This is a genomic window from Phocaeicola fibrisolvens (assembly GCF_025567125.1).
GTDB lineage: Bacteria > Bacteroidota > Bacteroidia > Bacteroidales > Bacteroidaceae > Phocaeicola > Phocaeicola fibrisolvens.
In genome coordinates this window covers 1-46,057 of record NZ_JAOQJI010000032.1, presented here as the reverse complement: position 1 = coordinate 46,057, position 46,057 = coordinate 1, and the positions used below count along the sequence as shown (strand labels likewise).

31 protein-coding genes are annotated in these 46,057 nt (G+C 45.4%); 22 read left to right on the top strand and 9 right to left on the bottom strand.

The window, feature by feature from the left end:
* Positions 1-391: 391 nt before the first annotated feature.
* The 7 genes from OCV81_RS12440 to OCV81_RS12410 all read right to left on the bottom strand — a co-directional run bounded on the left by OCV81_RS12440 (position 392) and on the right by OCV81_RS12410 (position 10,229).
* Positions 392-1,741, bottom strand: a complete 1,350-nt coding sequence (locus OCV81_RS12440) for a sigma-54-dependent transcriptional regulator (protein WP_148330256.1) — start codon at positions 1,739-1,741, stop codon at positions 392-394.
* Positions 1,742-1,780: 39 nt separating this feature from the next.
* Positions 1,781-4,300: an ATP-binding protein gene (locus OCV81_RS12435; RefSeq protein ID WP_148330255.1), complete on the bottom strand. Its 2,520-nt coding sequence runs from the start codon at positions 4,298-4,300 to the stop codon at positions 1,781-1,783.
* Between the two features lie 3 nt (positions 4,301-4,303).
* Positions 4,304-5,629: an MATE family efflux transporter gene (locus tag OCV81_RS12430; RefSeq protein ID WP_148330254.1), complete on the bottom strand. Its 1,326-nt coding sequence runs from the start codon at positions 5,627-5,629 to the stop codon at positions 4,304-4,306.
* Positions 5,626-6,864 (bottom strand): M16 family metallopeptidase, encoded by a 1,239-nt coding sequence (locus OCV81_RS12425; RefSeq protein WP_148330253.1) that lies wholly within the window; start codon positions 6,862-6,864, stop codon positions 5,626-5,628. The genes OCV81_RS12430 and OCV81_RS12425 overlap by 4 nt, the downstream gene beginning before the upstream one ends.
* A 12-nt stretch (positions 6,865-6,876) precedes the next feature.
* Positions 6,877-7,716, bottom strand: coding sequence for a peptidylprolyl isomerase (locus OCV81_RS12420; protein ID WP_072543554.1), 840 nt, complete (start codon positions 7,714-7,716; stop codon positions 6,877-6,879).
* 69 nt (positions 7,717-7,785) lie between these two features.
* Positions 7,786-8,424: an HU family DNA-binding protein gene (locus OCV81_RS12415; RefSeq protein ID WP_148330252.1), complete on the bottom strand. Its 639-nt coding sequence runs from the start codon at positions 8,422-8,424 to the stop codon at positions 7,786-7,788.
* Between the two features lie 209 nt (positions 8,425-8,633).
* Positions 8,634-10,229 carry a DUF6377 domain-containing protein gene (locus tag OCV81_RS12410; protein ID WP_148330251.1) on the bottom strand — a complete coding sequence of 532 codons (1,596 nt, stop codon included), beginning with the start codon at positions 10,227-10,229 and terminating at the stop codon, positions 8,634-8,636.
* Between the two features lie 177 nt (positions 10,230-10,406).
* On the opposite strand from OCV81_RS12410, the gene OCV81_RS12405 reads away from it, so the two are divergent.
* The 5 genes from OCV81_RS12405 to OCV81_RS12385 all read left to right on the top strand — a co-directional run bounded on the left by OCV81_RS12405 (position 10,407) and on the right by OCV81_RS12385 (position 20,582).
* The gene (locus tag OCV81_RS12405) at positions 10,407-12,260 is read left to right on the top strand and encodes a glycoside hydrolase family 13 protein (protein WP_148330250.1); all 1,854 of its coding nucleotides are present in this window, start codon (positions 10,407-10,409) and stop codon (positions 12,258-12,260) included.
* Between the two features lie 176 nt (positions 12,261-12,436).
* Entirely contained in the window at positions 12,437-14,617 is a 2,181-nt protein-coding gene (locus OCV81_RS12400) for a glycoside hydrolase family 97 protein (protein ID WP_148330249.1), read from the top strand.
* Positions 14,618-14,692: 75 nt separating this feature from the next.
* Positions 14,693-17,710, top strand: a complete 3,018-nt coding sequence (locus OCV81_RS12395) for a SusC/RagA family TonB-linked outer membrane protein (protein ID WP_148330248.1) — start codon at positions 14,693-14,695, stop codon at positions 17,708-17,710.
* A gap of 21 nt (positions 17,711-17,731) precedes the next feature.
* Positions 17,732-19,399 carry a starch-binding outer membrane lipoprotein SusD gene (gene susD / locus OCV81_RS12390; protein ID WP_148330247.1) on the top strand — a complete coding sequence of 556 codons (1,668 nt, stop codon included), beginning with the start codon at positions 17,732-17,734 and terminating at the stop codon, positions 19,397-19,399.
* A 19-nt stretch (positions 19,400-19,418) separates the two neighbouring features.
* Positions 19,419-20,582: a SusF/SusE family outer membrane protein gene (locus OCV81_RS12385; RefSeq protein ID WP_148330246.1), complete on the top strand. Its 1,164-nt coding sequence runs from the start codon at positions 19,419-19,421 to the stop codon at positions 20,580-20,582.
* Positions 20,583-20,685: 103 nt separating this feature from the next.
* Here the strand turns inward: OCV81_RS12385 and lptB are convergent, their stop codons facing one another.
* Positions 20,686-21,504: an LPS export ABC transporter ATP-binding protein gene (lptB, locus tag OCV81_RS12380; protein ID WP_022355022.1), complete on the bottom strand. Its 819-nt coding sequence runs from the start codon at positions 21,502-21,504 to the stop codon at positions 20,686-20,688.
* Positions 21,505-21,644: 140 nt separating this feature from the next.
* On the opposite strand from lptB, the gene OCV81_RS12375 reads away from it, so the two are divergent.
* The 17 genes from OCV81_RS12375 to OCV81_RS12295 all read left to right on the top strand — a co-directional run bounded on the left by OCV81_RS12375 (position 21,645) and on the right by OCV81_RS12295 (position 44,436).
* Entirely contained in the window at positions 21,645-22,388 is a 744-nt protein-coding gene (locus tag OCV81_RS12375) for an MlaE family ABC transporter permease (protein ID WP_022355021.1), read from the top strand.
* Positions 22,385-23,155, top strand: a complete 771-nt coding sequence (locus tag OCV81_RS12370) for an ABC transporter ATP-binding protein (protein WP_148330245.1) — start codon at positions 22,385-22,387, stop codon at positions 23,153-23,155. The genes OCV81_RS12375 and OCV81_RS12370 overlap by 4 nt, the downstream gene beginning before the upstream one ends.
* Before the next feature lie 247 nt (positions 23,156-23,402).
* Positions 23,403-24,749: a trigger factor gene (gene tig / locus OCV81_RS12365; RefSeq protein ID WP_148330244.1), complete on the top strand. Its 1,347-nt coding sequence runs from the start codon at positions 23,403-23,405 to the stop codon at positions 24,747-24,749.
* A 156-nt stretch (positions 24,750-24,905) separates the two neighbouring features.
* On the top strand, positions 24,906-25,577 hold the full coding sequence (gene clpP / locus OCV81_RS12360; protein ID WP_148330259.1) for an ATP-dependent Clp endopeptidase proteolytic subunit ClpP: 672 nt from the start codon (positions 24,906-24,908) through the stop codon (positions 25,575-25,577).
* Between the two features lie 29 nt (positions 25,578-25,606).
* Positions 25,607-26,857 (top strand): ATP-dependent Clp protease ATP-binding subunit ClpX, encoded by a 1,251-nt coding sequence (clpX, locus tag OCV81_RS12355; protein WP_148330243.1) that lies wholly within the window; start codon positions 25,607-25,609, stop codon positions 26,855-26,857.
* Positions 26,858-26,998: 141 nt separating this feature from the next.
* Positions 26,999-29,182 (top strand): DNA helicase RecQ, encoded by a 2,184-nt coding sequence (gene recQ, locus OCV81_RS12350; RefSeq protein WP_148330242.1) that lies wholly within the window; start codon positions 26,999-27,001, stop codon positions 29,180-29,182.
* Between the two features lie 176 nt (positions 29,183-29,358).
* On the top strand, positions 29,359-30,834 hold the full coding sequence (gene guaB / locus OCV81_RS12345; RefSeq protein ID WP_148330241.1) for an IMP dehydrogenase: 1,476 nt from the start codon (positions 29,359-29,361) through the stop codon (positions 30,832-30,834).
* A 112-nt stretch (positions 30,835-30,946) separates the two neighbouring features.
* Positions 30,947-32,245, top strand: coding sequence for a peptidyl-prolyl cis-trans isomerase (locus OCV81_RS12340; protein WP_262640345.1), 1,299 nt, complete (start codon positions 30,947-30,949; stop codon positions 32,243-32,245).
* Positions 32,246-32,320: 75 nt separating this feature from the next.
* Positions 32,321-33,679, top strand: a complete 1,359-nt coding sequence (locus tag OCV81_RS12335; protein WP_148330258.1) for a peptidylprolyl isomerase — start codon at positions 32,321-32,323, stop codon at positions 33,677-33,679.
* Between the two features lie 9 nt (positions 33,680-33,688).
* Positions 33,689-35,431, top strand: coding sequence for an OstA-like protein (locus OCV81_RS12330; RefSeq protein WP_394802541.1), 1,743 nt, complete (start codon positions 33,689-33,691; stop codon positions 35,429-35,431).
* Positions 35,432-35,434: 3 nt separating this feature from the next.
* Positions 35,435-35,731 (top strand): hypothetical protein, encoded by a 297-nt coding sequence (locus tag OCV81_RS12325; protein WP_022355012.1) that lies wholly within the window; start codon positions 35,435-35,437, stop codon positions 35,729-35,731.
* Positions 35,728-37,782, top strand: coding sequence for a DNA mismatch repair endonuclease MutL (mutL, locus tag OCV81_RS12320; RefSeq protein WP_148330239.1), 2,055 nt, complete (start codon positions 35,728-35,730; stop codon positions 37,780-37,782). The genes OCV81_RS12325 and mutL overlap by 4 nt, the downstream gene beginning before the upstream one ends.
* Before the next feature lie 157 nt (positions 37,783-37,939).
* A complete protein-coding gene (locus tag OCV81_RS12315) occupies positions 37,940-39,103 on the top strand; it encodes a TlpA family protein disulfide reductase (protein WP_148330238.1) in 1,164 nt (387 codons plus the stop codon).
* A gap of 170 nt (positions 39,104-39,273) precedes the next feature.
* On the top strand, positions 39,274-40,611 hold the full coding sequence (locus OCV81_RS12310; protein ID WP_148330237.1) for a TolC family protein: 1,338 nt from the start codon (positions 39,274-39,276) through the stop codon (positions 40,609-40,611).
* Positions 40,612-40,634: 23 nt separating this feature from the next.
* The gene (locus OCV81_RS12305) at positions 40,635-41,711 is read left to right on the top strand and encodes an HlyD family secretion protein (RefSeq protein WP_148330236.1); all 1,077 of its coding nucleotides are present in this window, start codon (positions 40,635-40,637) and stop codon (positions 41,709-41,711) included.
* A gap of 37 nt (positions 41,712-41,748) precedes the next feature.
* Positions 41,749-43,407 (top strand): efflux MFS transporter permease, encoded by a 1,659-nt coding sequence (locus OCV81_RS12300; RefSeq protein WP_148330235.1) that lies wholly within the window; start codon positions 41,749-41,751, stop codon positions 43,405-43,407.
* Positions 43,408-43,542: 135 nt separating this feature from the next.
* Complete coding sequence (locus OCV81_RS12295; protein WP_148330234.1) at positions 43,543-44,436, top strand: helix-turn-helix domain-containing protein; 894 nt, start codon at positions 43,543-43,545, stop codon at positions 44,434-44,436.
* 239 nt (positions 44,437-44,675) lie between these two features.
* Here the strand turns inward: OCV81_RS12295 and OCV81_RS12290 are convergent, their stop codons facing one another.
* Positions 44,676-45,623, bottom strand: coding sequence for a hypothetical protein (locus tag OCV81_RS12290; RefSeq protein ID WP_148330233.1), 948 nt, complete (start codon positions 45,621-45,623; stop codon positions 44,676-44,678).
* Positions 45,624-46,057: the final 434 nt, after the last annotated feature.

The following is a 46,057-nucleotide window of genomic DNA, read 5'->3' as shown; positions in this document are numbered from 1 at the left end:
AAAATGACAATAAAAATGGCATATGAAAATGATAGACCATAATCACTTCATATGCCATTTTATTTTTGGGGGACATTTACTGAATATCCCTGTATAAAAAAGAATGAGAAGGAAACGCTTCACAGCGTCTCCTTCTCTTAACACATAGGCATCTTCATTTTTTCATGAGATTGTAAAATTAATTTGCGAAATCAATTTGAGGTAAATGACAATCTCAGAACTTTATTTTATGGGGTTGGGTTTAGCCTAGTTTGTTTTGTTTGTTCATTGTTTTGTTTATTTGTAAGTAATAATACAAAACCCGTGCCAAAGCCTTCAGACCCTTGTAGCGGGGGAAGTGCGGGGAAATTCTGTAGAACGGGTGTGGAATGTGTAGAAAAATTCCACACTCTTATTGTGGAATGTGGTACAGCTTGAGTTTGTTGTACAATGTTTTCCGGTCGATTCCCAGCAGCGTGGCTGCCTTGGTCTTGTTATTGCCGGTCTGTTGTAATGCTTTCATGATTCTCAGTTTTTCAGTCTCTTCGTTGTGAAGAATAAAAGATTCTTCTGGAATCCTTGTAGAAGTTTCTTCCCGCTGTTCGCCGATTTCTTCTCCCAGGTCTTTTCGTGTGATATATTCTCCTTGGGCAAGTAGAGTAGCCCGTTTGACTGTATTTTTCAGCTGGCGAAGATTGCCGGGCCATGGATAACTTTGCAGGGTTTCGCTGGCTTCTGCGTCGAAACCAATCAGTGAACGTTCCAATTCGCGGTTTGCCTGATCCAGGAAAAAATTCGCAAACAGCAGGATGTCTTCCGGACGGTCTTTCAGTGAAGGCATTTGCAGGGTAAATTCATTGATGCGGTGGTATAAATCTTCCCGGAAATTACCTTTGTTGATAGCCTCTTTCAAATTTTCGTTGGTTGCGCTGATCAGTCGTACGTCCACTTCTATTTCCTTGGCCGATCCAATACGGCGTATACGGCGTTCCTGCAGGGCACGCAGCAATTGTACCTGCACTTCGTAGCTCAGGTTACCAATTTCATCCAGAAACAAAGTACCTCCGTTTGCTTCTTCAAATGCTCCGGCTTTATCGTTTAAGGCCCCCGTAAACGAGCCTTTTACGTGTCCGAAGAATTCAGAGGCTGCCAGATCCTTAGGAATGGAGCCACAGTCGATGGCGATAAACGGTTTGTCTGCCCGTTTGCTGAGCTGATGGATGCGGTGGGCTACATATTCTTTTCCGGTTCCGCTGGCTCCGTTGATGAGCACCGACATCTGAGTAGGAGCCACCAGATTGACATAATTATATAGTTTTCGGGCTTCTTCGCTTTCTCCTTCCAGAAAATTGTGAGAAACAGCATTTTTCTTTTCTTTGGAAGTATCGGTAACCGTTTCTTCCTGATGAATGGCTTCCTTGATTTTTTTTAGTAGTTCATCCGGTTGTACTGGTTTGGAGATGTAGTCGGTAGCTCCTTCCTTCATTGCTCGTACGGCACTTTGAATTTCGGCATAGCTGGTCATGATGATGAAAGGTACCTGATCATTTTGCTCACGTAACCAAGATAACAAACTCATTCCGTCCTGATCCGGAAGGCGCAGGTCAGACAAAATCAGGTCGAACTTCCGTGACCCGATTTGTTTGCGTGCTCTTGCCTGCGTACTTGCAGTTTCCACTTCAAACCCTTTTTTCCCCAGCCATGTTTTCAGCATGGTAGAGAAAGTCAAATCATCCTCAACGATTAAAATAGACGGAATCATGTATTTTTTATTTATTTGGTTTTACAAAGATAATATTTTTTATGATATTCTTTCTGTATCCTTCAAGATTTTGCTTCCAAGGATGTTTTTTGTCTCTTCCACAATGATGCTGGCGGCTCGGGTTGCCTCCTGGCAATAAGTATGGTTCCCTCTTTGCTGTTCTAGCCATTGAAGGGAGGGAATTGCTTTCCGGGCTTCAATCATGATAAAAGTGGGGAGCATCTTGTGTGCTACGGCGCATAGACTTTCCATGTCTTCCATCTGCATGGCATCTTGTATCTTCTTCAGATTCTTACGGGTTTCCTGAGCGAACGTTTGTAGAATTTCTCTGGCCGCTTTGGGGTCGTCCTCGGAAAAGGCAGTGAGTGGAGAAAAATTATAGGATTTTTCCTCCTCTAATTTTGGTGAAGAAGGTATTCCTGTTTGAGTAGGAAGAGCTGCTTCATTTGTTTGGAGTGAAAATACATGAGTCAGTATTCTGCACAAATCAGATTGACTGAAAGGTTTTTGTAGCATACCGGCAAATCCTTTCCGTTGGAAATCGGTCTCGTCCATGTCTCCCCGGGCTGTGATAGCGATGAGAGGGATAGATTGTGCTTGTGCAAAATGGAGGCTGCGAAGATGTTTCAGCAATTCAAAACCATTCATGGCTGGCATTTGGATATCGGTGAACACCAGGTCGAATTTCCCATTTTGAAGCTCGGTAACAAGCTCTTCCGGGTGTTCACAGCACACAGTCTTTATTTTCAGTCCTTCAAATTCTTCTTCCAGATTGTGTAACATGGCTTCTGTCAGATGCATTTGGATGCGGTCGTCATCGATAATCAGTATCCGCAATAACCGTTCAGAAACTTGAGTTGTGGTTGGAGTTGTTCCGTGGAACGTTTTGGAAGAAATGGAAGGGAGTGGCATGGATACTTGGAAGGTACTTCCTTTTCCAGGAGTACTCTCTATTTCGATTTTTCCGCCTAAAAGTTCTACTAGTTTCCTAGTAATGGACAATCCTAGCCCGAATCCTTCCTGACCTTGTGCACTGCGCAGACGGGTAAACTCTTTAAATATCTTTTCCTGCTCCTTTTCAGTCATGCCACATCCTGTATCGGAAACACGCAGCACAAACTGGTTTCCATGGTATTCTGCTTGTAAGGTAATTTCGCCGGTAGCTGTGAATTTCAGTGCATTCGACAAAAGATTTTCCGTAATCTGCCGGATGCGGAATGGGTCTCCTTCCAAGTTTAAGGTTTCCGGCAGTTTTTCTTTCAATGTCAGTTGCAACTCTTTTTTCTCGGCCAGCGGCAGAAAACTGTTGTAAATGTTTGTCAGCAGTTCATGCGGGTTGAAGGTTACCGGATGCAAGTCCATCTTTCCGGCTTCCAGTCGGTGATAGTCGAGCAGAGAGGTGACGAGGGCCAACAGGTGCTGGGCCGAACTTTTCATGTTCGACAAGTAGAACTGTTGTCTTTTGTCGTTTACCAGCCGGATAAGCAAGTCGATGTAGCCGATGATGGAACCGGCCGGGGCTTTGATGTCGTGTGTGATGGTCAGCATCAGTTTTTCGCGTGCCACCAGCAGATTCTCGGCATAGAGTTTGGCTTTTTCCAGTTCCTTCCGGTAATGGTTGTTGCGGGTAATGTCGCGTGCGATGACAACAGAGAAAACCAGTACCAGTATGAATGCGGCAATGGCGATGTGAGCCATGGTCTTGGCCGCATTTTTCCGTATTTCTTCCTCCTGCATCAGTTTGACACGGGCTGCTTCCTGTTCGTCATGTTCAATGTTTTCGAGCAACTGATTGACACGTTGACTAAGCCCGCTTCCAACGATGCGGAGGCTGTTGATGCGTGTGTTCAGCATTTCCGTCTCTTTCTGCCGGGTTTGGAACACTTTGTGCTGGATACCTGTAATCATGTGGCTGATGGTATCTATCGGGCTGTACACCTCATCGAGGGTGTCGGTATATTCTTCCTGTATCACGTTGCTCACCTGAGTGGAATCTTCTTTTCCTGGTGCAAACACATCGGCCAGTCTCTTGAAGAAGCCCTTCTTTTTATGGTGTATGGTGTACGAATTGTGATGGGTAATGACTTTTCTTCGTACATGCGGTGTGCTGAGCAGGGAATCCTGCTGGGCAATCAGACTGTCCAGTTGTTCCTGATAAATCTGGTCGGTTGGGGTGTTCCGCATGGCCTCCAGTACGGCATACATGTTCCATTGCTTGTTCCTCAACAAGGTTCTTACCGTATCCAGACGAGCTTGTTGCAAAGTGTCGGTCAGAATGATTTCCAGTGTATCAATCGAAGCATTTACCTCTTTCATGGCTTTCAGGTAATGATGGTATTCGTCTAGATTACCGGTACGCAGGGTTTGCCCGATAATTTCTGCATCATACAATTGGCTGATAATGCGGTGCGTAATGTGGCGGCGATGGTCGAGCTGATCTCTCAAATTGGTAGGAGTCGTGAGCAGGTTCATCTGCTGGATGGTGTAGGTGAAAGCTCCCATCAGCAGTCCGACCAGCACGATGTAGCCGAATACGATTTTGGAGGAAGTGGAAAACATGGTTTAACAGGATTGTTTGGTTTTATATCTGAAGCGCAGGTAATACATAATTCCGGCACTGGTGAGTCCGAAAGGAAAGGCGGCCCAGATTCCCGTGACACCCCACTGGCAGACAAATCCGAAGAAATAGCCGGCCGGCAGCGAAATCAGGAAGTAGGCGATGAAGGAGAACAGCATCATGGGGCGTACGTCGGCAATCCCCCTCAGGGCATTGGCGAAGTTGATTTGCAGGCCGTCGCCAAACTGGTAGAGCAGGAAGGGGATGATGACCTGGGCCACCATGAGGCTCACGGCTGCATCGTCTGTAAACCAGCCCCCGATGTGGTGGCGGAGCAGGAAGATGGGGATACCGGTCAGCACAATCATGGCCAGAATGATATGGAAGCCCGCACGGGCTGTGTGGCGTACGTTCTCCAAGTCTTTCTGTCCGAAGAAATAGCTGATACGTACGGATACGGCAGCTCCCATGCCGTAGTACATCATGAAGCATACCTGCGATACGGCCATCATAATCTGATAGGATGCCAGTGCCGTACTGCCCAGCCAGCCCACCATGATGGCGCTGAGGCTGAACGAAGCGGTTTCCATGCCCATCTGTCCGGCAATGGGCCATCCCAGTTTGTTCAGTTGTCCGAAATCAGTTTTGTTGATATGTCCTTGGGTAAATCCTTTTTTGAATACTTCGTAGCGGGAAGTGCCGAAGAAAAGAATCAGGTAGGCCACCACCATCAGGATGCGTGAGGTCAGGGTGGCGATGCCGGCCCCTAACAGCCCCAGTTCCGGAAAACCTGCCTTCCCGTAAATCAGCAGGTAGTTCCCCACGATGTTCAGCACGTTGCCACCCAGCAGAATCCACATGGAGATGCGGGTATCGGTGATGCCGTCGGTAAACTGTTTGAAACCGTTGAACCACAGTACAAAAGGCAGGGAGGAAAGGAGCACCAGATAATAGGGACGCATTACCGGAATCAGTTCCTCCGGCTGGCCGAGACGTTCCAAGTTCCAATAGAGCAGTCCCATGACCAGGCAAACGATGAGCGCCAGCAAGGTGTTGGCTGCCAGACTGTTCTTCAGCGCCCTTCCGGCTGCTTCATGGTGGTGCTGTCCGAAAAGGCTTCCCACGATGGGTGTCAGCCCGTAACTGAATCCCGTGCTGAAGATGATGGCCAGGTTGAACATGTTGTTCACGAAACTGGCTGCGGCCAGTTCCTGCGTACTGTGGTGCCCAATCATCAAGGTATCGGCAAAACCCAGCACGATGACCCCGATTTGTCCGATGACGATGGGAATGCCTAGCCAGAGAAGCGCCCGGTAGTTGGATTTTTTCATGGAATTGCCTTGTAATAAAGAATGCTGCAGTTTTCGGGTACAAAACATTTGGCAGAAACCGCCTGAATCTGTGGGGCGGTTACCGCGCGGTATTTGTTCACCTCGTCGTTGATGTCTTCAGCTTTTCCTGTCAGTTCGAAGAAAGCCAGGTTGGTGGCCACGTTCAAATAGTTGATGTTGTTGAATATCTGTTCACTTTCGTAGCGGTTTTTCACCTTTTCCAGTTTTTGTTCGCTGACGGGTACGGTTTTCATCTTCTCCAGTTCCTTCCAGATGGCTTCTTCGGCCTGTTCCAGCGAAACTCCCTCGGCAGGTTTTCCGGTGATGTGGAGCAATCCCTCATCCAGACTACCCGAAATATACGCATCGATGGAAGTGAACAGTTTTTGTTCCTGCACCAGCGACTGTACGAAACGGGAGGAACGTCCGTTTGAGAGGATATCCGTAATCATGTCGTACACATAATAATCCGGATGCATGCGATTGGACATGTGGAAGGCCATGTAAATGGCATCCACGGGGACTTTCCGTTCCACCGTCTTGCGGCGGATGGCCGTTTGCGGCTGCTCTTTCGGAAGCTGGCGGGGAGGAATTTTCCGGGCCGGAATCGGACCGAACCATTTCTGTGCCAGTCGGATGGTTTCCTCGAAAGTGATGTGTCCCGTTACGGCCAGGATGGCATTGTTGGGTGCATAGAAACGGTAGAAGAAGTCTTTCACCTCTTCCAGCGTGGCATGGGCAATGTGTGCAATCTCCTTGCCGATGGTTGGCCAGCGGTAAGGATGCGATTCGTAAGCCAGTTCCCTCAGCAGATGCGACGCGTCCCCGTACGGCTGATTCAAGTTGCGCTGTTTGAACTCTTCAATGACCACCTGCCGCTGTACTTCCAGACTTTTCGGGTTGAAGTCCAGGCTGAGCATACGGTCGCTTTCCAGCCAGAACCCCGTTTCCACGTTTTGGAACGGCAGGGTGATGTAATAATTCGTCATGTCGTTGTTGGTCCAGGCATTATTTTCCCCTCCGGCATTCTGTACCGGCGTATCATAATCAGGGATATGAAGGGAGCCTCCGAACATCAGATGCTCGAACAGATGGGCAAAGCCCGTGTGTGACGGGTCTTCATCGCGGGCTCCCACGTCGTACAGCAGGTTGAGGGCGACCATTTGGGTAGAGTCGTCCTCATTGTGTACAATCCGCAGCCCGTTGTCCAGTGTATAACGGTTTACTTGAATCATGCGGGTGTCAGGTTATTCAATCACGGTTGCTTTCAGGATACGGACATCAGTTTCCGGACGGTCGGCCCGGTTGGTCTTGACTGCCTGAATCTTGTCCACTACGTCCATTCCGTCGGTTACTTCTCCAAATACGGTGTAAGCTCCGTCCAGGTGAGGTGCTCCTCCCACGGTGGTGTAGGCCGCAATCTGTTCACGGCTGAACTTCAAGGCCGGTTCCTTGGCCACGATAGCCCGTGCCTGCGTCTCCAGGCTGTCCTGCAGTTCCAGCAGACCGTCGTTGTCACCGGCTTTCCGCATCTTGTAGATTTCCTTCATGTGTTTGCGGGCTAGTTCGTTGAACACGTTCTCCAAACGCGCGTCGTTCAGCTGGTTTTCCATACTGATCATCTGTGCTTCCGAGAACTTACGTCCGGTCACGATGTAGAACTGACAGCCGGAAGATTCCTTTTTCGGATTCACGTCGTCTCCCAGACGGGCTGCAGCCAACGCCCCTTTCTTGTGGAAGAATTTCGGGTTGAATTCTGCCGGAAGTGTATAACCCACGTCACCGTTACCCAATGTCGTGGTGTCGGTGGCCGTCTTGCTCTGCGGGTCGCCGGCCTGAATCATGAAGTTCTTGATGACACGGTGAAAAAGCGTACTGTCGTAAGTACCCTCCTTGACCAGTTTGATGAAGTTGTCGCGGTGCTTGGGCGTTTCGTTATACAGTTTGACCGTGATGTTGCCCATGGTCGTTTCCAGACGTACAAGTGTTTCGTTTCCAGTTTCCATATCGGTTGTCTTTTTTTGATTGCCCGTGCATGCCATCAGGCAGCAGGCCATCAGTGTGAATAAAATAGCAAATCTTTTCATGTCAAAAAAGGATGATTTTGCAAAGGTACAAAAAAACTCTTTATCTGCTGCTTTCCGGCTTTGTCCTCCTTACTTTTCTTCAGGGGAAACGGCCACATACACCCGATGTGTGCGCTGGCCTTTGGCCTGTATGCCCGTGTCGGGTGTGCGGCTCCAGGTCTGCAGTTCGCGGGCAGCGGTCGTATGACTCAGTCCGGTCAGCTCCATGTAGTCGGCCACGGTGAGGTAGGGGTGTTTCAGTAGAAAGTTCTGAGCCATTTTCAGTCGTTTCTCACTGCTGTGCCGGGAGGTTTTCAGTCGGGACGTGCCATTTTCTCTTTCGAGCGTGCAGTGCAGACTTGTTTTTTGGATCAGCTCCTTGTCGGCCCGGAAATTGATGTTTCGGATGCGGATGCTGCGCGCATTGCGGCGGGTATCCCCTTCGGGGAGCTCAGCCTCCTTGCCTTTGGCCAGTCCCAAGGAGGGAGTGAAGGTACCGATTTGGTCGAGTTTGACGGAGTAACCTCGTGCCATTTCGCGGGTCATGGCTTCGTGCAAGGCCACCAGCATGCCTTTTATTTCGCCCGCACTGTAGCTGCTTTGTTTGGCAATGTCATTCACCAAATCTTCGGTACTGCATTGTCCTTTGATAATCATTCTCGGATAGAGAAGGGTTTCCTCCTCGTTGTGCAGGTCTTTCATTTCCTGCATGGTGTAAGTTGCCGACATCGTAAGTAATAAATTTAAAGGTTTAAACAAATTCTTTCTTTTTCTTCGATATTTTCTCTGTTTCATTGTGTGGGATATGTATTTCACAGTGTGAAATACATATCCCACACTGTAGTTTTTGTATCCCACAGTGTGAAACAGAGAATTCTCCTTGGTGAAGATAGTTATATTTAAGGGGAAAAGCAAGAATTGGACGGAGAATTTTGTGTTTACAGGTTCATCACTTCCTGCTCAAAGTTCTCCTTGTCTCCTTTGGCGCGGTTGCGTATCTTGCTCCGGTAATTGTAGACCGTAGCCAGGGAGTATCCTAGGAAATGGGCAATCCGGTTGGCATCGGTCACTCCCAGCCGTATAAGTGCAAAGATGCGGAGTTCGGTGTTCAGTATTTCGCCCGGTTTGGGTTCAATCTTTCCTTCTTCGGTGAGCAAATTGTTGAAGTCGCGGATGAAGTGGGGAAACAGTTCCAGGAACGATTTATCAAATTCGTTGTAGAAATTCTTGCGCTCTTCGCGCAGGAATTGTTCCGAACGGATAGCCTTGAACAATTCTTCAATGCGGGATGCCATGGCCAGTTTTTCGAGGGAGCGTCGGTATTGTTCCAGCTTGTCCAGGTAGCTGACGCAGCGGTCCAGGTAGCGTGCGATATATACCTCCTTAATCTTGCCTGTTTGCTGCAACTGCTTGTTGACCGCCACCAGCTCTTTATTGGTTTTCGATAAATCCCGTCGCATGAAGGCCAGTTTCTTCATACCATGATATAAATAGAATGCCAGCACAATCAGCGAGATGGCCAGCGAACTGATGCTGACCATCAGAATCCATCCCAAGCGTTTTTCCTGAGCTTTCTTGTCTGAGTGGGCTTTGTCGATGATGGGGTAGAATTCGGTGACTTCCAGGAAACGCAAGCGGGCGTTGCAGGCCACGGCATCTTTCATCGAACAGCTGACGTAGGTGTATGCACTTTCCGGATCGCCTTGCAGATAGACCAAGCGGGCCAGTTTCTGCAGGGCGGCATATTCTCTTACGGAAGAAGTCAGGTCGATAAGTGCGGTCTGTGCCAGGTAATAGATTTCCATGTCGAGGTCTTTCTTGGCCTCGTACGCCAAAGAAAGGGTATAGTATACATAGGCCTTTTCCTGCATATCCAACGAGGAGGTGAGCACCTTGTTCAAGAGGGGAATCGCTTTGTCGGGGTGTCCCTCCAGAATTATCTTTTCTGCCAGAATAATCTGGCGGTTACTATTTTCAGGCAAAATCTCCAGAAGAGAGTCACGGTAGAGCCCTGTCTTTTCCAGGTATTTCTCTTTGACGGACTTGTCTGCGGTGTTGTCGGCCATCCATCCGTAGCAGGCCCTGATGGTGAAATAGTAATATCTTTGATTGAGAGAGTCCAACTGGTACGGGTTGAGGGTCTGCAATTTTTCCAGCGCTTCGTTGTACATGCCCATGACTCCTTCCACTTCTGCCCGGTTGATGGTCAGTTCAATGTCCCTTTCGGGTTGCTTCTGTAGGGAGTTGTAGTATGCTTTTCGGCGAAGGTAATGGCAGGCAGAGTCGGCCTGGTAGTGAAGATACAGGTTGAACAGCGTTCCGCAGAGCTTGTATTGTTCGTTGGGGTCTGTGGCATAATTCAGGTGTTGCTTCATCTGAAAAATGGTGGCTTCCCGTTCGTTCCGGTATTTTTCTTTTTGGGCGATGACCTTGTCAAGTTGTGCCAATATCCGTTCGTTGGAGGTTTGTGCGCAAACGCTTGTCCGCAGGCTGCTTTCCCATGCGAGAAGCAGGAGGAAAAATAATATTCTCATAGCCTTAAGGTTGTATAGGATGTGTTATCTCATTTATATTTTAATCACTTAAAAAGTTATTAACATACAGTAAATGAATATATTGATACTTGTATGTATTTATATTTTGTTTCCAAAGATAAGAAATCTTTTTTCAGGAATCTATTTTTGCGATGAAAAACATTCAACCTCAATATCATGAAACATACATTGATTTTATGGGCTGTGTTCCTCTTCGTATGGGGGATGGGACAGACTGCCCGTGCCATGGACGTAAAGAAGATTGCCCCCTCTTTCTGGTGGGCGGGAATGAAACATTCCGAATTGCAGATTTTGCTGTATGGTGACGACCTGGGTTCTTCCGATGTGACTGTGTCGGGAGAGGGAGTTTATTTGGAAGAAGTCGTGAAGCAGGAGAATCCGAATTACCTGTTGCTGTATGTAGATTTGTCGGAGGCAGAGGCGCAGACTTTCCATATCCAGTTAAAGAATGGAAAGAAGCAGCTTCAAATTCCGTATGAATTGAAGGCGCGTACGCGAAAAGGAGAAGATGTGAAAGGATTTACTTCCGAGGATGTGTTGTATCTGATTATGCCCGACCGCTTTTCCAACGGGAATCCGGATAATGACGTAGTGAAAGGCATGAAAGAAACGAAGCTGGACCGCACGGATTCGTTTGCCCGTCACGGGGGAGACCTTCTGGGTATCTCGAACCATTTGGATTATATTGCCGATCTGGGAGTGACGGCCATCTGGCTGAACCCGACACAGGAAAATGACATGGAGGGCGGTTCTTATCATGGATATGCCATTACGGATTATTATCAGGTAGACCGGCGCTTCGGTAGCAATGAGGATTTCCGTGACATGGTGGACAAGGCACACGGAAAAGGTTTGAAAGTGGTGATGGACATGATTTTCAACCATTGCGGCAGCGAGAACTACTTGTTTAAGGACAAGCCTTCGAAGGAATGGTTCAACTTTCATTCCAATTATGTACAGACTTCGTTCAAGACGGCCAGTGTGATGGACATCCATGCCAGTGAGTATGAAAAGAAGATTGCCACCGACGGATGGTTTACTTCCGTGATGCCCGATTTCAATCAACGTAACCGTCATGTGGCACGCTATCTGATTCAGAGCAGTATCTGGTGGATTGAATATGCAGGCATCAACGGCATCCGGCAGGATACGCACCCATACGCGGACTTTGATTTTATGAGCCAATGGTGCAAGGAGGTGTTGGAGGAATATCCTTATTTTAATATTGTAGGGGAAACTTGGCTGAACAGTAATGTATTGGTTTCTTATTGGCAGAAGGACAGCAAGCTGGCTGCCCCGTTAAACTCGAATCTGCCTACGGTGATGGATTTTCCTTTGCAGGCATTCATGAACCAGGCTTTCGATGAAGAGACCGGTGAGTGGGGAGGAGGTCTTTATAAGCTGTATGATTATCAGACACAGGATTTGGTGTATGCGAATCCGATGAACTTGCTGACTTTTCTGGACAATCATGACACTTCACGCTTTACACGGACGGATGAGATGGCGCAGGATTTGAAGCGTTACAAACAGGCTTTGGTCTTTTTGCTGACTACCCGGGGGATTCCACAGATTTATTATGGTACGGAAATCCTGATGACCGGGGATAAGGGGAAAGGTGACGGCGACTTGCGTAAGGACTTTCCGGGCGGATGGCCGGGCGATGTCCGTAACTGCTTTGAGGCCAGCGGACGGACGCCGTTGGAAAATGAGGCATTTGAGTTTACGCGCAAGTTGTTGAACTGGCGGAAAGAAAATCCGGTTATCGGAAAAGGTACGCTGAAGCATTATTCCATCTGTCAGGGAGTGTATGTCTATCAGCGGGAGTTCAACGGCAAATCGGTGGTAGTGGTGATGAACGGAACCGATTCACCGAAAGAACTCGACCTGACTCCTTACAAGGAAATTCTTCCGGCTGACAAGGTTCGGGACTTGCTGACGGGAAAGCAGGTGAATCTGGAAGGAAAACTGGCCTTGGAAGGACGTGAAAATTTGGTGATGGAGTTCTAAATCATTTCTATTTTTAGGCTTTTTGTGTGATGTAAAATCTTTGGTTTTCAGTTGATTGGTTGCGTTCTGGGTTTCTATTTTTCTGTGGATGAAAATAAAGATGGAAGAGGAAACCTAATTTTGCTTCCGGTAACTGAAAAACATAAATCCAATTAAATTAATACCGCGAAAAACGTATGAAAACAAGAAAAACTTTTGCCTTTGTAGCAATGTGCTGTTGTGCATTTCTGGCACACGCACAGAAACTGACTTCGCCGGATGGCAATCTGGTAATGGATTTCAGTTTGAATCAGAAAGGAGCTCCGGTGTATGAGCTTACCTTTAAGAACAAACAAGTCATCAAGCCCAGTACTTTGGGATTGGAATTGAAACGGGAAAATCCGGAAAAACGGATTGGCTTTGAATGGACGGAACGTAAGGACAAGGAACGTGTAGATGAAAAGACCAACCTGATGACGGGCTTTAAAGTCAGAGAAACACATACTTCTACTTTTGATGAGACTTGGCGTCCGGTATGGGGAGAAGAAAGTGAAATCCGCAATCATTACAATGAACTGGAAGTCACGCTCGACCAACCGGAAAATGACCGTTACATTGTGATTCGTTTCCGCTTGTTCAACGACGGACTGGGTTTCCGTTATGAGTTTCCTCAACAGAAGAACCTGAATTATTTTGTCATCAAGGAAGAACATACGCAGTTTGCCATGACAGGCGACCATACTGCTTTCTGGATTCCGGGCGACTATGACACGCAGGAATATGATTATACCACTTCCCGTCTTTCTGAAATCCGTGGAAAGATGAAAGAGGCGGTTACTGAAAATTCTTCACAGTTTGTGTTCTCACCGACAGGGGTACAGACGGCGTTGATGATGAAGACGGATGACGGATTGTACATCAACCTGCATGAAGCGGCGTTGAAGGACTATTCTTGCATGAGCCTGAATCTGGACGACAAGAATCTGGTATTTGAATCATGGCTGACTCCTGATGCCAAAGGGGATAAAGGGTATATGCAGACACCGTGTACTTCTCCTTGGCGTACCGTCATTGTGAGCGACGATGCCCGCAACATTCTGGCGTCACGTATCACCTTGAACTTGAACGAACCCTGCAAGATTGCAGATACTTCCTGGATTCATCCGGTGAAATACATTGGTATCTGGTGGGATATGATTACCAATAAAGGAACCTGGGCTTATACGGACGATTTGGCGAGTGTGAAACTGGGTGAGACAGATTATTCCAAGACCAAGCCCAACGGAAAACATTCGGCCAATACCGCAAACGTAAAACGTTACATCGATTTCGCAGCCGAAAATGGTTTTGATGCCGTATTGGTAGAAGGATGGAACCAGGGCTGGGAAGACTGGTTTGGCAAGAGCAAGGACTATGTGTTCGATTTCGTGACTCCTTATCCTGACTTTGACGTGGAAGAAGTGCATCGCTATGCAGCCAGCAAAGGGGTGGAGATGATTATGCATCATGAAACATCGGCCTCTGTACGTAACTACGAGCGTCACATGGACAAGGCCTATCAGTTTATGGTGGACAACGGATACCATGCGGTAAAGAGTGGTTATGTGGGCGACATCATTCCGCGCGGAGAGCATCATTATGGACAATGGATGGTAGACCACTATCTGTATGCAGTGAAGAAAGCAGCCGACTACAAGATTATGGTGAATGCCCATGAAGCAGTTCGCCCGACCGGTTTGTGCCGTACGTATCCGAACTTGATTGGAAATGAGTCAGCCCGCGGTACGGAATATGAATCCTTTGGTGGAAACAATGTGAACCATACGACCATTTTGCCGTTTACCCGGTTGATTGGCGGCCCGATGGATTATACACCGGGTATTTTTGAACCGGATTGCAGCAAGATGAATCCGAATAACAAGTCGCATGCACGTACCACTCTGGCACGCCAGTTGGCCCTTTACGTGACGATGTACAGTCCGTTGCAGATGGCTGCCGATGTGCCGGAAAACTATGAACGCTTCATGGATGCTTTCCAGTTTATCAAGGATGTGGCAGTAGACTGGGATGAAACCAAATACCTGGAAGCCGAGCCGGGAGAATATATCACCATTGCACGCCGTGCTAAGGGAAGCACCGACTGGTATGTAGGATGTACCGCAGGATATAACGGTCATGAATCGAAGTTGTCTCTTGATTTCCTGCAGCCGGGCAAGAAATATGAAGCGACCATTTATGCAGATGCAAAGGATGCCAGCTGGGACAAGAATCCGCAGGCTTATACCATTACTAAGAAAAAAGTGACCAATAAGACTAAATTGAACCTGAAAGCTGCTGTGGGTGGAGGTTACGCCATTTCCATCAAGGAAGTGAAATAAGAAACCATAAGGGAAAGATTGTGGTTTTCAATAGGTATTTGAACAAAAGTTTAGGGAACACTTTAATTTAATAATATGGAAATAAAACTGAATAGTACGAGTAAATTCCTGGCTGTATGGATAGTCGGAGTTTTCCTTTCCCTGCAAGCCTTTGCACAAGGATTTACTGTGAAAGGAGTAGTGAAGGACAATGCCGGTATGGGTGTCATCGGTGCCAATGTGCTGGTGAAGGGAACTACCGTGGGCACGATTACGGATTTGGATGGTAATTTTACACTGGAAGCTAAAAAAGGTGATGTGATTGTCATTTCTTTTATCGGATATAAGACGCAAGAACTTCCTGCAGAGGCTACCATGAATGTGACGCTTCAGGATGATACGGAAGTGCTGGATGATGTGGTGGTTATCGGTTACGGTTCGGTGAAGAAGAATGATGCCACCGGTTCGGTAACAGCTATCAAGCCGGATGAACTGAGTAAGGGTATTACCACCAATGCACAGGATATGTTGACTGGAAAGGTAGCCGGTGTGAGTGTGATTTCCAATGACGGAACTCCGGGTGGAGGTGCACAGATTCGTATCCGTGGAGGTTCTTCCCTGAATGCCAGCAACGATCCGCTGATTGTGATTGACGGACTGGCCATCGATAACAGCGGGGTCAAAGGTATGTCGAACGGGCTTTCTATGGTGAACCCGGAAGATATTGAGACGTTTACGGTATTGAAAGATGCTTCGGCTACAGCCATTTATGGCTCCCGTGCTTCCAACGGTGTCATTATTATCACTACGAAAAAAGGAAAGAGTGGTCAGGCTCCGAAAGTCAGCTACAACGGTTCGGTTTCCGTATCCACCATTCAGAAGAAATACGATGTACTGAATGGAGACGAATACCGGGCATACGCTCAGCAGATTTTTGGCGATGAGTTGCCGACGTCGCTGGGTACGGCCAATACCGACTGGCAAGATGAAATCTTCCGTCCGGCCATCAGTACCGACCATCATGTGTCTATCAACGGAGGGCTGAAGAATCTTCCGTATCGCGTTTCATTGGGATACAGTTATAACAATGGTATTCTGAAGACGTCCAATTTCCAGCGTTTTACCGCATCGGTGAATCTGGCTCCTTCTTTCTTCGACGACCATTTGAAGGTGAATGTAACGGCCAAATACATGAATGGAAAGAACCGGTATGCCGATGCCGGAGCTGCCATTGGAGGTGCACTTTCCATGGATCCTACTCGTCCGGTATATGGCGGTGACAGCATGTATGACGTGTTTGGAGGTTATTATCAGAATGCACAGTCTACTTCTGATTTTTCGGATCCGGACTGGCGGTATACGGCGAACAAGAATACGCCGCAGAATCCGGTGGCAGCTTTGGAACAGAAAGACGACAGTGCCAACAGCAACGATTTCGTAGGGAATGTAGAAGTGGATTATAAATTCCATTTCTTGCCCGACCTGCATTTGCATGCCAGCTTGGGTGGTGAATATGCAGACGGTACGCAGACTACCATTTATTCACCCTATTCATTCTCTTACAACTATTATGGGAATACTTCGGCTGTGACCGAATACAAATATAATTTGTCGTATAACGTATATGCACAATATGTCAAGACATTGGGTGCACATACCCTTGACATCATGGCCGGTGGGGAGGAACAGCATTTCCACCGGAATGGGTTTACCATCGGGAATGGAGTGGATCCTTATACCGGAGAAATTCATGATGCCGTGTTGAAGGGACAGACGGCGTATGCTACCCGCAATACGTTGATTTCTTACTTCGGACGTTTGAACTATACGTTGTTAGACCGTTACCTGTTCACCTTCACCATGCGCTGGGATGGTTCTTCCCGTTTTGCTGACGGAAACCGCTGGGGTACTTTCCCCTCTCTGGCTCTGGCTTGGAAGATGAAGGAAGAAAACTTCTTGAAGGATGTCAATTTCCTGTCCGACCTGAAACTCCGGTTGGGATGGGGTATCACCGGACAGCAGGATGTAAGTTCGGATTTTGCCTACATGCCGCTGTATGTGGTGAGTGACGATTATGCTCAGTATCCGTTTGGAGATACATATTATCATACTTCGCGTGCCAATGCCTTCAATACGAACTTGAAGTGGGAGCAGACTACCACTTACAATGCCGGATTGGATTTCGGATTCCTCAACGGACGTATCAGCGGTAATGTGGACGGGTATTACCGTGAAACAAACGACTTGCTGAACAGTGTGAAGATTCCGGTGGGTACGAACTTCAATGCACAAATGTTGCAGAATATCGGTTCGCTGAAAAATTACGGTGTGGAATTTGCCTTTAACGTGAAACCGGTGGTTACGAAAGATTTTATGTGGGACGTGACCTATAACTTTACCTGGAACCATAATGAGATTACCAAGCTGACCGGTGGGGATGATGCTGATTATTACGTAGAAACTGGTAACAGCATTTCCCGTGGTAACAATACGAAGGTACAGGTCAACAAGGTGGGTTATGCAGCTAACTCTTTCTATGTGTACCAGCAGGTATATGATGAAAACGGTAATCCGATTGAGAATATGTTTGTCGACCGCAATGGGGATGGCATCATCAACAGCTCTGATAAGTATATCTACAAGAAACCGGCAGCCGATTTCATGATGGGACTTACTTCGAAGATGACATATAAGAATTGGGATTTCAGTTTCTCCTTGCGCAGCAGTCTGAATAACTACGTGTATTACGACTTCCTGGCTGGGAAAGCGAACGTGAGCAGCTCGGGATTGTTCTCCAATACGGCGTACTCGAATACTACCCCGGAAGCCATTGCGCTGGGCTTTACAGGAAAAGGAGATTATTACATGAGCGACTATTTCGTCCGGAATGCTTCTTTCCTGCGTTGTGACAACATTACACTGGGATACTCGTTCAAGAACCTGTTCAAGACCTCGGCCTATAAAGGTATTGGCGGACGCGTGTATGCAACGGCTCAGAATCCGTTTATTATCACCAAGTACAAGGGACTGGATCCGGAAGTGCAGAGTGGCATTGACTCTAATCCTTATCCGCGTGCCTTCACGTTCCTGCTGGGAGTTAATTTACAATTCTAATTTATGAAAACATTAAGACGTATGAAAACTAGCTATTTGAAACATATATTTTCAGCGGCACTGACAGTAGCCGTTTCATTGGGAAATGTATCGTGCATCAATGACTTGGACATCAGTTCCATTGACCCGCAAAGTTCTTCCAGCTTTGACCAGGAGGGAGCTTTCGTCAAGCAGTATGCCTTGTTGGGTCTGACGGGGCAGAAAGGTCTGGCGGGTACTCCCGATTTGGATGGACAGGATGAAGGGGAGTCCGGATTCTATCGTACCATCTTTAATTGTCAGGAATTGCCTACCGACGAATGTGTATGGGTATGGCAGGACAATGTGGATATTCCTCAGTTTACCAGCATTGCATGGAATTCTTCCAGCCAGCGGACGGAATGGGTGTATGTGCGTTTGGGGTATGACATTACTCAGATGAATTTTTTCTTGGACCAGATTGCCGATAAAACGGATGAAGAATCCCTTCGCCAGCGTGCGGAGGTGCGTTTCTTGCGTGCCTTGCACTATTCTTATTTCCTGGACTTGTTTGGAAAGGCACCTTTCAAGGAACATTTTGACAATGAACTGCCGGTAGAGATAACAGGAAAGGACTTGTATGACTATATCCAGAAAGAATTGGATGAATGTGAAGCGGACATGTATGAACCGGGTCAGGCTCCTTTCGGACGTGCGGACAAAGCAGCCAACTGGCTGTTGAGGGCCCGTGTCTACTTGAATGCAGAGGTGTATACCGGTACGGCAGATTATGAGAATGCCAAAACGTATGCGGATAAAGTGATCAATAGCGGATATTATGAATTGTGCGATGACTATAAGCTGATGTTCATGGCCGACAATGACCAGAATGAAAAGGCCATGAAGGAAATCATTCTTCCCATTCGTCAGGACGGTATGAAGACCCGAAACTATGGCGGTTCTACTTATTTGATTTGTGGCACGCGTACGGGTGGAATGCCGCACATGGGTACCACGAACGGGTGGTCGTGTCTGATTGCCCGCAATGCGTTGGTGTATAAGTTCTTTGAGGAAGGAAGTGTACCGATGATTCCGGAAGATGTGGAGGTGCCCGGGCAGAGTGACTTTGCCAATGATGAGGACATCGACGCTTGGGATGCACAGTATGGCGTGCGGACACAGGATATGATTCAGGCAGCGGGTGATGACCGTGCCATGTTCTATTCGGGTGCAGGTGGCGGACGACGGACAATGGATCCGAAATCCATCACCGGTTTTCAGAGTGGGTTGTCTGTCGTGAAATGGCAGAACATCCGTTCGGATGGGGCTTCTACCAGTCATACTGAATATCCGGACACGGATATCCCTTTGTTCCGGTTGGCTGAAGCCTATCTGACCCGTGCGGAAGCTAACTTCCGGCTGAATCAAAAGAGTCTGGCATGGGAAGATATCAAGACTTTGCGTGCTAAACGCGGATGCGTCAAACAACCTGCCTTGAACGAGATTACCGAGATGTATTTGTTGGACGAATGGTCACGCGAATTTTATCTGGAAGGCCGTCGCCGCAGTGATTTGGTACGTTTCGACTGCTTTACCACCGACAAGTATTTGTGGGACTGGAAAGGGGGCGTGAAAGAAGGTAAGTCGGTGAGTGACATTTACAATGTCTATCCGATTCCGGCCACAGACCTGAACAACAACAATAATATGCATCAGAATGAAGGCTATTAATTTATTAGGAGCAAGTAACATGAAAAAGATATTATTTCCCATTTTGTTGTTAGTCGGATGCGGACTTCCGTTGCTTACAGCTTGTAATACGGACCGAGATGATAATCCGACATTACATGAAGCAGAGACATTTGTACTGGAGACTCCGGAGGACAATGTGTATGATTTAGGAGCGGGTCAGGATACGATTGTCCTGAATTGTGTGCAGCCTGCTTATGGCTTTACAGCAGCTACGACCTATAGTGTGCAGGTTTCACTGAATGAATCTTTTGTGGATGCGACGGAAGAATCCGAAGCTAATTACAAGACTCTCTCAACGACTTATACCTCTACTTCCATTGCATTGAAGCCTGAGGAATTGAATATGGTAGTCGTGGATTTGTGGAAGCAGGCGAACCCGGAGGCAGATGCATATATCGGTGCGGTAACTCCGGTATATTTCCGGCTTGCAGCGGTTATTACCGGTAGTGAATTGGGCAATTCGGTATCGAATGTGGTCAAGGTCAGCCAAGTGAAACTGGGCGAAGTGGTTTCTACGATAGAGCTTCCTGAGGAAATGTATCTGGTAGGCTCCAGTATCGGAACAGCCTGGGGAACGTGGCAACCGATGGTCAGTGTGAACGGGCTGGCCGGAGAGTTTTGGAGTATGGTGTATTTTGATGCGGGCGCAGAGTTCAAGTTCGGTAAGTTTGAACAGGACTGGAATGGTTATTCCAAGATTCATCAGTTTAAGGATAATGCCGGAGCCGGACTGTCTGACAGCGGTGATAATATTAAAGTAAGTAAAGGAGGCTGGTACATTGTTTATTTGGTTGCAGAAGTGAATGGAGAAGATTATCAGTATACCCTGAGTTTTTATAAACCGGATGTATATGTCTTGGGCAGCACAGTGGGCGACTGGAATTACAATGAGGCTTATAAGTTCTCGGTACCGGAAGATAAGAACGGCAGCTTTGTCTCTCCGACTTTGACGGCAACGGGTGAAGTACGCATGTGTATCAAGGCAGATACAGACTGGTGGCGGCTGGAATTTACACTGAAGGATGGTGCCACCATATTCTATCGTGAAAACAATGCAGTGAATAACGGATGGACGGACTTGGGAGCGGAATATTCCTTGACTGCCAATCCGGGTCAGAAGATTTCGTTGAACTTTACGGAAGGAACCGGATTCCTCAACTAAGACTGAATATCTTGATATGAAAATACCCCTGTCACGGAAATTGGTGGCGGGGGTATCTTTTTTCAGAAGGACGGGAATATCCTTACGATTATAGCATTTGTTCTCATTCTCTGATTTCTTTCAGCTGGAAATCCTTTCTCCGCAGCACGAAACTGTTGCTCAGGTATTTCTCACGGACAATCTTGTTCTCTGCCAGTTCTTCCGGTGTGCCTTGGAATAGAATCTTCCCTTCAAACAGCAGATAAGCCCGGTCGGTGATACTCAGCGTTTCCTGTACGTTGTGGTCAGTAATCAGGATGCCAATGTTCTTGTCTTTTAGTTTCCAGACAATGTGCTGGATATCCTCTACCGCAATCGGGTCGACTCCGGCAAACGGTTCGTCGAGCATGATGAATTTCGGGTCGATGGCCAGGCAGCGTGCGATTTCCGTGCGGCGGCGTTCACCTCCGGAAAGCTGGTCACCCAAGTTCTTGCGGACCTTCTGGAGCCGGAATTCAGCAATCAGACTTTCCAATTTTTCTTTCTGGTATTCGGGTGATTTGTTGGTCAGCTCCAGCACGGAGGCAATGTTGTCTTCCACACTCATCTTGCGGAACACGGAGGCTTCCTGCGCCAGGTAACCGATTCCGTTTTGGGCCCGCTTGTATACGGGATAAGAGGTGATGTCCTTATCGTTCAGGTAGATATGCCCTTCGTTGGGGACAATCAGTCCGGTGGTCATATAAAAGGAAGTGGTTTTTCCGGCCCCGTTGGGTCCGAGCAATCCCACAATTTCTCCTTGTTTCACATTGATGGAAACATGGCTTACCACCGTTCGTTTTCCGTATTTCTTTACCAGGTTTTCGGTCCGAAGTACCATTCGTCCATCTGACGGCAATTCAAAATTTTCGGTAGTATGTTCTTGATTTTCTTGTGCTGCCATTGTCTTTTTGTTAACTGTTCAGTCGTTGCAAAAGTAGTAAAAATCTTGGGTTCTGTGGTTCTTAATTCGAAAATCCTCCAGTCTTTTATTATAATATAGCTAAAAAGCAGTACTTTTGCATCAAACATGATTGTAACAATATGATAAAGCCTATCACAAACTTTGGAAAATACCTCATGTTGATGGGGCGTGTGTTTTCCCGTCCGGAGCGATTCCGGATGTATTTAAAGCAATATCGGAATGAAATGGTACAGTTGGGCATCAACTCCATCGGCATTGTGTTGCTGATTTCCTTTTTTATCGGTGCCGTGATTTGTATCCAAATTAAATTGAATATTGAAAGTCCTTGGATGCCACGTTTTGTGGTGGGATATACTACGCGTGAGATTTTGTTGCTGGAATTTTCTTCTTCCATCATGTGTTTGATTCTGGCGGGTAAGGTCGGTTCGAACATTGCCTCCGAAATAGGAACGATGCGTGTGACGCAGCAAATTGATGCGCTCGAAATTATGGGAGTCAACTCGGCATCCTATCTGATTCTTCCTAAAATCTTGGGATTGATGACCATGATTCCTTTTTTGGTGATATTCAGTATTTTTGCGGGTATCATTGGGGCATTCTGTACGGCATGGTTTGCAGGAATAATGAATGCGACTGATTTGGAATATGGTTTGCAATATTGTTTTGTAGAGTGGTATATCTGGTGTAGCTTTATTAAATCGCTATTTTTCGCTTTTATTATTGCGAGTGTATCGGCCTATTTTGGATATACAGTGGAAGGTGGTTCTATTGCCGTAGGAAAGGCTAGTACGGATTCGGTCGTATCAAGCAGTGTCTTGATTTTGTTTTCAGATTTAATACTTACACAATTATTGATGGGATGATACAGTTGAAATCTATATGCAAGTCATTTGAAGGACGTACAGTTCTTGAAGACATTAATTTCTCCTTTGACAATGGAAAAACCAATCTGATTATCGGACAGAGTGGTTCTGGTAAGACCGTGTTGATGAAATGTATTGTAGGATTGCTGACGCCCGAGTGTGGAGAAATCTTGTATGACGGACGTAACCTGCTGGATATGGGGAAGAAAGAGAAGAAGTCGTTGAGGCGGGAGATGGGAATGATTTTTCAGAGTGCAGCCTTGTTCGACTCTTTGTCTGTGCTGGAGAATGTGATGTTCCCGCTGGATATGTTTTCCAATGATACGTATCGTGACCGGGTGAAGCGTGCACAGTTTTGCCTGGACCGTGTGAACCTGATGGATGCTCAGTCAAAATATCCAGGAGAAATCAGTGGAGGTATGCAGAAACGTGTGGCTATTGCGCGTGCCATTGCTTTGCAACCCAAATATCTGTTCTGTGATGAACCTAACTCTGGTCTTGATCCTAAGACTTCGCTGGTGATTGATGAACTGATTCATGACATTACCACAGAGTATAATATGACTACCATCATCAATACGCATGACATGAACTCGGTAATGGGTATCGGTGACAGCATTCTGTATATTTATCAGGGACATAAGGAATGGGAAGGCACCAAAGACGATGTGTTCAACGCCACGAATGAACGTTTGAATAATTTTATTTTTGCTTCTGATTTGCTTCAGAAAGTCAAGAAAGAAGAAAACAAAATACAGAAAATCTGATTTTTTCTATTCAGGTGTATCCTTGAAATCCGCGAGTAATGACTGGTTGGAGGGAGAGAGATTTTTCCAGAAGACCGGATAGGAATGGAGAAACCGATGTTTCCCGGATTTATTCCGGGTGGAGGAATCATACGCCCGTAAATATTTTTTACACTGTCAGTTTGGTTATTGAAAGATTAAACATTATTTTTGCAACCACTTTTGATAAATACGAGAAATAATTAATAATTAAATAAATAAGTCGGAAATGAATATTTCATTGCAAAATGTAGACAATGTAAGTGCTGTGCTTACTGTCCAGATTGAAAAAGCTGATTATCAGGAAAAGGTTGAAAAAGCACTGAAGACGCTTCGTCAGAGAGTAAATATGCCGGGATTCCGTAAGGGTATGGTTCCTATGGGATTGATCAAGAAACAGTATGGAACGTCTGTATTGTTGGAAGAAGTTGATAAGTTGCTGCAGGAAAAGGTAGGTGAATATATCCGCGATAATAAAGTAAATATGTTGGGTACTCCTCTGCCGAAAGAAAATCATGCAAACTTTGAAACAGACGAAAACTTCGAATTTTCATTTGATATTGCTTTGGCTCCTGAATTCAACGTGGAGTTGTCTAACAATGATACGGTAGACTACTATGACATCAATGTAACCGATGAAATGGTAGATCAGCAGGTGAAGATGTATACACAGCGTACTGCTAAATATGACAAAGTAGAAGATTACCAGGACAACGACATGCTGAAAGGTTTGTTGGCTGAATTGGATGAAAACGGTAGTACAAAAGAAAACGGTCTTCAGGTAGAAGGTGCAGTCATGATGCCTACTTATATGAAGAACGATGAACAGAAAGCTATTTTCAACGGCGCAAAAGTCAATACTGTCTTGGTATTCAATCCGTCGGTTGCTTTTGACAACAACGAAGCAGAACTGGCTTCTTTGCTGAAAATCAAGAAAGAAGAAGTAGCTAACTATAAAGGTAACTTCAGCTTCCAGATTGAAGAAATTACTCGTATGATTCCGGGTGACCTGAATCAGGAATTGTTTGATCAGGTATTGGGTGAAGGAAAAGCTCACAGTGAAGAGGAATTCCGTGCTCAAATCAAGGAAACGATTGCTAAACAGTTTGAATCAGATAGTGACTATAAGTTCTTGCTGGATGTACGTACTTATCTGTCTGGTAAGGTAGGCAAGTTGCAGTATGCAGACGAACTGATGAAGCGTATCATGTTGGAAAACAACAAGGATAAAGGTGAAGAGTTCGTTTCTGAAAACTATGAAAAGAGTCTGGAAGAACTGACTTGGCACTTGATTAAGGAGAAACTGGTAGCCGCTAACAATATCAAAGTAGAACAGGCTGATATTACCAATATGGCAAAAGAAGCTACTCGTGCACAGTTTGCACAATACGGAATGATCAATGTTCCTGATGAATTGTTGGAAAACTATTCAAAGGAAATGTTGAAGAAACGTGAGAGCGTAGAAGCTTTGGTGAACCGTGTAATTGAGTCTAAACTTTCTGAAATTCTGAAAGGACAGGTTACATTGAATCATAAAGCTGTTTCTGCGGAAGAATTCAACAAGATGTTTCAATAATTTGTTTTAGCAAGGCTGATTGCTAAAATAGTTTAAAAAAGGAGGCTTTTAACGGGACTTCTTCTGTAGGACAGAAGTGTTTTGTACTTTTGTTTTCTCAGAAAAAGGAGGTTAGAGGCCTCTTTTTCATTGTGTAAAATTAATAGTAAAATTATGATGGACGATTTTAGAAAATATGCAACCAAGCATCTAGGAATGAACAGTATGGTGCTTGATGATGTCATCAAGTCGCAGGCAGGATATTTGAATCCGTATATTTTGGAAGAACGCCAGTTGAATGTAACACAGCTGGATGTTTTTTCCCGCTTGATGATGGACCGTATCATATTCCTGGGTACCCAGATAGATGATTATACAGCCAATACGTTGCAGGCGCAGCTCTTGTATCTGGATTCTGTGGATTCTGGAAAAGATATTTCCATTTATATTAATTCTCCGGGCGGTTCAGTATATGCTGGATTAGGTATTTATGATACCATGCAGTTTATCAGCAGTGATGTGGCGACTATCTGTACAGGTATGGCGGCATCGATGGCGGCAGTATTGCTGGTAGCGGGAAAAGAGGGTAAGCGTTCCGCCTTGACTCATTCTCGCGTAATGATTCATCAGCCGATGGGAGGAGCACAAGGGCAGGCTTCGGATATTGAGATTACAGCTCGTGAAATTCAGAAATTGAAAAAAGAATTATATACTATCATTGCTGACCATTCTCATACTGAATTTGACAAAGTATGGGCAGACTCTGATCGTGATTATTGGATGACAGCTTCTGAAGCAAAGGAGTATGGTATGATTGATGAAGTGCTTTCGCGCAAGCCTTCGTTGTAAACAGGAATTAATTAAAAACTAGATAGACTTTGGAAGATAAAAAAAGTTCAAGAAATGCCAAGAGACGGTGCAGTTTCTGCGGACGTACAGAGGATGAAGTGGGCTTTCTGATAACGGGAGTCAATGGATGTATCTGTGACAGTTGTGCAGAACAGGCACACGAGATTGTAAAGGAGGCGATGCATCAGCAGGGGACAGGAAGCATAGACTTAAACCTGGCAGAGCTCCCTAAGCCGAAAGAAATTAAGGAATTTCTGGATCAGTATGTGATTGGGCAAGATGATGCAAAGCGTTACCTGGCTGTAGCTGTATATAATCATTATAAGCGTTTGCTTCAGCCAAAGGACAAGAATGAGGTGGAGATTGAAAAATCGAACATCATCATGGTTGGAAGTACGGGAACGGGAAAAACTTTGCTGGCAAGGACCATTGCGAAGTTGCTTCACGTGCCGTTTACAATTGTAGATGCGACGGTGCTTACCGAAGCTGGTTATGTGGGAGAGGATATTGAAAGTATTCTGACCCGTCTGCTTCAGGTGGCTGATTACAACGTGGAAGAAGCGGAGAGAGGCATCGTTTTCATTGATGAAATTGATAAAATAGCTCGTAAAGGGGACAATCCTTCCATCACTCGTGATGTAAGCGGGGAAGGAGTTCAGCAAGGTTTGCTGAAGTTGCTTGAAGGTTCTGTGGTGAATGTGCCTCCTCAGGGAGGGCGTAAGCATCCGGACCAGAAAATGATTCCGGTCAATACAAAAAACATATTGTTTATTTGTGGGGGAGCTTTTGATGGTATTGAGCGTAAAATTGCGCAACGCTTGAATACGAATGTTGTGGGATATAGCGCAGCAAAGGAGGCTGTAAAGATAGATCGTGGCAATTTGATGCAGTATATTGCTCCTCAGGACTTGAAGTCATTCGGCTTGATTCCTGAAATTATAGGTCGTCTGCCGGTACTTACTTACTTGAACCCGTTGGACCGTACGGCTTTACGCAACATCTTGACAGAACCTAAGAATTCTATCATTAAGCAATATGTGAAGTTGTTCGAAATGGACGGGGTAAAACTGGAGTTTGAACCGGAAGTGTTTGAATATATTGTAGACAAGGCGATAGAATACAAACTGGGAGCACGTGGACTTCGGTCTATTGTGGAAACCATCATGAATGATGTCATGTTTGAGATACCGTCGCAGCATGTCGAACGTTTTGTCGTTACATTGGATTATGCCAAACAGCAGATGGGGAAAGCAAATATTTCTCGTTTGCAGATGGCATGAAAAGAAAAATTTAGTGAGAAATAAAATCTTCCGGCAAAAATATTCATTGAAATATTTGTGTAATATGGAAAGTTGTTTATAACTTTGTTACATGTGGAGACAAAATTCCTACAATAAATGAAAAACTAAATCCAAAGGACAATGACGGAAAATATCAGTTTAGCAGCAGCGCTTAAGAAGTATTTTGGATTCGATACTTTTAAGGGAAATCAAGAGGCGATTATTCGGAACTTATTATCCGGAAAGGATACGTTTGTACTAATGCCGACAGGAGGCGGAAAGTCTTTGTGCTATCAGTTGCCTTCTTTGTTGATGGATGGAACTGCTATTGTGATTTCACCGCTTATTGCCCTGATGAAAAATCAGGTAGATGCTATGCGTAACTTCAGTGAAGAGGATGGCATTGCGCATTTCATTAATTCTTCCTTGACCAAGTCGGCTATTGACCAGGTGAAATCAGATATTATGGCTGGAAAGACAAAGTTGCTGTATGTGGCACCCGAGTCGTTGACTAAGGAAGAGAATGTAGGTTTTCTGAAGCATGTGAAGATTTCTTTCTATGCCGTGGATGAAGCGCACTGTATTTCGGAGTGGGGGCATGATTTCCGTCCGGAGTACCGTCGCATTCGCCCGATAATTAATGAGATAGGAAAGGCTCCTGTAATAGCCTTGACTGCTACTGCTACTCCAAAGGTGAAGATGGATATCCAGAAAAACCTGGGGATGACGGATGCGGTGGAATTCAAATCTTCGTTCAACCGCCCGAACTTATATTATGAAGTTCGTGCCAAGACGGCTAACGTAGACAAGGATATCATCCGTTTTATCAAGCAGAACGAGGGAAAATCTGGGATTATCTATTGTTTGAGTAGAAAAAAAGTGGAAGAACTGGCCGAGATATTGCAGGCCAACGGAATCAAGGCACGTCCTTATCATGCAGGTATGGATTCTGCTACACGCAATGGGAATCAGGATGCTTTCCTGAAAGAAGACATTGATGTGATTGTGGCTACCATAGCCTTTGGTATGGGGATTGATAAGCCAGATGTTCGTTTTGTTATTCATTATGACGTGCCGAAAAGCCTGGAAGGATATTATCAGGAAACCGGACGTGCCGGACGCGACGGAGGCGAAGGTCAGTGCATTACATTCTATTCGAATAAAGACTTGCAGAAACTGGAAAAGTTTATGCAGGGAAAACCAATTTCAGAGCAGGAAATCGGACGTCAGCTGTTGCAGGAAACGGCGGCATACGCAGAATCTTCAGTTTGCCGAAGAAAGATTTTGTTACATTATTTTGGTGAGGAATACACGGAAGATAATTGTGGTAATTGTGATAACTGTTTAAATCCAAAGAAACAAGTGGAGGCTCAGGATTCATTGTGTGCAGTGATTGAAACAATCATTGCTGTAAAAGAAAACTTTAAGCAAGATTATATAATTGACGTATTATTGGGTAAGGAAACATCTGAGGTGCTTGCTCATAAACATGAAGATTTGGAAGTGTTTGGCTCAGGTATGGGAGAAGATGAACGGTTGTGGAATGCAGTCATTCGTCAGGCGCTCATTGCCGGGTATCTGACCAAAGATGTAGAGAACTATGGATTATTGAAAGTAACTCCGGAAGGACATAAGTTCCTGAAGAAGCCTAAGTCATTCAAGATTGTAGAAGATACTGACTTTGAAGAGGAAGAAGTGGATGAAACCCCGATGAGAAGTGGTGCTTCATGTGCGGTCGATCCGGTACTTTATTCCATGTTGAAAGACTTGCGGAAGAAAATGTCCAAGAAGCTGGATGTTCCTCCATACGTAATATTTCAGGATCCTTCACTGGAAGCGATGGCTACAATCTATCCAGTAACTTTGGAAGAATTGCAAAATATTCCAGGAGTAGGAGCTGGAAAAGCCAAACGTTATGGGCAGGAATTCTGCGAATTGATTAAGAAGCATTGCGAGGAGAATGAAATAGACCGTCCGGAAGATTTGCGGGTACGTACAGTCGCTAATAAGTCTAAGCTGAAGGTTTCTATCATTCAGAGTATTGACCGTAAAGTGGCATTGGATGATATTGCGGTCGCAAAAGGTATTGAGTTTGGAGAATTGCTTGATGAAATAGAAGCCATTGTCTATTCGGGTACGAAACTGAATATCGATTATTTCCTGAATGAAATTATGGATGAAGACCACATGCAGGATATTTACGATTATTTTAAAGAATCGACAACTGATAAGATTGACGATGCAATGGATGAGTTGGGAGATGATTATACGGAAGATGAGATTCGTCTGGTGCGCATCAAGTTTATTTCGGAAATGGCAAACTGACCAGAAGATAGATTCTTTTTTTTCTGATACATGCGGCCGGTGGCGTATACTTGATACGTTACCGGTCGCATTTTTTCTGAATACTGATGGCGCTTCTGAAAAAGATGTTAATTAACACGTAATTCTGAACAAAATTCGTATATTTGCACGCAATAAAATCTAAAGCATAAAGCCCTATGTCATTTATTGCAGATAAAGTTGTAATGGACGGATTAACTTACGATGATGTATTGTTGATTCCGGCCTATTCAGAGGTATTACCTAAAACAGTCGAACTCACGACTAAGTTTTCACGTAACATTGAGTTGAAAATTCCGTTTGTAACCGCGGCTATGGATACGGTTACTGAAGCACAAATGGCAATTGCGATTGCCCGTGAAGGCGGTATCGGTGTGATTCATAAGAACATGTCTATTCAAGAGCAGGCTCGTCAGGTAGCTATTGTAAAGCGTGCTGAAAATGGAATGATTTATGACCCTGTAACCATAAAAAGAGGTTCTGTCGTAAAGGATGCACTTGATTTGATGGCTGAATACAAGATTGGTGGTATTCCTGTAGTGGATGATGAGAATTACTTGGTAGGTATTGTGACCAACCGTGATTTGCGTTTTGAGAAAGATATGAACAAACGCATCGACGAAGTGATGACAAAGGAGAATATCGTGACTGCAGAGCCGGGAACAGATATGGAAACTGCAGCAAATATTCTGCAGGAGAATAAAATAGAAAAACTTCCTGTGGTAGATAAAAACGGTAAACTGATAGGTTTGATTACCTACAAGGACATCACGAAAGCCAAAGACAAACCAATGGCATGTAAAGACTCAAAGGGTCGTTTGCGTGTAGCGGCTGGTGTGGGTGTGACAAATGATACATTTGATCGTATTGAAGCATTGGTAAATGCCGGAGCAGATGCCATCGTAATTGATACAGCTCATGGACATTCAATGTATGTCATTGAAAAATTGAGAGAAGCTAAGAAACGTTTCCCGGACATTGACATCGTGGTAGGTAATGTAGCTACCGGTGAGGCTGCAAAGATGCTGGTAGAAGCGGGGGCAGATGCCGTGAAGGTAGGTATCGGTCCGGGTTCTATTTGTACGACTCGTGTGGTAGCCGGTGTGGGAGTTCCTCAGCTGACAGCCGTATATGATGTAGCCAAAGCCTTGGAAGGAACGGGTGTTCCTTTGATTGCTGATGGTGGTTTGCGTTATTCTGGTGATGTAGTAAAAGCATTGGCAGCTGGTGGTTATAGCGTAATGATTGGTTCATTGGTTGCCGGTACGGAAGAATCTCCGGGTGATACTATTATTTTCAATGGCCGTAAGTTTAAGTCATATCGTGGAATGGGTTCTTTGGAAGCGATGGAAAATGGCTCAAAAGACCGTTATTTCCAGAGTGGAACGACCGACGTAAAGAAATTGGTTCCGGAAGGTATTGCTGCCCGTGTGCCGTATAAAGGATCTTTGTACGAAGTAATCTATCAGTTGGTTGGAGGTTTGCGTGCAGGTATGGGATATTGTGGTGCCCATAATATTATGGAACTGCACAATGCGAAGTTTACCCGCATCACCAATGCCGGAGTTTTGGAAAGCCATCCGCACGATGTTTCCATTACCAGTGAAGCGCCTAACTATAGCCGTCCTCAATAATTTTTATTGAAAGAATACAAATCAATCATTCTAGCTTTGTGCGGTGCTTCAGTCAACGTAATCGCATAATGCTGGAATGATTTTTTTATATCCTGTTTTAAATTTGTCAGTCATGCGTCGAAATATTTTGTTATGCTTGTGTTTGGAGGTCTTTTCGTGCCTGAATGCCTTTTCAGAAGATGGGAATGTGCTTCTTCGTATCAATGATGATAAGACCTCTGTGGAAGAGTTTGAACATTATTACGCACAGGCTTATCCTGTAACTAAAATATCGGAAGAAAGATTCCTGACGCATTTCTTGTACTTCAAGTTGAAGGTCGCTGATGCCAAGAGGCAAGGTTGGGATACTTTGCCTGATTTCCGTTTGCAGTGCCGAGCTCTTCAGGAGAAAGCTTTAAAGTCAATGGGGAAAGGACAGGAAAAGAAAATGTTTCGTCCAGACAGATGGGTTAAGTTTCGTCAGATATCTATTCCATTGCCACAACATGCTTCTTCTTTGCAGGAACGTCAGGCCAGACAAACCATGGATTCTATTTATGCAGCCTTACAGCAAGGAGCTTCATTTGATAGGTTGTCACAGTTATATGCAGCAGATGCTAAAGTTTTACCTTATCAGAGTGAAGACTGGATTCCTGAGGTGTGTTTGGTGAAAGAGTTTACAGAACAATTGAATCATCTGCAAATTGGAACTTATACATCTCCTTTTTTTTCTCCGTTGGGCATACACATATTGCAATTGGAGGGGCGGGAACAAGGAACTGTCCCGTCTGGAGTGACAGGTCTGGATTTTATGAAATCTCAGTCGGGATTTGATTTGGATTTTTGGAATTTACCTGATTCGGTTCGGATGAGATTGGAGCAGGTGGCTGACGGTTTGCTGGCCACTTATTGGGATATTCGTCATGCTGCGTCTGACCATGCTGTTATATCCAAAATGGATTTGCAAGCCTATTTTGAGGCGCATAGAAAGGATTATGCTTGGGATTTGCCTCATTTTAAAGGAGGAGTTGTTCATTGTAAGAATAAAAAGATTGCTTCGAGATTAAAGAAATTGTTGAAAAAGTTGCCAATGGAGAACTGGAAGGATGCTTTGTCGGTTTGGGCAAAAGAAAATCCTGAGTTTTCAGCTATCATAGAGACCGGTTTGTTCCAAATAGGAGTGAATGCTTATGTAGATAAGCTGGCCTTTAAGTGCGGTCATTACACGCCGCGTATGGATTACCCCTATTCATTTGTTTTGGGAAAGCGTTTAAAGAAAGGTCCGGAAGATTTTACCGATGTGCGTGAGTCTGTGTTGCGTGACTATCGTTTGCAGATGGAAAAAACGCATTTAGCGGAATTAAGTCAGAAATTCAAGATTGAAATAAACCAAGACATTTTAAAAACCGTTAATTGTTGCGGAAAAAAGTAATTAATGCCGTATCTTCGTCCGTTGTAATGTAACGGACCAAACAAATCAAATAGACAGAAAATGAATAAATTGATTATGACTGGTGTCTTGGCTTTCTTATTTGCCTTGACAGGAACAGTACCCACGATGGCACAAGATAATGTGATTGATGAAGTGGTGTGGGTTGTCGGCGATGAAGCCATTTTGAAATCGGATGTAGAAAATGAACGTTTGAATGCTCAGTATGAAGGGCGTCGTTTTGGCGGTGACCCTTATTGTGTGATACCGGAAGAACTGGCCGTACAGAAACTGTTCCTTCATCAGGCGGAAATTGATAGTATTGAGGTGAGCGATCAGGAAGTGCTTCAGGAGGTGGAGTCACGAATTGCCTGGCTTACCGAACAGATTGGTTCAAAGGAAAAGTTGGAGGAATACTATAACAAGACTTCCACACAAATTCGGGAGATGTTGCGTGAGAATATCCGTGACGGGCTGACCGTACAGGCGATGCAGAAAAAGATTGTGGGAGACATCAAGCTGACTCCGGCAGAAGTGCGAAATTATTTCAGCCGTCTGCCACAGGATAGCATTCCTTTTGTTCCGACCCAGGTAGAGGTGCAGATTATTACACGTGAACCTAAGATTAAGGACGAAGAAATTGAACGGGTAAAGAAAGAGTTGCGTGAATTTACGGAACGTATCAACAAGGGAGAAACAACGTTCTCTACTTTGGCACGTATGTATTCCGAAGACCCGGGTTCTGCTCGTCGTGGAGGTGAATATGGCTTTACAGGGCGTGGAGAGCTGACTCCGGAATTTGCCAATGTGGTATTTAATTTGACAGACCCTAAGAAAATCTCAAAAGTATTCCAGACGGAATATGGTTATCATATTGCGCAGTTAATTGAAAAGCGTGGCGACCGTGTAAGCTACCGTCATATCTTGATTAAGCCGCGTGTGGATGAAGCGGAAATTGAAGCTGAACTGAACAAGTTGGATACGTTGGCCAATGATATCCGGAAGGGGAAAGTGACGTTTGATGAAGCAGCAATGTGGGTGTCACAAGATAAGGATACGCGTAACAACCACGGTTTGCTGGCTAACCCTCAGACTTCTACTTCCCGTTTTGAAATGCAACAACTCGCTGGACTGGTTTCACAGGAAGTGGCCAAGAAGGTAGAAGGTATGCAGATTGGAGAGGTTTCTCAGCCGTTTACCATGATTAACGCGAAAGGAAAGGAAGTGTGTGCCATTGTGAAACTGAAAAACCGTATTGAGGGTCACAAAGCTACGATTGCAGAAGACTATCAACGTTTGAAAGATATTGTGACAGCCAACCGCAGCGAGGAAAAATTGCAGAAATGGATTGTAGAGAAACAGAAAAATACATACGTACGGATTAATCCATCTTGGCGTAAATGTGATTTTAAATATCCGGGATGGATTAAACAGTGATGAGAATACCTGTACATGAAACAGAAAACAGATAAAAAATCAGACCGTGTGAGAATGCACCGTTTTCTGCCGGTCGTGGCGTTTTGTTTGACTATACTGAGTCTTTCGGCTCAGGGAGGACTTTCTGTTCTTCAGCATCCAGTAAAGCAGGAACAAACACAAACTTCATCGAAGAATACACCGAAAAAAACGGATTTAAAGCAACGTCCTGTAGCTAAAAGCAAGGTCTATTTGCTGCATTCTGATTTGTTGCGGAAGGATGCCCAGCATCCGGATGCACAGATTGTGACGGGCAATGTGGAGTTCCGCCACGACAGTGTATACATGTATTGTGACAGTGCTTGTTATTATGACAAGGTTAGCAGCTTTGAGGCCTTTGGCAATGTGAAGATGGTACAAGGAGATACCTTGTTTCTATATGGCGACCGCTTGTACTATGACGGATTGACTCAGATTGCAGAAATGCGCTGTAATGTGCGTATGGAAAACCGTACTACTACGTTGCTGACCGATAGCTTGAATTACGATCGGGTATACAATCTGGGATATTTCTTTGATGGAGGAACGTTGATGGATGAACAGAATGTGCTGACGTCGGAATGGGGAGAATATAGTCCGCAGACCAAACAGTCTGTATTTAATTACAATGTGAAACTGGTCAATCCTCAGTTTACGTTGACCTCAGATACCTTGCGTTACAATACAGCGTCGAAGGTAGCCGATATTGTGGGGCCCTCTGATATTTGGAGTGATGCCAACCACATTTATTCGGAAAAAGGCACCTATAATACTGTAACGGGAAAGGCTGATTTGTATGAGCGTTCCGTTTTGACCAATCAAGGAAAGCAGTTGACGGGGGATACACTTTTCTACGACCGTAATACAGGAGTGGGAGAAGCGTTCAGCCGGATGGTAATGACGGATACAATCAATCGAAACATGTTGACGGGAGAATACGGTTATTATAATGAACAGAAGGATTATGCTTTTGCAACAGACAGTGCCGTAGCCATAGACTATTCGCAGGGAGACAGTTTGTTCTTGCATGCAGATACGTTACTGATGGAGACTTTTCATCAAAATACAGATTCAATGTTTCGGGAGATGCGTGCATTTCATAAAGTGCGCTTCTATCGTACAGACGTGCAAGGAACAGCTGATTCACTGGTATTTTCTACCGTGGACAGTTGTCTGACGATGTATCGTGATCCTATTATCTGGAATAAGAATCAACAGCTTCTAGGAGAGGTGATAAAGGTTTACATGAACGACAGTACCATTGACTGGTCGCACATCATCGGACAAGCGCTTTCTGTAGAGAAAGTGGATTCTACCGTTTATAATCAGGTGACAGGAAAAGAAATGAAATCCTATTTTGTCGGTGGAGAGATGCGAAAGACGGAAGTGATAGGTTCGGTACGAGTGGTGTATTATCCGATGGATTCTGACAGTACGTTAATCGGAATGAATGTTTCGGAAACCAGTAAACTTGAAATCTATCTGCAAAATCGGAAAATAGAGCGAATGGTAATGAGTCCGAAGTCGAATGGAGTATTGTATCCGATGACGCAGATTCCGGCAGGGAAGGACCGTCTGGAAAATTTTGTGTGGTTTGATTATATTCGTCCGCAAAATAAGGCCGATATCTTTAACTGGAGAGGAAAACGTGTGGAAGATCAGCTGAAAAAGAATGTACGTGGTCCAGTCGTTTTGCCAAATAGCCGTTTGTTTGAGAAAAAGAAGGAGGAATAAGATATGGGAATGTTTACAATGAGAAAGCCTCGCGGATTTCGTCATGAGTACATTTACGTAGACGAACGCAAGGAAAAACTGCAGAAAATAGAAGAGACAGCCAAGCGCGAACTGGGAATGCTTCCTCCGAAGGAGTTTAATCCGGAAGACATTCGTGGAAAGTTCGTAGAAGGAACGACCTACCTGAAACGCCGTAAAGAAAGCGGGCGTAAACCTCTGAGCTATGGAGTCATGTTTGTGGCCATTGTAGTCTTGCTTTATATTTTACATTATCTGATTACGGGAGAATTTACGTTATGACCTCGGGAGATGTAATTCGTTTGTTGCCGGATTCGGTAGCTAACCAAATTGCGGCTGGCGAGGTGATACAACGTCCCGCGTCTGTTATAAAGGAACTGGTGGAAAATGCCGTAGATGCGGGTGCGAAGAATATAGAAGTGCTGGTGACTGACGCAGGAAAGACTTGTATTCGGGTGATTGATGATGGGAAAGGTATGTCGGAAACGGATGCCCGAATGGCTTTTGAACGTCATGCCACTTCCAAGATTCGTGAGGCTGCCGATTTGTTTGCCCTCCATACCATGGGATTTCGTGGTGAAGCACTGGCCTCTATTGCGGCTGTAGCACAGGTAGAACTGAAAACCTGTTGTAATGGAGACGGATTGGGTACTTGTATCCAGATTTCCGGTTCTCAGGTGGAAAAACAGGAGGCTGTGGCTTGCCAGCAAGGAAGTGATTTTTCTGTCAAGAATCTGTTTTTCAATGTACCGGCCCGTCGGAAATTCCTAAAATCCAATCAGACGGAGTTAAGTAATATTGTGGCTGAATTTGAACGGATTGCATTGGTCAATCCGGATATCTCGTTCGTATTGAGCCATAACGGTACAGAAATGTTGAATTTGCCGGCTATTCCTTTGCGCCAGCGTATCATGGGTGTATTCGGGAAGAAATTGAATCAGGAACTTTTGTCTTTGGATATCAATACGACAATGGTAAAGATTCATGGTTACATCGGTCGTCCGGAGTCAGCTCGTAAGAAAGGTTTCCGCCAATTCTTTTTCGTGAACGGACGTTATATGCGACATCCTTATTTTCATAAGGCTGTGGCCAGTGCATACGAAAATTTAATACCTGTAGGAGAGCAGGTTTCTTATTTTATTTATTTTGAGGTGTCTCCTTCAGATATTGATGTCAATATTCACCCTACCAAGACCGAAATTAAGTTTGAGAATGAGCAAGCCGTATGGCAGATACTTTCTGCCGCTGTGAAGGAAACTTTAGGACGTTTCAATGCGGTGCCTTCCATTGACTTTGATACGGAGGGTATGCCGGATATTCCTGCTTTTGAGAATTCTCCTTATACGGTGGCTCCTCCTCCTACAAGCTTTGATCCTTCTTACAATCCATTCAATACGTCGGCTGTTCCTCCTTCTGCATATTCATCGGCTTCAGGCAGACATGCGGATACGACTTTGGATTTAGGACAGGAGCAAGAATGGATACCTTCTTCCAATGAAAATGAAGTTTCTGCCCGTTCTTCGATGAATCGGAGAGACTCACTGCCAGGTTTTGGGCGAAGCGGTAATTATACTCCTTCTTTTGGCGGACATAAGAATCGGGTTGAATGGGAGCCTTTGTTTGAGGGTTTGGAAAGAAATGTAACTGTTCAGCCGGAGGAGGAAATAAAACCGGCTTATGAAGAATCAGCTGTATGGGAAGAAGGGGCACAAGTTGAAAATACGTCATCGCCAGTGGTTGGAGAGGAGAAAGAGAAACTTCCATTGGAAAATTCCATGCGTCATTATCAGTATAAGGGGAGTTTTATTCTGACTTCTGTAAAGTCGGGGTTGATGATTATCAATCAACAGCGGGCACATGTTCGGATTCTTTTTGAACGCTATATGGCTCAGATAGAGAACCGGAAAAATACTTCTCAGCGTATACTTTTTCCAGATATGGTACATTTCTCGCCCTCAGAGATTCCGATGCTCGAGGAATGTATGGATGATTTGAATGCGTTGGGCTTTGAACTCAGCAGTCTGGGAGGAGGTACTTATGCCATCAATGGGATTCCGGCAGGAATTGAAGGGTTGAATCCGGAGAAACTGGTAACAGACATGGTACATACGGCTATTGAAAAAGGCTGTAAGGTGAAAGAAGAAGTACAGAATATGCTGGCGCTTTCGCTGGCAAAAGCTGCGGCTATCGTGCCGGGACAGATTTTGACAGACGAAGAAATGAATCGACTGGTAGATGATTTGTTTGCCGTGTCAACTCCGAACTACACGCCTGACGGAAAGACTGTATTGGCTGTATTGAAAGAAGAGGACTTGGAAAAGATGTTTAAATAAGACTGTTAAGCTGATAAAGAGACCTTGTACATACTCTCTTTAAATTAAGAATAAGGGTGTGCAGACCTTTTTAAAGTATCAGGTAAAATCCGGATTTCAGAGAGTGGAATTCGGATTTTATTGTATATTTGTTTGTAAAAAGTTAAATCTGAATACCATGAAAAAAAATTTGATTCTCTCAGTATGGGGTAGTTGCTTATTGGCAGCTTGCACCTCTTCTCCTCAGTATAATTTGTCTGGCACATTGACCGGTGTGCAAAGTGATACTTTGCTGGTGCGTTCATTTGAGATTAACCCATCCACTGAACGACAGGTTGTGAACGACACGGCAGTGCCCTTGAAAGATGGAAAGTTTGCACTTCAACTGGAGTGTTCGGTTCTAAAACAAGTAGTGATTATGGAAAAACCGTCTTTGACTCCTGATATGCAAGGACGTATCCCAGCCATTTCGATGGATGCAATATCTTTTGTTCTGCTTCCAGGAAAGGAGGTGGTAGTAAATGGTTCGTTGGATGGATATACATTGGCAGGTGATACATTTTATGATACTTACAGTCAGTTGCTTGCGAAGCAGAATGTATATGAACATAAATTGGACTCATTGAGGAGGGTTTGTAGAGAAATGGAGCTGAAAGGAGTTGCGGAAGACTCTCTTCGTCAGGTATATATGCCGGCCGAAGAGTGGGAACGGGCGATGATTGGAATCTCTACTGATTATATTCGGAAGCATCCGGATCAGGATTTGTCTGTTTTCTTGTTGTCACAGACTCCTTTGAAACTGGAAGTTGTAGACTCCTTGTTGGGTATGCTTTCAGAAACAGTCCGTACAGGGGTGATGCAACCTTTGTATCAAATCATCCAGATGGAATGCGAAAAGGGGAAAGCTCGTCAGCAGGTTATGGAGAAAGTAAAGGAAGGAATGCCTGCTCCCGACTTTACCTTGAAAGATATTCAGGGAAATGAATTCTCACTTGCTTCAATGAAAGGAAAATATGTAATACTGGATTTTTGGGGAAGTTGGTGTGGATGGTGTATCAAAGGTTTACCTGATATGAAAGAAGCATACCGGAAGCACAAGAATGAGGTGGTGTTTGTGGGAATAGATTGTAATGATACGGAAGAAAAATGGAAAGCGGCGGTGGTAGAACATGGGATACCTTGGGTGAATGTTCGAAATACCGGACAGCCGGATGTGGCAGTAATGTATGGAGTATCAGGTTATCCAACCAAGATTGTAATTGACCGTCAAGGAAATATTTTGAAGAGAATGGTGGGGGAGAGTGAGGACTTCTATAACTATTTGGATGAGATATTGAAATAATTCTGTGTATAGTGTTTAATGGCTCATTGGTATGTGGTATCTGCATATCAATGAGTTTTTTTGTGTCTGTCATTAAAAAAAGGAAAATCTGAATAGTCTCTCTCCTTTTCTGAATAATCGCGTAAGTAGCTGACAGACTATCTTTGCTTCAGATTAAGAAACGAAAAAACATGAAGCAATTAGTAGTCATTTTAACTTCCTTGTTCACGTGGGTTCCTGTCTTGGCGCAGCGCACGCTCACGTTGGAAGAGTGCCTGAGAATAGGTATCGAGAACAATCTTTCGTTGGCTAGCAGTCGCAATGAACTGCGGAAAGCCAAGCATCTGCTCAGCGAGAACCGGGCGAAGTTGTTGCCACAAATCAATGCGGTAGCTGGATTTAACGACAATTTTAATCCTCCCGTATCAGTCACCGATGGTTCGGCATACGGCAATCCCTACAACGTGACCAAGACGCTGCAATACAATGCGTCGGCAGGTTTGCAGTTGCAGATGCCGCTTTACAACCAGACGGTGTACACAGCCATTGACATTGCCCGTACGATGAACGAGCTGAACCGCTTGTCGTACGAAAAAGCGCGGGAGGACTTGGTGCTGCAAATCAGTAAGATGTATTACCTGGGGCAGAACACGGTGGAACAGCTGGCCCTGATTCAGGAAAACCGGGTGCGGTTGCAGGAGTTGCGCGACATTACCCAGGCATTCTTCGACAACGGCATGGCCATGGAGGTGGACGTGAAGCGGGTCAATATCAACTTGGAGAACCTGCAGGTGCAGTATGACAATGCGAAGTCGATGCTGGTGCAGCAATTGAACCTGTTGAAATACGTGATGGACTATCCGGCGGAAGAGGAGATTGCCTTGACGCCGGTGAATCCAGAGCAGGTGGAATCGGTCTCCTTGACCGGACTGCGCAGCGATTTGTATGAATTGCAGCTGCTGGAATCTCAAAAGAAACTGACCGGACAGCAGAAAGATTTGATTCGTCAAGGCTATCTTCCTTCGCTGAGCCTGACAGGGAGCTGGATGTATTCGGCATACACCGACAAGGCTCGTCATTGGTTTCATTCCGGCCCTTCCAACCACTGGTATCCGTCCAGCGGGTTGGGGCTGACTCTCCGTGTGCCGATTTTCGACGGGTTGGACAAGCGGGCGCGCATCCGGAAGGCCCAAATTGATGAGGAGAACGCCCGGCTGAACTACGAAAATATGCGGAAGAATATGGAGACGCAGTATCTGAATGCCACGAACGACCTGATGAACAACCAGCGTAATTTCCAGAAGCAGAAAGACAATTACCTGCTGGCCGAAGAGGTCTATCAGGTGACGACCGACCGCTACCGGGAGGGTATCGCTTCCATGACGGAGGTTCTTCAGGATGAAATGCGCATGAGCGAGGCACAGAACAATTACCTCAGTGCACACTACAACTATCAGGTGGCCAACCTGACCTTGCTGAAACTGACAGGCCAACTGGACCGCCTGTTTCAGACAAATACCACTCATTGATTCACTTTAAATATGCATCGTATATGAAAACTACAAATCATACGCTTCAGGAAAAAGCCTTGAAATTGAAAAAACAACGTCGTCGCCAGCTGCTGGCCAGTCTTTTGGGAATCGTTCTCCTTTTGTGGGGAGTGGTCGAAGTGGTCTGCATGTTTTTGGACTACAAGCATACGGAAACGAGCAACGACGCACAGGTGGAACAATATATCTCTCCGGTAAACCTGAGAGCATCGGGATACATCAAGAAAATTTATTTTACCGAGCATCAACAGGTGAATAAAGGAGATACGCTCCTGGTGTTGGACGACAGGGAGTACCGGATTCGGGTGATGGAGGCAGAAGCCGCACTGAAAGATGCGATGGCGGGAGCTACCGTGATGGATGCCACCTTGCAGACCACACAGACCACGGCTTCGGTCTATGAGGCTTCGATTGCCGAGATTGAAATCCGTCTGGCCAAGTTGGAGAAAGACCGCCAGCGGTACGAGAATCTGCTAAAGCGCAATGCGGCAACTCCGATTCAGCTGGAACAGATTGAAACGGAATACGAGGCTACCCGCAAAAAACTGGAAGCGACCCGACGTCAGCAGCGGGCGGCTATGTCGGGTGTCAAGGAGGTGTCTAACCGGAAGGAGAGTACGGAGGCCGCCATACAGCGGGCGAAGGCGGCTTTGGAGATGGCCCGCCTGAATCTCTCCTATACGGTGGTGCTGGCTCCTTGTGACGGGAAACTGGGACGCCGGGCCTTGGAAGAAGGGCAGTACATCACTGCCGGACAAAGTGTGACGTACATTCTTCCGGACAGTCAGAAATGGATTGTGGCCAATTACAAGGAAACGCAGGTAGAGAACCTGAGGTTGGGGCAGGAAGTACGGATTGCCGTCGATGCCCTCAGTGGTCGGGAGTTTACCGGAAAGATTACGGCCATCTCCGGAGCCACCGGTTCCAAGTATTCGCTGGTACCTACCGACAATTCTGCCGGCAACTTTGTCAAGATTCAGCAGCGTATTCCGGTGCGCATTGATTTTACGGATTTGTCCGAGGAAGACAATGCCCGTCTGGCTGCCGGAATGATGGTGGTCGTTAAGGCCAAATTGTGAGTGTCACGTTTTCATGGATTCCTTTAAAAGTAGAATTATGCCTTCCTGTCCTAAAAATTATCCGTTTTATAACTGGGTGCCCAAACCGCTGGGCATCCTGATTCTGGTCCTACTTTTTGTGCCGATTCTGACGGCTAGCGGGGTTTATACTGCCAACAGTGGGGAAATGCTCAGTGGACTGGGCATCCAGTCGGAACATATTCAGTTTGTCGGTTTTCTCACCTCTGTAGGAATGGCTGCCTTTTCGCCCTTCTTCTACGGGCTGGTGTGCCTCCGTCGGGAAAAGATGATGTGCATCGTCGGTTTTTCTTTGCTTTACCTGCTGAGTTACGTCTGCGCCAAGACTGACAGCATTTATGTGCTGGCGGTCTGTAGCGTGGTGATGGGATTTCTGCGGATGGTGCTGATGATGGTCAACCTGTTTACGCTGATCAAGTATGCGTTCGGGATGGAGGCTACTCGTAACATCACGCCCGGAAATGATCCTGTGGATGCAGAAGGATGGGACAAGCTGGACGGAGAGAAAAGCGTCAGCATGCCGACCATCTACCTGTTCTTTATGATCCTCGGACAGTTGGGCACCTCGCTGACTGCCTGGCTGGCATACGAATATGAATGGCAGTACGTCTATTATTTCATGATGGGGGCGTTGTTGCTCTCCATACTGGTGGTGTTTGTCACCATGCCTTACCACACCTATGCCTCGCGCCGTTTCCCCATCACTTTCCGGAAATTCGGGAGCGTGGTGATTTTCTGTCTGATGTGTGCTTCGGTGATTTACGTGCTGGTCTATGGCAAGGTGCTCGACTGGTACGATGACCCTTCTATCTGCTGGGCTACGGGGAGTGCCGTGTGCTTTACGGTTCTCTTTGTGTATATGGAAAAGAAACAGTATTCTCCGTATTTCCTGATGGACATCTTCAAGTTGCGTTCCATCCGGATAGGAATCCTGCTGTTCCTGTTGCTGATGATTTTCAATTCCAGCGCCTTGTTCGTGAACGTGTTTACCGGAGTTGGGATGAAAATCGACAACTGGCAGAATGCGGCATTGAACAACTGGAGCATGGCGGGATATTTCATCGGCTGTGTCATTGCCGTCATGTTGGGACGTAAGGGAGTACATTTGAAATACCTGTTCTCGTTGGGTTTCGTATTGATTGGACTTTCGGCACTGTTCATGTACTTTGAGGTGCAGACTGCTGGCTTGTATGAGCGGATGAAGTATCCGGTCATCATCCGGGCTACGGGAATGATGCTGCTGTATTCGCTGACGGCAGTGTATGCCAACCAGCGGATGCCCTATAAGTATCTTTCTACTTGGATTTGCATTATGCTTACCGTGCGGATGGCGCTGGGCCCCGGTATCGGTACGGCACTTTATACGAACGTGATGCAGCACCGCCAGCAACATTATGTCACCTGTTTCGCACAAGACCGCGACCGGCTGAATCCGGAAGTGTCGGCTTCCTATGCGCAGACGGTACAGGGCATGCAGTATCAGGGTAAGAGCGGGCAGGAAGCCGAACAGATGGCGGCTATGTCGGCAAAGGGAACCGTGCAGGTGCAAGCCACGCTGTCGGCAGTCAAGGAGATGTCCGGCTGGACTTTCTACGGTTGTCTGGGCTGTGCAGTCTTTTTCCTGCTCATCCCCTGGAAGAAAAGGCGGCTGGACAAGATTCCCGCTTCTGTTTCTTGAAGATAGTCATGCGTCACGGAGAGGCCTTTCGTTTCTTAATCTATATTTTCAGCGGGGAATATCTATGGAAGTCTCTGCCGTGACGCTTTTTTTGTGTATCTTCGTACTGGTATAAAAATAACTTGAACCGGTATTATGGCTACACAAACAGAGCGCTTGATGCGCTTGAATCAGGCATTGGTGGAACGAAGGGATATTTGTTGTTCGGAAGGCGTGGTGGAAGCTTTTCCGGCTGTATTGCAGAAAACTTTCCGGATGGATTATCTGGGACTAGTGGTCTGTGAGCAAGGGAGTTTTCAGTTTACGCTGGACCGGAAACCTTTTACGGCGAAAGCCGGAGAAACAGTTTTCTTGTCCGAAGCTACGGAATTTTGTGCCGGAACGTATACAGACGACTTGCGTGTGGATATTTTGTTTTACCGGGTAGACCCTATTCGGGAACTGTTGGGCAGTTCCGTAGTAGCCATGCATCTTTATGCTACGCTGACTCCGGAGCCTTGTTATGTATGGACTACAGGGGAGGAAGAAGACATTGCCCGTTATATCACCCTGATCAGCCGTTACCGGCATGCCGCGGATAATCCTTTCGGCAACCATGAACGGAAACTGTTGCTGCTGGCCCTGACCTATCGGCTCTGTGCCATTTACAGCCGGCGGTTGATGGAAGAGAACAAGGCTGCCGGACACAAGATTGATACCTTTATCCAGCTGATTCGGCTGGTGGAAAAATACTACAAGGAGGAGAGGGGAGTGGCGTTTTATGCTGACAAGCTTTGTTTGACTCCCAAATATCTTTCAGCCTTGTCAAAGTCCGTGTGCGGATATACGGTACAGGAACTGGTGTTTCGGGCCATCATTCGCCGCAGCATGCTCTTGCTGAAGAACTCGAACAAGCCCGTGCAGGAAATAGCCGATGAGTTTCATTTTCCAAATGCGTCCGCTTTTGGGACTTTTTTCAAGAAAGAAACCGGGCTTTCTCCCTTGCATTATCGGTGCGCGGAGGAGCATACAGCATTTCGAGAAGAATAGCAAATTTTTTTATTGCTGATTTTCTGTGGATTAAGACGGGCTGAAAACACATTTACGTTGGGAGGAAAACGCTTGAACATTTTGTTTCAAATATATTTGCGTGTGAGTTGAAACGTCCTTGTGTTTTTTGAATGACCGTTGAAGTGTTTGTACGCAAGGGAAAAAACGGATATAGAAGAATGTACGGACACAAAAAAGGCTGCTTTCCCCGACGAAGAAAGCAGCCTTCTTGTTATTTTTTAGAAGAATGAAACAACAAACGGTCGATTCATCATCAAGTCAAGAATAATGATGTATTGTTCTACCGTTTCTCTTGGAACATCTCCAACGATGAGTGCTTTTATACTTACCGTATTTCCTTCCAGAGTGATTTCAGGAGCATTTCCGAATAAATCGGTATAATCAGAAGTCTGTTCGTCAAATACTTCCTTCAACAGTTGTGCCCAGCTAGCGTTAGGTAAAGTCAGTGTAGTGGTAAAATCTTTGACATAGTTACCATCATATTGTGTATGGATTTCGTATTTGCTGTTGGAAATTCCCATAATGTTGTTGTTGGTATATGTTCCCGTATTGCTGTCGTAAGTACCGAACAATGGAGATTCAGGAAGACTGTCCATATTGCCACTCCATATGTTAATGGCAGTTTTGACGGTTTCTCCATTCTTTCCAACGAAACTATTCAGTTTAAAGAATACAACTTTTCCGTTTTGGCTGCAGGAAATACCCAGCATATCGGCACGTGAGGCCTTGTTGTATTTCAATGCCACTTGTTTGAAAGCATTCAGCTGTCGGAGTGATTGAGACAGAACGGAAGCTTTGCTTGCCTGATAGGAATAGTCGTCACTTTCCAAGTCATCAAATGTTCCGTTATTCAGCATGTTGCAGATGTAGCTGGCTTCAGTTTCATCATCGCATATTACATTGTATACGGCATCGTTGCAAACTCCGTTCTCGAAAGAAAATGCATAGTAAGTAGGATAGTCTGCATCGGGGTCGTCGGGAGTATACGTACTGATACCGTTTTCCAGTGAACCTGACCAGCCTTTCTGAGTCGGTAATGTTTCTTCGACGAGACCTTCTGTAACTCCTTCTGTGGGATCGTCATCGCTGCTACATGAAGTGAGGTTCATGGTCGCACAGAGTGCCATTGCAAGCACGAACAAGTTTGAAAAAAAATGTTTTCTCATAATAAGATGATTTTATGTTGCCGATGGCTTCCTGATTTCGGCTGTTGTGTATGTATAAAAAGGCATGGAAGCTAGCCTTGGTAAATCTGTATTTGTAGGGGAAAGATTGTCCCTTGGCAATGCTTTTTTGTGTATGTTCTGTTTGTTTTTATGACAAATTTATAGCACAATTCTTATTTTGACAAAGAACAGAGCGGTTTTATAGTTGCAATTTTTGACTACATAATATCGGATTCCGACACTTTATTAATGGTTTTGAACAGGCCTGAAAAGAGGATGTTTTTAGGCCTCTTATCGTGACTCTCTTACACGACGACTTATCATGTGTTGGCTTGATTCATTAGTGTCCACTAAAAAATCATAGTAGTTCTTTGAAATTATTGAGATTCAATTTGTTATGAGTAATTTTGGGGAGAACGGATTTGAATTTACTT

Bases quoted from the DNA above. Each gene is read 5' to 3' on its own strand.
- OCV81_RS12415 (WP_148330252.1), bottom strand. From the start codon at position 8,424: ATGTCGGCAACTTACACCATGCAGGAAATGAAAGACCTGCACAACGAG.
- OCV81_RS12435 (WP_148330255.1), bottom strand. From the start codon at position 4,300: ATGTTTTCCACTTCCTCCAAAATCGTATTCGGCTACATCGTGCTGGTC.
- OCV81_RS12340 (WP_262640345.1), top strand. From the start codon at position 30,947: ATGCGTCGAAATATTTTGTTATGCTTGTGTTTGGAGGTCTTTTCGTGC.
- OCV81_RS12425 (WP_148330253.1), bottom strand. From the start codon at position 6,864: ATGATTCAAGTAAACCGTTATACACTGGACAACGGGCTGCGGATTGTA.
- OCV81_RS12325 (WP_022355012.1), top strand. From the start codon at position 35,435: ATGGGAATGTTTACAATGAGAAAGCCTCGCGGATTTCGTCATGAGTAC.
- OCV81_RS12400 (WP_148330249.1), top strand. From the start codon at position 12,437: ATGAAAACAAGAAAAACTTTTGCCTTTGTAGCAATGTGCTGTTGTGCA.
- OCV81_RS12290 (WP_148330233.1), bottom strand. From the start codon at position 45,623: ATGAGAAAACATTTTTTTTCAAACTTGTTCGTGCTTGCAATGGCACTC.
- OCV81_RS12430 (WP_148330254.1), bottom strand. From the start codon at position 5,629: ATGAAAAAATCCAACTACCGGGCGCTTCTCTGGCTAGGCATTCCCATC.
- OCV81_RS12315 (WP_148330238.1), top strand. From the start codon at position 37,940: ATGAAAAAAAATTTGATTCTCTCAGTATGGGGTAGTTGCTTATTGGCA.
- OCV81_RS12385 (WP_148330246.1), top strand. From the start codon at position 19,419: ATGAAAAAGATATTATTTCCCATTTTGTTGTTAGTCGGATGCGGACTT.
- OCV81_RS12375 (WP_022355021.1), top strand. From the start codon at position 21,645: ATGATAAAGCCTATCACAAACTTTGGAAAATACCTCATGTTGATGGGG.
- OCV81_RS12405 (WP_148330250.1), top strand. From the start codon at position 10,407: ATGAAACATACATTGATTTTATGGGCTGTGTTCCTCTTCGTATGGGGG.
- tig (WP_148330244.1), top strand. From the start codon at position 23,403: ATGAATATTTCATTGCAAAATGTAGACAATGTAAGTGCTGTGCTTACT.
- OCV81_RS12295 (WP_148330234.1), top strand. From the start codon at position 43,543: ATGGCTACACAAACAGAGCGCTTGATGCGCTTGAATCAGGCATTGGTG.
- susD (WP_148330247.1), top strand. From the start codon at position 17,732: ATGAAAACTAGCTATTTGAAACATATATTTTCAGCGGCACTGACAGTA.
- OCV81_RS12310 (WP_148330237.1), top strand. From the start codon at position 39,274: ATGAAGCAATTAGTAGTCATTTTAACTTCCTTGTTCACGTGGGTTCCT.
- guaB (WP_148330241.1), top strand. From the start codon at position 29,359: ATGTCATTTATTGCAGATAAAGTTGTAATGGACGGATTAACTTACGAT.
- OCV81_RS12370 (WP_148330245.1), top strand. From the start codon at position 22,385: ATGATACAGTTGAAATCTATATGCAAGTCATTTGAAGGACGTACAGTT.
- lptB (WP_022355022.1), bottom strand. From the start codon at position 21,504: ATGGCAGCACAAGAAAATCAAGAACATACTACCGAAAATTTTGAATTG.
- recQ (WP_148330242.1), top strand. From the start codon at position 26,999: ATGACGGAAAATATCAGTTTAGCAGCAGCGCTTAAGAAGTATTTTGGA.
- OCV81_RS12410 (WP_148330251.1), bottom strand. From the start codon at position 10,229: ATGAGAATATTATTTTTCCTCCTGCTTCTCGCATGGGAAAGCAGCCTG.
- mutL (WP_148330239.1), top strand. From the start codon at position 35,728: ATGACCTCGGGAGATGTAATTCGTTTGTTGCCGGATTCGGTAGCTAAC.
- OCV81_RS12395 (WP_148330248.1), top strand. From the start codon at position 14,693: ATGGAAATAAAACTGAATAGTACGAGTAAATTCCTGGCTGTATGGATA.
- clpP (WP_148330259.1), top strand. From the start codon at position 24,906: ATGGACGATTTTAGAAAATATGCAACCAAGCATCTAGGAATGAACAGT.
- OCV81_RS12420 (WP_072543554.1), bottom strand. From the start codon at position 7,716: ATGAAAAGATTTGCTATTTTATTCACACTGATGGCCTGCTGCCTGATG.
- OCV81_RS12335 (WP_148330258.1), top strand. From the start codon at position 32,321: ATGACTGGTGTCTTGGCTTTCTTATTTGCCTTGACAGGAACAGTACCC.
- OCV81_RS12305 (WP_148330236.1), top strand. From the start codon at position 40,635: ATGAAAACTACAAATCATACGCTTCAGGAAAAAGCCTTGAAATTGAAA.
- OCV81_RS12440 (WP_148330256.1), bottom strand. From the start codon at position 1,741: ATGATTCCGTCTATTTTAATCGTTGAGGATGATTTGACTTTCTCTACC.
- OCV81_RS12300 (WP_148330235.1), top strand. From the start codon at position 41,749: ATGCCTTCCTGTCCTAAAAATTATCCGTTTTATAACTGGGTGCCCAAA.